The 57,671-nt window shown below is 70.8% G+C and carries 45 protein-coding genes and 1 tRNA gene (2 of these 46 only partly in view); 21 read left to right on the top strand and 25 right to left on the bottom strand.

Annotated elements, in window-relative coordinates:
- Positions 1-1,446, bottom strand: partial view of an FAD-binding and (Fe-S)-binding domain-containing protein gene (locus A6A08_RS05470; protein WP_242422124.1) — the 5' end (the start) only. 1,605 nt of this gene lie to the left of the window's left edge; 1,446 of the gene's 3,051 nt are visible here — the first part of the coding sequence; it begins with the start codon at positions 1,444-1,446; its stop codon lies beyond the left edge, outside the window.
- Between the two features lie 345 nt (positions 1,447-1,791).
- On the opposite strand from A6A08_RS05470, the gene A6A08_RS05465 reads away from it, so the two are divergent.
- On the top strand, positions 1,792-3,579 hold the full coding sequence (locus A6A08_RS05465; protein ID WP_073701414.1) for a thiamine pyrophosphate-requiring protein: 1,788 nt from the start codon (positions 1,792-1,794) through the stop codon (positions 3,577-3,579).
- Positions 3,580-3,738: 159 nt separating this feature from the next.
- A complete protein-coding gene (locus A6A08_RS05460) occupies positions 3,739-5,514 on the top strand; it encodes a glycoside hydrolase family 15 protein (RefSeq protein WP_378700518.1) in 1,776 nt (591 codons plus the stop codon).
- Positions 5,515-5,639: 125 nt separating this feature from the next.
- Here the strand turns inward: A6A08_RS05460 and A6A08_RS05455 are convergent, their stop codons facing one another.
- The 3 genes from A6A08_RS05455 to A6A08_RS05445 form a co-directional block, all read right to left on the bottom strand.
- Entirely contained in the window at positions 5,640-7,007 is a 1,368-nt protein-coding gene (locus A6A08_RS05455; protein WP_073701412.1) for an MFS transporter, read from the bottom strand.
- Positions 7,008-7,502: 495 nt separating this feature from the next.
- Positions 7,503-8,921, bottom strand: a complete 1,419-nt coding sequence (locus A6A08_RS05450) for a DEAD/DEAH box helicase (RefSeq protein ID WP_073701411.1) — start codon at positions 8,919-8,921, stop codon at positions 7,503-7,505.
- A gap of 243 nt (positions 8,922-9,164) precedes the next feature.
- Positions 9,165-9,368, bottom strand: a complete 204-nt coding sequence (locus tag A6A08_RS05445) for a cold-shock protein (protein WP_073701410.1) — start codon at positions 9,366-9,368, stop codon at positions 9,165-9,167.
- A gap of 378 nt (positions 9,369-9,746) precedes the next feature.
- On the opposite strand from A6A08_RS05445, the gene A6A08_RS05440 reads away from it, so the two are divergent.
- Complete coding sequence (locus A6A08_RS05440) at positions 9,747-10,334, top strand: DUF4232 domain-containing protein (RefSeq protein WP_158069262.1); 588 nt, start codon at positions 9,747-9,749, stop codon at positions 10,332-10,334.
- A gap of 344 nt (positions 10,335-10,678) precedes the next feature.
- On the opposite strand, the gene A6A08_RS05435 is transcribed toward A6A08_RS05440, so the two are convergent.
- The 9 genes from A6A08_RS05435 to dnaA form a co-directional block, all read right to left on the bottom strand.
- Positions 10,679-10,752, bottom strand: a tRNA-Ile gene (locus A6A08_RS05435).
- Between the two features lie 197 nt (positions 10,753-10,949).
- Positions 10,950-11,747, bottom strand: coding sequence for a DUF3566 domain-containing protein (locus A6A08_RS05430; protein ID WP_073701409.1), 798 nt, complete (start codon positions 11,745-11,747; stop codon positions 10,950-10,952).
- Positions 11,748-11,856: 109 nt separating this feature from the next.
- Positions 11,857-14,442, bottom strand: coding sequence for a DNA gyrase subunit A (gene gyrA, locus A6A08_RS05425; protein ID WP_073701408.1), 2,586 nt, complete (start codon positions 14,440-14,442; stop codon positions 11,857-11,859).
- 73 nt (positions 14,443-14,515) lie between these two features.
- On the bottom strand, positions 14,516-16,453 hold the full coding sequence (gene gyrB / locus A6A08_RS05420) for a DNA topoisomerase (ATP-hydrolyzing) subunit B (protein WP_073701407.1): 1,938 nt from the start codon (positions 16,451-16,453) through the stop codon (positions 14,516-14,518).
- A gap of 478 nt (positions 16,454-16,931) precedes the next feature.
- Positions 16,932-17,420, bottom strand: coding sequence for a DUF721 domain-containing protein (locus A6A08_RS05415; protein WP_378701487.1), 489 nt, complete (start codon positions 17,418-17,420; stop codon positions 16,932-16,934).
- A gap of 91 nt (positions 17,421-17,511) precedes the next feature.
- Positions 17,512-18,645: a DNA replication/repair protein RecF gene (gene recF / locus A6A08_RS05410; protein WP_073701406.1), complete on the bottom strand. Its 1,134-nt coding sequence runs from the start codon at positions 18,643-18,645 to the stop codon at positions 17,512-17,514.
- Between the two features lie 105 nt (positions 18,646-18,750).
- The gene (gene gnd, locus A6A08_RS05405; protein ID WP_073701405.1) at positions 18,751-19,644 is read right to left on the bottom strand and encodes a phosphogluconate dehydrogenase (NAD(+)-dependent, decarboxylating); all 894 of its coding nucleotides are present in this window, start codon (positions 19,642-19,644) and stop codon (positions 18,751-18,753) included.
- Positions 19,645-19,737: 93 nt separating this feature from the next.
- Positions 19,738-20,877: a DNA polymerase III subunit beta gene (gene dnaN / locus A6A08_RS05400; RefSeq protein ID WP_073701404.1), complete on the bottom strand. Its 1,140-nt coding sequence runs from the start codon at positions 20,875-20,877 to the stop codon at positions 19,738-19,740.
- A gap of 1,209 nt (positions 20,878-22,086) precedes the next feature.
- A complete protein-coding gene (dnaA, locus tag A6A08_RS05395; protein ID WP_242422127.1) occupies positions 22,087-24,012 on the bottom strand; it encodes a chromosomal replication initiator protein DnaA in 1,926 nt (641 codons plus the stop codon).
- 787 nt (positions 24,013-24,799) lie between these two features.
- Between dnaA and rpmH the strand changes: the two genes are divergently transcribed.
- From rpmH to A6A08_RS05355, 8 genes are all read left to right on the top strand, one after another.
- Entirely contained in the window at positions 24,800-24,943 is a 144-nt protein-coding gene (rpmH, locus tag A6A08_RS05390; protein ID WP_013155858.1) for a 50S ribosomal protein L34, read from the top strand.
- Positions 24,944-25,038: 95 nt separating this feature from the next.
- The gene (rnpA, locus tag A6A08_RS05385; RefSeq protein WP_073701402.1) at positions 25,039-25,512 is read left to right on the top strand and encodes a ribonuclease P protein component; all 474 of its coding nucleotides are present in this window, start codon (positions 25,039-25,041) and stop codon (positions 25,510-25,512) included.
- Complete coding sequence (yidD, locus tag A6A08_RS05380) at positions 25,509-25,823, top strand: membrane protein insertion efficiency factor YidD (RefSeq protein WP_073701469.1); 315 nt, start codon at positions 25,509-25,511, stop codon at positions 25,821-25,823. The genes rnpA and yidD overlap by 4 nt, the downstream gene beginning before the upstream one ends.
- A gap of 28 nt (positions 25,824-25,851) precedes the next feature.
- Entirely contained in the window at positions 25,852-26,793 is a 942-nt protein-coding gene (yidC, locus tag A6A08_RS05375) for a membrane protein insertase YidC (protein WP_073701401.1), read from the top strand.
- Positions 26,794-26,940: 147 nt separating this feature from the next.
- Complete coding sequence (locus tag A6A08_RS05370) at positions 26,941-27,429, top strand: R3H domain-containing nucleic acid-binding protein (protein WP_073701400.1); 489 nt, start codon at positions 26,941-26,943, stop codon at positions 27,427-27,429.
- A 560-nt stretch (positions 27,430-27,989) separates the two neighbouring features.
- Positions 27,990-28,715: a 16S rRNA (guanine(527)-N(7))-methyltransferase RsmG gene (gene rsmG, locus A6A08_RS05365; protein WP_073701399.1), complete on the top strand. Its 726-nt coding sequence runs from the start codon at positions 27,990-27,992 to the stop codon at positions 28,713-28,715.
- A gap of 158 nt (positions 28,716-28,873) precedes the next feature.
- Entirely contained in the window at positions 28,874-29,698 is an 825-nt protein-coding gene (locus A6A08_RS05360) for a ParA family protein (RefSeq protein ID WP_199866848.1), read from the top strand.
- Positions 29,699-29,756: 58 nt separating this feature from the next.
- Complete coding sequence (locus A6A08_RS05355) at positions 29,757-30,710, top strand: ParB/RepB/Spo0J family partition protein (RefSeq protein ID WP_073701398.1); 954 nt, start codon at positions 29,757-29,759, stop codon at positions 30,708-30,710.
- A 304-nt stretch (positions 30,711-31,014) separates the two neighbouring features.
- On the opposite strand, the gene trxA is transcribed toward A6A08_RS05355, so the two are convergent.
- The 3 genes from trxA to A6A08_RS05340 all read right to left on the bottom strand — a co-directional run bounded on the left by trxA (position 31,015) and on the right by A6A08_RS05340 (position 32,992).
- On the bottom strand, positions 31,015-31,338 hold the full coding sequence (trxA, locus tag A6A08_RS05350) for a thioredoxin (RefSeq protein WP_073701397.1): 324 nt from the start codon (positions 31,336-31,338) through the stop codon (positions 31,015-31,017).
- Between the two features lie 73 nt (positions 31,339-31,411).
- The gene (trxB, locus tag A6A08_RS05345; protein ID WP_073701396.1) at positions 31,412-32,344 is read right to left on the bottom strand and encodes a thioredoxin-disulfide reductase; all 933 of its coding nucleotides are present in this window, start codon (positions 32,342-32,344) and stop codon (positions 31,412-31,414) included.
- Between the two features lie 201 nt (positions 32,345-32,545).
- Positions 32,546-32,992 carry a hypothetical protein gene (locus A6A08_RS05340; protein ID WP_073701467.1) on the bottom strand — a complete coding sequence of 149 codons (447 nt, stop codon included), beginning with the start codon at positions 32,990-32,992 and terminating at the stop codon, positions 32,546-32,548.
- 208 nt (positions 32,993-33,200) lie between these two features.
- Between A6A08_RS05340 and A6A08_RS05335 the strand changes: the two genes are divergently transcribed.
- Positions 33,201-34,349, top strand: a complete 1,149-nt coding sequence (locus A6A08_RS05335) for a sensor histidine kinase (protein ID WP_073701395.1) — start codon at positions 33,201-33,203, stop codon at positions 34,347-34,349.
- Complete coding sequence (locus A6A08_RS05330) at positions 34,346-35,038, top strand: response regulator transcription factor (protein WP_073701394.1); 693 nt, start codon at positions 34,346-34,348, stop codon at positions 35,036-35,038. The genes A6A08_RS05335 and A6A08_RS05330 overlap by 4 nt, the downstream gene beginning before the upstream one ends.
- A 162-nt stretch (positions 35,039-35,200) precedes the next feature.
- On the opposite strand, the gene A6A08_RS05325 is transcribed toward A6A08_RS05330, so the two are convergent.
- From A6A08_RS05325 to A6A08_RS05300, 6 genes are all read right to left on the bottom strand, one after another.
- Positions 35,201-36,118: an anti-sigma factor gene (locus A6A08_RS05325; RefSeq protein WP_242422123.1), complete on the bottom strand. Its 918-nt coding sequence runs from the start codon at positions 36,116-36,118 to the stop codon at positions 35,201-35,203.
- Positions 36,115-36,741, bottom strand: a complete 627-nt coding sequence (sigM, locus tag A6A08_RS05320) for an RNA polymerase sigma factor SigM (protein ID WP_073701392.1) — start codon at positions 36,739-36,741, stop codon at positions 36,115-36,117. The genes A6A08_RS05325 and sigM overlap by 4 nt, the downstream gene beginning before the upstream one ends.
- 36 nt (positions 36,742-36,777) lie before the next feature.
- On the bottom strand, positions 36,778-38,385 hold the full coding sequence (locus tag A6A08_RS05315; protein ID WP_073701391.1) for a protein kinase family protein: 1,608 nt from the start codon (positions 38,383-38,385) through the stop codon (positions 36,778-36,780).
- Between the two features lie 276 nt (positions 38,386-38,661).
- The gene (murJ, locus tag A6A08_RS05310; protein ID WP_073701390.1) at positions 38,662-40,452 is read right to left on the bottom strand and encodes a murein biosynthesis integral membrane protein MurJ; all 1,791 of its coding nucleotides are present in this window, start codon (positions 40,450-40,452) and stop codon (positions 38,662-38,664) included.
- Positions 40,453-40,604: 152 nt separating this feature from the next.
- A complete protein-coding gene (murJ, locus tag A6A08_RS05305; RefSeq protein ID WP_073701389.1) occupies positions 40,605-42,458 on the bottom strand; it encodes a murein biosynthesis integral membrane protein MurJ in 1,854 nt (617 codons plus the stop codon).
- 175 nt (positions 42,459-42,633) lie between these two features.
- Positions 42,634-45,174, bottom strand: a complete 2,541-nt coding sequence (locus A6A08_RS05300; RefSeq protein ID WP_073701388.1) for a DUF6049 family protein — start codon at positions 45,172-45,174, stop codon at positions 42,634-42,636.
- Positions 45,175-45,520: 346 nt separating this feature from the next.
- Between A6A08_RS05300 and A6A08_RS05295 the strand changes: the two genes are divergently transcribed.
- Together A6A08_RS05295 and A6A08_RS05290 are read left to right on the top strand one after the other, a co-directional pair.
- Entirely contained in the window at positions 45,521-47,020 is a 1,500-nt protein-coding gene (locus A6A08_RS05295; RefSeq protein WP_073701387.1) for a CCA tRNA nucleotidyltransferase, read from the top strand.
- Between the two features lie 49 nt (positions 47,021-47,069).
- Positions 47,070-47,582, top strand: a complete 513-nt coding sequence (locus A6A08_RS05290) for a GNAT family N-acetyltransferase (RefSeq protein WP_073701466.1) — start codon at positions 47,070-47,072, stop codon at positions 47,580-47,582.
- A gap of 31 nt (positions 47,583-47,613) precedes the next feature.
- Here the strand turns inward: A6A08_RS05290 and A6A08_RS05285 are convergent, their stop codons facing one another.
- Positions 47,614-48,915 carry an MFS transporter gene (locus A6A08_RS05285; protein ID WP_073701386.1) on the bottom strand — a complete coding sequence of 434 codons (1,302 nt, stop codon included), beginning with the start codon at positions 48,913-48,915 and terminating at the stop codon, positions 47,614-47,616.
- A 91-nt stretch (positions 48,916-49,006) separates the two neighbouring features.
- The gene (locus tag A6A08_RS05280; protein ID WP_073701385.1) at positions 49,007-50,077 is read right to left on the bottom strand and encodes an inositol-3-phosphate synthase; all 1,071 of its coding nucleotides are present in this window, start codon (positions 50,075-50,077) and stop codon (positions 49,007-49,009) included.
- A gap of 1,066 nt (positions 50,078-51,143) precedes the next feature.
- On the opposite strand from A6A08_RS05280, the gene A6A08_RS05275 reads away from it, so the two are divergent.
- The 6 genes from A6A08_RS05275 (at position 51,144) to A6A08_RS05250 (ending at position 57,223) form a co-directional block, all read left to right on the top strand.
- Entirely contained in the window at positions 51,144-54,113 is a 2,970-nt protein-coding gene (locus A6A08_RS05275; RefSeq protein WP_073701384.1) for a transglycosylase domain-containing protein, read from the top strand.
- Between the two features lie 235 nt (positions 54,114-54,348).
- Positions 54,349-54,639, top strand: a complete 291-nt coding sequence (gene rpsF / locus A6A08_RS05270; protein WP_073701383.1) for a 30S ribosomal protein S6 — start codon at positions 54,349-54,351, stop codon at positions 54,637-54,639.
- A 114-nt stretch (positions 54,640-54,753) separates the two neighbouring features.
- Positions 54,754-55,326, top strand: coding sequence for a single-stranded DNA-binding protein (locus tag A6A08_RS05265; protein WP_073701382.1), 573 nt, complete (start codon positions 54,754-54,756; stop codon positions 55,324-55,326).
- 108 nt (positions 55,327-55,434) lie between these two features.
- A complete protein-coding gene (gene rpsR / locus A6A08_RS05260) occupies positions 55,435-55,671 on the top strand; it encodes a 30S ribosomal protein S18 (RefSeq protein ID WP_017570272.1) in 237 nt (78 codons plus the stop codon).
- A gap of 26 nt (positions 55,672-55,697) precedes the next feature.
- Positions 55,698-56,144 (top strand): 50S ribosomal protein L9, encoded by a 447-nt coding sequence (rplI, locus tag A6A08_RS05255; RefSeq protein ID WP_073701381.1) that lies wholly within the window; start codon positions 55,698-55,700, stop codon positions 56,142-56,144.
- A 245-nt stretch (positions 56,145-56,389) separates the two neighbouring features.
- The gene (locus tag A6A08_RS05250; protein ID WP_073701380.1) at positions 56,390-57,223 is read left to right on the top strand and encodes a peptidoglycan recognition family protein; all 834 of its coding nucleotides are present in this window, start codon (positions 56,390-56,392) and stop codon (positions 57,221-57,223) included.
- An 80-nt stretch (positions 57,224-57,303) separates the two neighbouring features.
- Here the strand turns inward: A6A08_RS05250 and A6A08_RS05245 are convergent, their stop codons facing one another.
- Positions 57,304-57,671 carry the end of an MATE family efflux transporter gene (locus tag A6A08_RS05245; protein ID WP_073701379.1) on the bottom strand. Its footprint extends 982 nt past the window's final position, so only the last 368 of its 1,350 coding nucleotides appear in the window; its start codon lies beyond the right edge, outside the window; its stop codon occupies positions 57,304-57,306.

Below are 57,671 nucleotides of genomic sequence, written 5' to 3'. Positions count from 1 at the left end.
CCCGTGCTCGCCCGAGAGCGAGCCGCCGTAGGAGACCACGATGTCCGCGGCGCGCTCGACGAACCGGCGGAAGCCGGTGATACCCGGCTGTGTACGCAGGTTGAAGGGGATGCGCGTGTGCAGGCACCCGTGTCCGAAGTGCCCGTACAACGAGGAGCGGTGCGCGAAGCCGAACTCCTCCATCAGGGCGTGCAGGTCGCGCAGGTAGTCGCCGAAGCGCTCCGGCGGCACCGCGGAGTCCTCCCAGCCCTCCCAGGTGTCGGGCTCGGACGGGACCCGGGCCGTGGCGCCCAGGCCGGCCTCGCGCACCTTCCACATCTCCGCCACGCGGTCGGGGTTGTCGAGGACACTGGTTCCCAGCACACTGCCGGAGGCCCTCATGGCGTCGACGAAGTCCCGTGTCCGCGCGACCGCCTCCTCCTGGTCGGCACCGCCGAACTGCACCATCAGCCACCCCGCCCCCTCGGGCATCTGCGCCACCGCCGAGGGGTTCAGGTGCTTGCGCCGCTCGTAGCCGATGAGCTTGTCGTCCAGCCCCTCCAGGGCGTAGGGCTCGTGCTCCAGGACCTCGGGAACGGCGTCGGCGGCGGCGAAGATGTCGGAGTAGCCGCACACCGCCATCGCCATGGCCGCGGGTTCGACGACCAGGCGCACCTCGGCGCGCAGGACCGTCACCAGGGTGCCCTCCGAGCCGACGAGCGCCGCGGCCAGGTCGAACCCGTTCTCGGGCAGCAGCGAGTCGAGGTTGTAGCCCGAGACGCGGCGGGGGATGTCGGGAAACCTGCGCCGGACGGCCGTGGCGTAGCGGTCCCGCACCCGCCGCAGTTCCCGGTAGATCTCGGCGCGGCGTCCGCCCTCGGCCACGATGCGCTCGTACTCCTCGTCGGAGGTGGGGCCCACCCACATCCGGCAACCGTCGTAGGTGAGCACCTCCAGCCGCAGCACGTTGTCCACGGTCTTTCCGTAGGTCTGCGCACTGGCCCCGCAGGAGTTGTTGCCGATCATCCCGCCGAGCGTGCAGTGGCTGTGGGTGGAGGGGCTCGGACCGAAGGCGAGGTGGTCCCGTACCCGGCCCGTGTGCTCGTTCAGGGCGTCCAGCACGATGCCCGGCTCCACGACGGCGGTGCCCGCCTCGGGGTCGACGCTGAGGACCCGCGTGCAGTACTTGGACCAGTCGATCACGACCGCGACGTTGCTGCACTGCCCGGCCAGGCTGGTACCGCCGCCCCTGGACAGCACGGGCGCGCCGTGTTCGCGGCACACCGCCACCGCCTCGGCTCCGGCCTCGACCGTCCTCGGCACGACGACCCCGATGGGGACCTGCCGGTAGTTGGAGGCGGCCGTCGAGTAGGTGGCGAGCGAGCCCTTGTCGAAGCGGACCTCCCCGTCCACCCGGTCGGTGAGGTCCCGCAACAGCGCGTCGGTGTCGGCACCGGTCGGTGCCATGCCCCGCCGGGAGGAGGGTGCAGGCAGGTCCACGGCCATGTCAGTCGTCCGTTCCGTCGACGTGATGCGTGTCCGTCGCACTCGGCAGCGCGAGAGGCGCAGTCCCGCGGCCGGAGCCCGGCACCGCACACCCGCCACTAACCAGACGCGCGGACGGGCAAACGCCGCCGATCCCCGCACAGAGCGGCGACGGGGTGAATGCGGGGGCGACGGTCGGGGTAGTCGCGCCAGCGGAGCACTCCCACGGTCGGAGGACACGGTGGGGAGTGGGCCCGCTCGAAAAGGCGGGCGGGGCACCGCGAACGCGGTGCCGAACACGGTGTCGATCCCGGGAGGGGAGCGATCATGGCGGAACTGGTGTCCGACTACATACTGAAGCGTCTGAGGGAATGGGGGGTCGACCACGTCTTCTCCTACGCGGGCGACGGCATCAACGGTCTGCTCGCGGCGTGGGACCGGGCCGAGAACAAACCGCGCTTCATCCAGTCCCGGCACGAGGAGCTGGCGGCCTTCGAGGCCACCGGGTACGCGAAGTTCTCCGGACGCGTGGGTGTGTGCGCGGCCACCTCGGGGCCGGGCGCCATCCACCTGCTGAACGGCCTCTACGACGCCAAGCTCGACCACGTGCCGGTGGTGGCGATCATCGGGCAGACCGCGCGCAGCGCGATGGGCGGCTCCTACCAGCAGGAAGTCGACCTGATGTCCCTCTACAAGGACGTGGCCAGCGACTACCTCCAGATGGTCACCGTCCCGGAGCAGCTTCCCAACGTGCTGGACCGGGCGATGCGGACCGCCGCGAGCAGGCGCACGGTCACGGCGATCATCGTCCCGGCCGACGTCCAGGAGCTGGAGTACTCACCGCCCGAACACGAGTTCAAGATGGTGCCCTCCAGCCTCGGTATGCCCGCCCCGCAGTCGACCCCGTCCGCCGAGGGCCTGGCCGAGGCGGCCGAGGTCCTCAACTCGGGTGAGCGCGTCGCGATGCTGATCGGCCAGGGCGCCAGGGGAGCGGCGGACGAGGTCGTCGAGATGGCCGACAAGCTCGGCGCCGGGGTGGCCAAGGCCCTGCTGGGCAAGGACGCGCTGCCCGACGACCTGCCCTTCGTGACCGGTGCGATCGGGCTGCTGGGCACCCGGCCCTCCTACGAGCTGATGCAGGACTGCGACACCCTGCTCGTCGTCGGCTCCAGTTTTCCCTACACCCAGTTCATGCCCGAGTTCGGCCAGGCACGCGCCGTCCAGATCGACATCGACCCGACCATGATCGGCATGCGGTACCCGTTCGAGTGCAACCTGGTCGGCGACTCCGCGGAGACGCTGCGGATGCTGCTGCCGCTCGTCGAGCGCAAGACCGACCGCTCGTGGCGGGAGAAGGTCGAGGACAACGTCGAGCGCTGGCAGGAGGTCATGGAGCGGCGCGCGCACGTGGACGCCGACCCGGTCAACCCCGAGCGCGTCTTCCACGAGCTCTCGCCGATGCTGCCCGATGACGTGATCGTGACGGCGGACTCCGGCTCGGTGGCCAACTGGTACGCGCGGCACCTGAAGTTCCGCAAGGGCATGCGCGGTTCGCTGTCGGGCACGCTGGCCACGATGTGCCCCGGCGCCCCCTACGCCACGGGGGCGAAGTTCGCCCACCCGGACAGGCCCGTGATCGCGTTCGTCGGCGACGGGGCCATGCAGATGAGCGGCCTCAACGAGCTGATCACCATCGGCCACTACGCGAAGGAGTGGGACAACCCCCAGGTCATCGTCGCCGTGCTCAACAACGGCGACCTCAACCAGGTGACCTGGGAACTGCGCGCCATGGGCGACGCGCCCCAGTTCATCCCCTCGCAGCGGATCCCCGACTTCCCCTACGCCGGGTTCGCCGAGAGCATCGGGATGCTGGGGATCAAGGTCGACGACCCCAAGGACATCAAGGGGGCGTGGGAGCGGGCGCTGGCCGCGGACCGGCCCTGCGTGATCGAGTTCGTCACGGATCCGACCATCCCGCCGATCCCGCCGCACGCGACGCTGGAGCAGATGGAGAGCGTGGCCAAGGCCCTGGCCAAGGGCGACCCGGAGGCGTGGGACGTGGTCAAGCAGGGGGTCAAGTCCAAGGCACAGGACTTCCTCCCCGGCGGACGGTGACAGCAGCCGTGGATGGTGCGGGGGCGGTACGGCGCTGGTCCGTCCGTTCCCGCACCGCCAGGGGATGGCGGGGAGGGACGGGAATCGTATACATCCCACTTGTGAACGGAAGGCGAAGACTTGTCCCTGCCCATCGAGGACTACGCGTTTCTGGGCGACATGAAGACGTCGGTCCTGATCGGCGCCGACGGAAGCGTGGACTGGCTGTGCCTGCCCCGGTTCGATTCCGGCGCCTGCTTCGCAGCCCTGCTCGGCGATGAGGGCAACGGTCGCTGGACCATGGCCCCGGCGGGAGAGCACCGGCTGGAGGCACGGCGGTACCGCCCCGACAGCCTGGTACTGGAAACCGAGTTCCGGTCCGAGGACGGTGTGGTGCGGGTCGTCGACTGCATGCCCATCGGCGCCCACCGCACCTGCCTGATACGCCGGGTCGAGGGGGTGGAGGGGCGCGTACGCATGCGCTCCGAGGTCGTGGCGCGCTTCGACTACGGATCGATCGTCCCGTGGGTGCGCAAGGACGGGCGGCGGCTGCACCTCGTCGCCGGTCCCGACAGCTGCTACCTGGACTCCGACGTGGAGTTCGATGCCGGGTCCGACGAGGACCCGGTCACGGAGTTCGCGGTCGCGGCGGGCGACAGCGTGGACTTCGTCCTCACCTGGGTCCCGCCCCGATCGCCGTCCCCGGAGCCGGTCAACACCGACGTGCTCATCGATCACACGGACGAGGTCTGGCGGGAGTGGGCCTCCAGGTGCAACTACGAGGGCGAGTACCGCGACGCGGTCGTCCGGTCACTGATCACCCTCAAGGCCCTGACGCACTCGCCCGGCGGAGGCATCGTCGCCGCGGCCACCACCTCACTGCCGGAGCAGATCGGCGGTGTGCGCAACTGGGACTACCGCTACTGCTGGATACGCGACGCCACGCTGACGCTGCTCGCTCTCCTGGAGTCCGGCTACACACAGGCGGCCGCCGACTGGCGCGAATGGCTGCTGCGGGCGGTCGCGGGGGAACCCTCGCAGATGCGGATCATGTACGGGATCGAGGGGGAGCGCAGGCTGCCCGAGCTGGAGCTGGACTGGCTGTCCGGCTACGAGGGGTCCCGTCCCGTGAGGGTCGGCAACGAGGCCGCCCAGCAGTGGCAGCTCGACGTCTACGGCGAGGTGATGGACGTCTTCCACCAGGCCAGGGTCCACGGGATTCCGCCGAAGGAGCCCGCATGGCAGCTCCAGCGCTCCCTGATGGACTTCCTGGAGGCGCACTGGCGTGAGCCCGACAACGGGATCTGGGAGATGCGCGGGCCCCGGAGGCACTTCACCCACTCCAAGATCATGGCGTGGACCGCCGTGGACCGCGCCATCAGCGGGGTCGAGAGGTTCGGCCTGGAGGGGCCTCTGGAGGAGTGGAAGCGCCTGCGCGACGAGATCTTCCAGGACGTGTGCGAGAACGGGTACGACCCCGAGCGCCGGACCCTGACGCAGTACTACGGCTCCTCCACCCTGGACGCGTCGCTGCTGATGGCCGGCACCGTGGGCTTCCTCCCGCCCGACGACGAGCGCATGCGGGGAACCGTGGACGCCGTCCAGCGGGAGCTGTGCCGCGACGGCCTGGTCCAGCGCTACTCCATGGACGAGACGAGCAGGAGGGTGGACGCCCTCCCTCCCGGCGAGGGGGTGTTCCTGCCCTGCACGTTCTGGCTCGTCGACAACCTCGTCATGCAGGGCCGTGTCGATGAGGGCAGGGAGATCTTCGAGCACCTGCTGTCCCTGCGCAACGACGTGGGGCTGCTGTCGGAGGAGTACGACACGAACACCGGGCGGCTGATCGGCAACTTCCCCCAGGCGCTCTCCCACATCGCCCTGGTCAACACCGCCTATGAGCTGGACCGGAACCGCGAGGGTCCGGCGCAGCAGCGGGCGAGCTCCGGGAGCGGGTGACCGCGCCGGACACGTGCGCGGATCCGCCGCGGCCGGTATGTCGACAGGGCGACAAGGCAACAAGGCGACGAGTCGAGGGGGCGACGGGCCGGTCTACCGGCCCGTCGCCCCCTCCGCCGTCCGCCCTACTTCGAGGGGGTCGGCTCGGTGCCCTCCACGTACAGGTCGACGCCCTTGGGTTCCTTGACCAGCGAGACGCCGATGAAGGAGACCGCGGCGGCCACGATGATGTAGGCGCCGATCGACCACGAGGCGCCGGTCTCGGTGAGCAGGAGCTCGGCGATCATGGGCGCGAAGGCACCGCCGAGGATCGCGCCGATGGCGTAGCCGATGGACACGCCGGAGTAGCGGACCTCGGCCGGGAACATCTCCGCGTACAGGGCCGACTGGGGGCCGTAGCTCAGGCCGAGTGTCAGCGTGAAGACGAACAGGCCCGTGAAGTACATGTAGATGTTGCCGGTGTCGACCATGAACCACATCGGCACGGACCAGGCGGCCAGCAGCACGTAGCCGAGCTGGAAGGTCCTCACCCGGCCGAGCTTGTCGCTCAGGATGCCGCCGTACAGCGTGGAGACGAGCCAGCCGAACGAGGCGAGGGTGGTCGCCAGAAGCACGGGGCCCCGTTCCATGCCCAGGCCGAACTCCTCGACCGGCCGCGAGGCGTAGGTCGCCATGTAGGCGATGACGAGGTATCCGGCCGCGTTGTTGGCGATGAAGATCAGCGCGGAGAGGACGACCTCCCGGCTGTTCTTCCGGAACAGCCGTCCCAGGGGCGCGGAGGACTGGGCCTTGCGCTTTTGCATCTGCTTGAAGACCGGGGACTCCTCCACGGACTTGCGGATGAGGTGGCCGATGATGATCAGCAGGAAGGACAGGAGGAAGGGGATGCGCCAGCCCCACTCCCTGAACGCCTCCGGACCGATGACGGCGGTGATCACCCAGACGACGAAGGTCGCGATGATCATGCCGCAGGGGACGCCGATCTGCGGGTAGGCGCCGAAGAAGCCGCGCTTGCCGACCGGCGCGTGCTCCACCGACATCAGCGCGGCGCCGCCCCACTCGCCGCCCGCGGAGAAGCCCTGGACGATGCGCAGGAGGATCAGGAGGACGGGTGCGGCCACGCCGATCTGGGCGTAGGTGGGCAGCACACCGATCAGGCAGGTGGCGAGGCCCATCAGGACGAGGGTCGCGACGAGCACCCGCTTGCGGCCGAACCTGTCCCCGAGGGCGCCGGCGACGATCGCGCCGAGGGGCCGGAAGAGGAAGGAGATGCCGATGGTGGCGAAGGACAGGACCTGGGCCATCACCGGGCTGGCGTCGGACAGGGGCGCCAGGAACAGGGGGGCGAGTACCAGGCCCGCGGCCTGGGCGTAGATGAAGAAGTCGTACCACTCGATGGTGGTGCCGACCATGGTGCCCGCGAGGACGCGGCGCCGCTCCCGGGTCTCGTCAGCGCCGACCGGCCCTGCGGCCGTTGGGTCGGAAGTTGCCATTGGTGCTCCGTATGTTCTCTGCCGACCGGGGGTCGGGGTCCGCTCGCAGGCTCCTGGCCGTAGGTGGCCACGGCGGCGTGGCCACGCACCGTCCCCCTACGCATGGCAAGAGGGGAATGCGGGACATCGGCCTGAGCCTCAGGACACCATGCCATGTGAGCCAGTGCACTTTCTACACCGGGTCCCGTTTTTTCGCAGCTCGGCGGCTATGTCCTGACCGAACGGTCGGTTAGGCTCGGGGCACTGTCGGTGTTCCACGACCCTTGACCAGCCATGACCGGCACCGACTCGGACGACATGTCCACGCGTCGACGAGTCGACATACGGCCGAGTCGGCACGCGGACGGGCGCCGCTCGCGGGCGCCGGAACCTCGTGCGGACGGCCGTCCCCGGTCCCGTGGGGAGACGACGAAGGGGCCGGGACACGACGTGTCGTGTCCCGGCCCCCTGGAGACGACGGGGCCGCGCGAGAGGCGCGGCCCCGTGGCCCTACGTCTAGCGGCGCGGGCGGCGCCTGCCCCGGGTGGAGGAGCCGAAGGCACGGGTACGCGCCTTGGGCTCGGCGGGGAGGGTGGCCGGAACGCCCGAGGGCGTACGCGCACCCGTCACCCGAGCCAGCTCGGGGTCCTCGGCGCTGACGCTCAGGGTGTGGGCGTCGATGCGGGCCTGGTCCATCATCCGCATCATCCCCCGCCGCTCGTGGGGCAGGACGAGCGTGACCACGTTGCCCGAGGCGCCGGCCCGGGCCGTACGCCCGCCCCGGTGCAGGTAGTCCTTGTGGTCGGCGGGGGGGTCGATGTTGACCACCAGGTCGAGGCCGTCCACGTGGATCCCTCGGGCCGCCACGTTGGTCGCGACCAGCGCGGTGACCGTTCCGTCCTTGAACTGCTGGAGGGTGCGCGTGCGCTGCGGCTGCGACCGTCCGCCGTGCAGGATGGCGGCCCTCACGCCGTTGGCGAGAAGGTGCTTGGCCATGGAGTCCACGGCGCGCTTGGTGTCCAGGAACATGATCACCTGCCCGTCCCGGGCGGCGATGTGCGTCGCGGTGTCGCGCTTGCCGGCGGGGGTCACCTGGAGGATGTGGTGCTCCATGGTGGAGACCGCACCCTCGGAGGGGTCCACGGAGTGGACGACCGGGTCGTGCAGGAAGCGTCGGACCAGGGTGTCGACGTTGCGGTCCAGCGTCGCGGAGAAGAGCATGCGCTGGCCGTCGGAGGGGATCTGCTGGAGGATCGCGGTGACCTGGGGCATGAACCCCATGTCGGTCATCTGATCGGCCTCGTCCAGCACGGTGGTGCCCACCTGGTCCAGGCGGCAGTCGCCCCGCTCCACCAGGTCGCGCAGGCGTCCCGGGGTGGCCACGACCAGCTCCGTGCCGCGCCGCAGGGACTGGGCCTGGCGGGACAGGGACATGCCGCCGACCACGGTCGTCACACGGACCCGTACCGAACGCGCGTAGGGGGTGAGGGCTTCGGTGACCTGCTGGGCGAGCTCACGTGTCGGTGCGAGCACCAGGGCGAGCGGCCGCCCCGGCTGGGCGGTCCTCCCCTCCAGGCGAGCGAGCAGGGGCAGGCCGAAGGCCAGTGTCTTTCCCGAGCCGGTCTGGCTGCGCCCCAGGACGTCACGTCCCGCGAGCGAGTTCGGGAGGGTCTCGGCCTGGATGGCCGAGGGGGAGCTCAGTCCCTGGCGCTCCAGAACCTCGAGCAGCCGCGCGGGCAGGTTCAGCTCGGAGAAGCTGCCGACCGGGGGCAGGCCCGGGGTCGTGGACACCGGGGGAGCGAACTCACGGTAGGAGGATGCCGGTCGGGAGGACCGGGGGGAGGGGCCGCGGCGGTTGCCGGGGCGGCCGGCGCCGGGGCGGCCGGTGTGCTTTTCACGGTTATGCCCTTTTCGGGAACCGCTGGGTGCACGCATGTAAAACCTTTCGCGGGCAGCGCCCGACGCGTGGTGGCCTTGTTCAGGCTCTGAGGACGCGTGTGACGCACCAAGAAGACGGTGGTCCACGGCCCGCACGCGTAAATGAGTGCTGCGGGTCGCGGAAGGCTGGTGCCAGTCGGAACAGACGACGGCCAGAAACCGAGCCGGAAAATAACAAGCAAAGAACCGGACGAGGGCACGGCTCACGAAGAGCGGCCCCCGTCCGACGGAGCAAAGCTCCTAGATGACCGTGATGTTCTCGGCCTGGAGACCCTTGGGGCCCTGGGTGGCCTGGAACTGCACGGCCTGACCCTCGGCGAGCTCACGGTAACCGGAGGACTCGATGTTGGAGTAGTGGGCGAAGACGTCGGCGCCGCCGCCGTCCTGCTCGATGAAGCCGAAGCCCTTTTCGCTGTTGAACCACTTGACGGTGCCAGTAGTCATAATGACTTTCCTCACATCAGTATGGAAAATTCCGCCCTGTGCGGGTTTTCCAACGCCACTGCGATGATTTCCCGAGTGGTGATAACGATGGAGAAGGTCCGACTACGAAGCCGGCCGACACAAAAGTCAAGCGGGAACCACGACTGCAACTCTTTTGAACGTATCACAGGAGTTACCCCGCGGACAGCGAATCACCGTACCGTGTCGACCGTCACCCTCCCCGGCCCGCCCTCGCGGCCCCGTCCCGAACCGATGCAGAGCGGCTCTTGGTGAACGCCTTACCCCGGGTGGGCGTCCCACCTCCCAACTGGCCCGTCCCGGTCACCGATCGATCGCACTGGGTGGACGGCCACCGCGAACAAGGGAGATCCGATGGACATGACGTGGTACGGAAACGACGCCCGCGCCTTTGGGGAACCGGCCGCCGGCCGCACCCGCGCCAGGGGCGCGGCGGTCGCCGCCGCGGTCGCACTGGCCTGCGGACCGATGGTCACCGCCGCCCCCGCCTCCGCCGCCGCGCAGGAGTCGATGCGCGACTGCACCGTGTCGGACTTCGCGATCGTCGAGAACGAGCGGCGGGCCGCCGCGGGCACCGCCTACATCGAGTTCACCATGACGCGGACCGGCGAGGGGGACACCCCCGCGCAGGAGCCGTGCAACCTCTACCGGCACGCCAGTCTGAGCTGGGTGGACGCCGAGGGCGAGCGTGTCGGCGCCTGGGCCGAGCGCGAGGGCGGGGGCGGATCGTTCACCGTGGATCCGGGAGGAACCGCGCTGCTGACCGTGGCCCAGCCCAACCCGGGCAACTACGACCCGCGGGTGTGCGAGCCCGCGCCCGTGACGGGCATCGAGGTGTCGCTCTACATCGCCGAGGCCCCGGTCCACGTCCCCACCGGCGGCGGGGACACCGCCTGCGCCAACCCCGAGGTGGCCGTGCCCAGGTACACGGTCGAACCGCACCAGTAACGGGTGCACGGACGGACACGGCGGCCTCCGCCCACCCCGGGCGGGGGCCGCTCCCGCGCCCGCCGACGGAGGTCGCGGACGCGGACGGTGGTGTCGACATGATGATTCGTCTCGATGGCGCCTGACCCCGTCGACGCGCGGCGACCGCACCCGGACCCGCGGCGGGCACGTCCGTCGCCGGTACGGATCCTCGTGCGTGCGACGTCGTGCGTCTTCGCCCGGTGTCGACATCGCGACCTGTGGCTTTGGAGACTCGTCCCCTTGTCCACAGCCGGGAGAGGGCGCAAGAAGAAGAGCCCTGCTCTCCGAGTGGAGAAGCAAGGCTCCGAACCGCACAGACTGTGTGGGCGTACCAGGACTTGAACCTGGGGCCTCATCCTTATCAGGGATGCGCTCTAACCGACTGAGCTATACGCCCTCGTTCCGAGTGGAACTCTACCGCATCCGCAGGACCGGGGCGAACCGGCCGCCGGGAGGCGGACAGTGAGACGGGACGCGGCCGGCGCGTCCCTCTTCACCTCCCATTTTACCCCCGTACGGGAGTGCTCGGGACGGGCCCGCGCACACGCGGGGCCCGGGTCGGCGGGTGTGCCGGCCCGGGCCCCGCGACCGGTGCTACTCGGCCTCGGACAGCGTCACGTCGACGCCGCCGACCAGGTCGGCGACCAGGTTGTACAGCATCGCCCCCACCGTGGAGAGCGCGGTGATCAGCACGATGTTCAGCGCGCCGACCACACCGGTGTAGCCCAGCACGCGCCCCGGTGAGAACCAGGCGGCCGGGTTGAGGCCGAGGTCGTCCTCGGCGCCGTCACCCTCCAGGAGCGCGTTCATCATGTTGGTGAGCTCGTCGAAGACGCCCAGCATCGACAGCGTCGCGTAGATCACCGCGACCGCCACGAACAGGACGATGAAGCACACCAGGGAGACGACGAAGCTGAACTTCATCACCGACCAGGGCTCCACTCGGGAGACCGTCAGGTGCGCCTTCCGGCTGGACAGACTCGCCTTCACGGCGCTCGGGCCGCTCGGGCTCTCCGGCACCGAGGACTTCGATTCGGACACTGGCGTTCCCCCCGCTTCGGCACGGTCCTCCGCCACGTCCGGTCCGGCGGGCACCGAGGGCTGCTCGTCCGCCGTTCCGACGGCGTCCTCACTGCCGGAGGCTTCGTCGGCCTCGGCGGCGCTCTCCCTCTCGGAGGCCTTCTCCTCGGCCTCGGTGGTGTCCTCCTCGCCGGAGGCCTTTCCGGCCTCGGCGGCGTCCTTCTGGCCGGACGCCTCGTCGGCCTCGGCGGTCACGGCGGCCCCCGCCTCCACCGTGTCCTTCTCGGCCGTCTCCACGTCCCCGCCCCCGGCGGACCCCGCCGTGTCCGGGTCGGATTCGTTCGTGGTGGTGTTCCGCTGGTTGTCAGACATAGAAACGTTACCGCTGGGCTTTCGTTGAGAACGGGTGATTGGCACTACCGGTGTCCGCGGGGTTCACCAGTATCGAACCCCGCGGACCTTATGGGGCCTAACGCGAAGTCTAGGCCTGCGGGTTGCCTTCCCCGGCGACCGAGACGTCGGCCGTGTCAACGGCCTCCTCCTCGGCGGCCTCGGCGTTGCGCGCCACGGCAACGATCTTGTTGCCCTTGTCCAGGTTCATCAGTCGCACGCCCATGGTGGTGCGGCCCGACTGCTTGACCTCGGCGGCGCCGGTGCGGATGACCCCGCCCGCGGAGGTGATCGCGAAGATCTCGTCCACCTCCGGGTCGACCATCAGGGCACCGACCAGCTTGCCGCGGGCCTCCACCACCTTGGCCGTCAACACGCCCTTGCCGCCCCGGTTCTGCACCGGGTACTGCTCGGACGGGGTGCGCTTGGCGTAGCCGTTCTCCGTGGTGACCAGGACGTCCGTGGACCCGTCGCCGGGCCGGATGACGTCCATGCTCAGGAGGTAGTCGCCCTCCAGGAACCGCATGCCGATCACACCGCTGGTGGCCCGGCCCATGGGGCGCAGGGACTCGTCGGAGGCGGGGAACCGGATCGCCTGGGCGTCGCTGGAGATCAGCAGCAGGTCGTCGTCGGGGAAGACCAGCCGGGCGGCGATCAGCTCGTCGCCCTCGCGCAGGTTGATGGCGATGATGCCGGCCGCGCGCGCGGAGTCGAAGTCCTCCAGGCGGGACTTCTTGACCAGGCCCTCACGGGTGGCGAGCACCAGGTACGGGGCGGCCTCGTAGTCGCGCAGCGCCATGATCTGCGCGATCTCCTCGCCCGGCTGGAACGGGAGCAGGTTCGCCACGTGCTGTCCGCGCGCGTCGCGGGCGGCCTCCGGCAGCTCGTACGCCTTCGTGCGGTACACCCGGCCCTGGTTGGTGAAGCACAGGATCCAGTTGTGGGTGGTGGTGACGAAGAAGTGCTGGACGATGTCGTCCTGCTTGAGCTGGGCGCCGCGCACGCCCTTGCCCCCGCGCTTCTGGGCGCGGTAGTTGTCGATGCGCGTGCGCTTGGCGTATCCACCGCGGGAGATCGTGACGACCACGTCCTCCTCGGCGATGAAGTCCTCCATGCGCATGTCGCCCTCGAAGGGGATGATGTGCGTGCGCCGCTCGTCGCCGTACTTCTCCACGATCTCGCCGAGCTCCTCGCGGATGATGCTCCGCTGGCGGACCTCCGAGCCCAGGATGTCGTTGTAGTCGGCGATCTGCGCCATCAGCTCGTCGTACTCCGAGGTGAGCTGGTTGCGCTCCAGGGCGGCCAGCTTGCGCAGCTGCATGTCGAGGATGGCGCGGGCCTGGATGTCGTCGATCTCCAGCAGCTCCCTCAGGCCGCTGCGCGCCTCGTCGGCGGAGGCGCTGGCCCGGATGAGGCTGATGACCTCGTCGATGCGGTCCATGGCCCGCAGCAGGGCGCGCAGGATGTGCGCCCGCTCCTCGGCCTTGCGCAGCAGGTACCGCGTCCGTCGGATGATGACCTCGACCTGGTGCTTGACCCAGTACCGGATCATCTGGTCCAGGCGCAGGGTGCGCGGCACACCGTCGACCAGCGCGAGCATGTTCGCGCCGAAGGTCTCCTGGAGCTGGGTGTGCTTGTAGAGGTTGTTCAGCACGACCTTGGCCACGGCGTCGCGCTTGAGCACGATGACCAGCCGCTGGCCGGTACGGCCGCTGCTCTCGTCGCGCACGTCGGCGATGCCGGTGATCTTGCCGTCCTTGACCAGGTCGGCGATCTTGAGCGCGAGGTTGTCCGGGTTGACCTGGTAGGGCAGCTCGGTGATGACCAGGGTCTGGCGTCCCCTGCTGTCCTCCTCGACCTCGACCACGGCGCGCATGGTGATGGAGCCGCGCCCGGTCCGGTACGCCTCCTCGATGCCGCGCTTGCCGACGATGACCCCGCGGGTGGGGAAGTCGGGGCCCTTGACCCGGGCGATGAGCTGGTCGAGCAGCTCCTCGTCCTCGGCCTCGGGGTGGTCCAGGAACCAGTTGACCCCGTCGGCGACCTCGCGCAGGTTGTGCGGCGGGATGTTGGTGGCCATACCGACCGCGATGCCCGAGGAGCCGTTGACCAGCAGGTTCGGGAACCGGGCGGGCAGCACGACGGGCTCGGAGGAGCGGCCGTCGTAGTTGGGCCGGAAGTCGACGGTCTCCTTGTCGATGTCCCGGAGCATCTCCATGGCCAGCGGCGCGAGCTTGCACTCGGTGTAGCGCATGGCGGCGGCCGGGTCGTTGCCCGGGGAGCCGAAGTTGCCGTTCGGGTCGACCAGGGGCATCCGCATGGACCACCACTGGGCCAGTCGCACCAGGGTGTCGTAGATGGCGCTGTCGCCGTGCGGGTGGTAGTTGCCCATCACGTCGCCGACGACGCGGGCGCACTTGAAGTACCCGCGGTCGGGCCGGTACCCGCCGTCGTACATCGCGTAGAGAACGCGCTGGTGGACCGGCTTGAGGCCGTCGCGCACGTCGGGCAGGGCACGGCCGACGATGACCGACATCGCGTAGTCGAGGTAGCTGCGCTGCATCTCGACCTGGATGTCGACCGGCTCGACCCGGTCGGTCGTCCGTACGGGGGTCTCCACAGCGGAGTCCGCTCCCTCAGGCCCCTCGGGGACGTCCGGGTTGTTCGCATCCGTCACGGATGTCGATCCCTTCTTCGAAGCTTGCTTGAACGTGGTTCACCGTCCGGGAGTCCCCGGACGCGGGGTCCCTCTAGATGTCCAGGAAGCGGACGTCCTTGGCGTTGCGCTGGATGAAGGAGCGCCGGGACTCGACGTCCTCGCCCATGAGCACGCTGAACATCTCGTCGGCCTGGGCCGCGTCCTCCAGACTGACCTGGAGGAGCACCCGCCGGTCGGGGTCCATCGTGGTGTCCCACAGTTCGGTGGCGTTCATCTCGCCCAGGCCCTTGAACCGCTGCACCATGTCGCGCGGGCGCGGGTCCTTCTTCCCCGCCGCGACCCCGGCCTCGATGAGGCGGTCGCGTTCGGGGTCGGAGAAGGCGTAGTCCGCGTCGCTGCCGCGCTGGTCCCACTTGATCTTGTACAGCGGCGGCTGGGCGATGTACACGTTGCCGGCCTCGACCAGGGGCTTCATGAAGCGGAACAGCAGGGTGAGCAGCAGGGTGCGGATGTGCTGGCCGTCGACGTCGGCGTCGGCCATCAGGATGATCTTGTGGTACCGCAGCTTGCTGGCGTCGAAGTCCTCGTGGATGCCGGTGCCCAGGGCGGTGATGATCGCCTGGACCTCGGCGTTCTTGAGGATGCGGTCGATCCGGGACTTCTCGACGTTCAGGATCTTGCCCCGGATGGGCAGGATGGCCTGGTTGTGCGGGTTGCGGCCGCCCTTGGCCGAGCCGCCCGCCGAGTCGCCCTCGACGATGTAGACCTCGCTCTCCTCCGGGTTGGTCGACTGGCAGTCGGACAGCTTGCCGGGGAGTGAGGTGGACTCCAGCAGGGTCTTGCGCCGGGTGAGGTCGCGCGCCTGGCGGGCCGCCACGCGGGCACGCGCCGCCTGGCTGGCCTTGGACACGATGTCCTTGGCCTCGCCCGGGTTGCGCTCGAACCAGTCGCGCAGGTGCTCGTTGGTGACCTTCTGGACGAAGGACTTGGCCTCGGTGTTGCCCAGCTTGGTCTTGGTCTGGCCCTCGAACTGGGGATCGGCCAGCTTGACCGAGATGATCGCGGTCAGGCCCTCGCGGATGTCGTCGCCGGTGAGGTTGTCGTCCTTCTCCCGCAGCAGCCTCTGGTCGCGCGCGTACCGGTTGACCAGGGTGGTCAGCGCGGAGCGGAAGCCCTCCTCGTGGGTGCCGCCCTCAGCCGTGTTGATGGTGTTGGCGAAGGTGTGCACGGAGGAGGTGTAGGACTGGTTCCACTGCATGGCGACCTCGACCGAGATGCCCTCGCCGTCCTCCTCGAAGGAGATGATCGACGCGTGCGCCGGCTCCTTCTTGGTGTTGATGTGCTTGACGAAGTCGGACAGCCCGTCCTCGTAGTGGAAGGTGTTGACCGTCGGGCCGCCGTCGGTGTGCTCGGGCCGCTCGTCGCGGATGGTGATGGACAGCCCCTTGTTGAGGAAGGCCATCTCCTGCATGCGGCGGGCGAGCGTCTCGAACGTGAACGCCGTCGTCTCGAAGATGCCGCCGTCCGGCCAGAAGGTGATCTGGGTGCCGGTCTCGTCGGTCTCCTCGCCCCTGACGAGCTCGCCGACGGGCGCGGTCATCTCGTAGCGCTGGCGCCACACGTGGCCGTCGCGGCGGATCTCCACCTCCAGGGCGGTGGACAGCGCGTTGACGACGGAGACGCCGACGCCGTGCAGGCCGCCGGAGACCGCGTAGGACTTGCCGTCGAACTTGCCGCCCGCGTGCAGCGTGGTGAGCACGACCTCGACGGCGGGGCGCTTCTCCACGGGGTGGAGGTCGGTGGGGATGCCGCGGCCGTTGTCGGCCACGCACACACCGCCGTCGGCCATCAGGGTCACCTCGATGGCGCTGGCGTGTCCCGCCAGGGCCTCGTCGACCGAGTTGTCCACCACCTCGTAGACCAGGTGGTGCAGGCCCCGCTCCCCGGTGGAACCGATATACATTCCCGGGCGCTTGCGTACTGCTTCAAGCCCCTCCAGAACCGTGATTGATCGAGCGTCGTAGGCCAAGTGGGTACACCCTCCTGCTGGGGACGCCTGCCGTCCGCGGCCGAGCGAACGACGGTCAGTCCACGGCACGGTGACCAGGTTGGTCGTCATACCACGACACCTAGGGGATCACCGTTCGCCGCAGGGGCCGTCCGCCCACCCTCTTCTGGGGGCGTGGTACCGGCTACAGGCGTCTGAAGAACCGCCTCCATGATACCCCGCGCGGTACGACAAAGTGGCATTGGCGGCCCTGTGCCGCCTCACAACGAACGTTCAGGGAGGGAGACGACTCCCTACACGCGGGATGCCCTCTGCGCAAGTCCCGGTGCGGTTGAGTGGCGCACGCGGCGACCAGCAGGGCCGACACCCTCCGGTGCCGCGCGGCGCCCGCCCCGTGGAGCGCTCACCGCGCGGGCGGACGGGCCCCACCTGCGGATATCCACAGGCCGCGGACGTGGGCGGCCGGGTTCCCCGGCGCCCGGCCCCGTCGGAACCGGCCTCAGCGGCGCCGGAAACCGGGCCCGCGGACCTTGATGGCCACCACCGTTCCGTCGCCCAGTTCCTCGTTCAGCCGACGCATCAGGTCACGCACCATCGCTCGTGCGTGAGCCGCCATCGTCGGGGAATCGGCCACCACGACCAGCTCGCCCTCCGAATAACTCTCCGGACGGAGGTGCTCGGCGTTGAAGTCGCCCACGATGTCGGCCCAGCGGCCGAACACTCCTCCGACGGCCACCTGCTCCTGCCAGCCGTGCTCGATCAGCCACGTACGCACGGCCTCGCCGAACATCTGGGGCTCGTTGCGTGACCGCAGTCGGCCACGCCGCCGCGCGCGGGGGGCGCCGCGGGGCACCGCGCCCCGGTCCCTGGCCTCGGCCCTGGCGCGCGCCAGCGCCTGGCGGGCGAGGTCCGCCCCGGACGCGGCCGCAGGAGCGGGGACCGGCGGAGCCTGCGGCTCGGGCTCGGGGGGGCGGCGCGCCCCGTCCAGACGGCGGGCTCCGTCCACAGGCTGTGGACGGAGCCCGCCGGGGCCCGCGAGGCCCGGCGCCGGACCGCGGTCCACAGGGTGTGGATGGCGCTCACTCACCCTTGACGCCTCCCTCGTGCACGTCGAACCGCACCCCGTCCAGCTCCTCGGGGATGTCCTCGGGGACGGCGGCGGTCACCAGGACCTGCTCGGCGTCGCGCACCCGCTCGGCCAGCCTGCGGCGGCGCTCTGTGTCGAGTTCGGCGAACACGTCGTCCAGGATCAGCACCGGGTCGTCACCGTCGGACCGCAGCAGTTCGAAGGCGGCCAGCTTGAGCGAGAGCGCGTACGACCAGGACTCGCCCTGGCTCGCGTATCCCTTGGCGGGCAGGTCGCCCAGCTCCAGGTGCAGATCGTCGCGGTGCGGCCCCACCAGGCTGACCCCCCGCTGGAGCTCGCGGTCCCGCGCCTCGGCCATGGCGGTGCGCAGCGTCTCCACAAGCTGTGGACGGCCGGTCGGCGGCTCCACCCCCTCCGGGACCGCCCCGCTCCGGTAGCGGGGGACGGCCGGACCGCCGGAGTCGGTCAGTCCGGCGTAGGCCCCGGCGATCCGCGGACGCAGCTCCTCCACCAGCTCCAGCCGAGCGGCCAGCAGCTCCGCGCCCGTCTCGGCCAGGTGGTCGCCCCACACCTCCAGCGTGCTCAGGTCGGGCGCCGAACGCTGCTTGAACATCTGGGCGGAGGCCGACTTGAGCAGGGCGTTGCGCTGCTTGAGCACCCGGTCGTAGTCCGACCGCACACCCGCCATCCGGGGGGCTCGCGCCACCAGCAGGTCGTCCAGGAAGCGGCGCCGCTCACCGGGGTCGCCCTTGACCAGGGCGAGGTCCTCGGGCGCGAACAGCACGGTGCGCAGGATCCCCAGGACCTCGCGCGGGCGCCCGGCGGGCGCCTGGTTGATCCGGGCGCGGTTGGCGCGCCCGGGGTTGAGCTCCAGGTCCACCACCATGGACCTCTCGTCGCGCACGACCTTGGCCCGGACGATGGCGCGCGGCGCGCCCTGGCGGACCAGCGGGGTGTCGGAGGCGACCCGGTGGCTGCCGAGGGTGGCCACGTAGCCGATCGCCTCGACCAGGTTGGTCTTGCCCTGGCCGTTGGCGCCGACGAAGACGCTCACGCCGGGGCCCAGCTCCAGCAGGGCCTCGGCGTAGGACCGGAAGTCGGCCAGTTGCAGGTGGGATACGTACATCCGGCCTTCCTCCTGGGCGGTGGCGCGGAAACGGGCGGGGGAAGGGGCCCGGGGACGGCCCGTCGGGCTCGTCCCCGGGAGGGAGATCGAGGTCGGGAGCGCGCCTCAGGCGTCGTCGGAGTCCTCAGCCTTGGTCACGGCGTGCCCGCCGAACTGGTTGCGCAGGGCCGCCACGACCTTCATGGCCGGGCTGTCGTCCTGGCGGGAGGCGAACCGGGCGTAGAGCGAGGCGGTGATCGCGGGTGCCGGGACGGCGTGGTCCACGGCGGCCTGGACGGTCCAGCGGCCCTCACCGGAGTCCTCGGCGTAACCGCGCAGCCGGGACAGCTCCGGGTCCTCCTCCAGGGCCCGCGAGAGCAGGTCGAGCAGCCAGGAGCGCACCACGGTGCCCTCGCGCCAGCTCTCGAACGTGCCGGGGACGTTGTCCACCAGGCCGGAGGCGACCATGAGCTCGTAGCCCTCGCCGAAGGCCTGCATCATGCCGTACTCGATGCCGTTGTGGACCATCTTGACGAAGTGACCCGCACCGACCCGGCCGGCGTGGACGAAACCGCCGCCCTCGTCGGGGGTCAGGGACTCGAAGACGGGACGGGCCCGCTCGACGTCCTCCTCCGAGCCGCCGACCATGATGCCGTAGCCGTTCGCGCGGCCCCAGACCCCGCCGCTGACACCGGCGTCGAGGTAGCCGATCCCCTTGGCCGCCAGCTCCTCGGCGCGGACGCGGTCGTCCGCGTAGTGGGAGTTGCCGCCCTCGATGACGAGGTCGCCCTCGGACAGGAGGCCGCCCAGCTCCGCGACGGTCGAGGCCGTGGGGTCGCCCGCGGGGACCATGACCCAGACCACCCGGGGGGCGGCCAGGCGGTCGACCAGCGCGGCCAGGGTGTCGACGTCGCGCTCCTCGGAGAAGGCGTCGTAGCCGACGACCTCGTGGCCCTTGTCCCGCAGGCGGGCGGCCATGTTGCCGCCCATCTTGCCGAGTCCGATCATTCCGAGCTGCATTGCTGCTCCCCTTCGCCGCCTGTGGATGGACGCCGGTCGGCCCGGGTCGCGGACCGGATCCGGCAGGTGCCAGTCAATCGAACCGGTCGCCGATCAGCCCGGCTGACGCACCGGCATGATCAGGTAGCGGTACTCGGGAGAGGAACCCTCATCCGCGGGCTTGCCGGTGAGGATCGACGGCCTGGTCGAGCTGGTGAAGTTCATGCGGGCCACGTCGGTGCCGATGGCGCCGAGCCCGTCCAGCAGGAAACCGGAGTTGAAGGCGATCTGGATGTCGTCGCCGTCCAGGTCGGCCTCCAGGACCTCGACCGCCTGGGCCTCCTCACCGGTACCGGCCTCCAGGACCAGCTGACCCTGGCTGAAGGACAGGCGCAGCGGGGTGTTGCGCTCGGCGACCAGCGAGACGCGCTTGACGGCCTCGACGAACTCGGTGCGGCTGACCTCGGCGACGGAGTTGAAGGTGTCCGGCAGCAGCGTCCGGTACTTGGGGAACTCGCCGTCCAGCAGGCGGGTGGTGGTGCGGCGGCCGCCGCCCTCGAAGCCGATCATGCCCTCGCCGGTGTCGCCGGCGGAGAGGGCGATCGAGACCTCGGCGCCCGAGGTGAGCGACCTGGCGGTGTCGTGGAGGGTCTTGGCCGGGACCAGCGCGACCGCGGACAGGTCGGGGTTCTCCGGCTTCCAGGTGAGCTCGCGCACGGCCAGGCGGTAGCGGTCGGTGGAGGCGAGCGTGATGGTCTCGCCCTCGATCTCGACGCGCACGCCGGTGAGCATCGGCAGGGTGTCGTCGCGGCCGGCGGCCACGGCCACCTGGCTGACCGCGGCGGCGAAGGCGTCGCTGCCGACGGTCCCGCTCACACCGGGCATCTCCGGGAGCGTGGGGTAGTCCTCCACCGGCATGGTGGTCAGGGTGAACTTGGCGCTGCCGCCGGTGACGACGACCTTGGGGCCCTCGGTGGAGAGCTCCACCGGCTGGGCGGGGAGGTTGCGGGTGATCTCGGCCAGGAGCTTGCCGGTGACCAGGACCTTGCCCGGCTCCTCGACCTCGACGTCCACCGCGGCCTGGGTGGAGACCTCGTAGTCGAAGCCGGACAGGCGCAGCTGCTGGCGGCCGTCGAACTCCCCGGCCTCCAGCAGGATGCCGACGAGCACCGGGACCGAGGGGCGCGTCGGGAGTGTGCGCGCGGTCCAGGCGACAGCATCGGCCAGTACGTCGCGTTCGACCCGGAACTTCACTTTCCGACTCACTTTCCGCACGACCGGCGTACCGGTCGAAGCCTCAACGTTGCAGCTCGTGGATCTGTGGGCCCGCCGAGGGCTCCGTCAACAGGGCTGTGGACGGTGATGGCGCCGGTGCGCGAACACCGTCGGTGCCACAGGAGCCGCCTCGGATCCCTCAGGGGTCACCGTCCGGATCCGGGCGGCGGAGGACAGGGGCGAGACCACACGTTACCCGGATTCACCCGCCGCCGCTGCCAGCTCGGGACCGGGCTGTCGTCGCACCGGACTCGGAGGTTTATCCACAGGTTTTCCGCGGAGCGGTTGTGAAGCCACATCTTGGTTAATGAAGGTGCGCCGTAGTAGTAGGGCCTGTGGATAATGTGGATAACTACCGTTCTCCCAGGTCAGGCCGCAGATTTCTGTCCACAGGCCCTGTGGGTAACCCTGTGCGTAACTTGGCCTGCCTGTGGACGAACGAAGGGGTCCCCAGGTTTTCCACACTCCCTCCACAGGTTCGTCCACAGGTTTTCCCCAGGTTGTCCACAGCAGCTTGAGGTCGGATCAGCGGATGACGGGATCTCGCGTCCACAGGCGCGGGGTGGGTTACCCACAGCCTCGACGCACTTATCCACAGGTTGTCCACAGGGTTGTCCACAGATTTGACCCCTCTCCTGTGGATAACTTCGGCGAGAAGGCGCCAAACTTTTTTTCGGAGCCCCTCTACAGAACGCCCGAACCCGGGCAAAGGGTCTGTGCACAGGTTTGTCCACAGGTACGTCCCACGTCGTGTGCATCGGTCGTTGGAACGGTCGTGCCCGCCTGGTCACGGCGGAGGGTGTGGGAAGGGCGACAAGGCCTCAGGACCCCTGGAAACCAGGGGATCCGGTGCGTGCCGGGCACGAACGGCCCCGGACGGCCACAAGGGCGGCGAACGCCTCCAGGTCCGGGCGTTCATGCACACAAGCCTGTGGATAACTCGGTGCGGGGCCGGGGGAGAACCTGTGGACGGCACGCGTGTCCCCCTGTGGACGTGTCGACAGGACGACACGTCCACAGGGGGACACGCGTGCCGCGGGGGCGTCGGAGGACACGCGTTCCCGGGAGCATCGAGGGCCCGGCAGCGCCGCGGAGCCGAGGAGGCCGCCGGCGGCGGCACCCGGACCCGGAACGGACCGGGGCGGCCCCCCACCGCGGGAGGCCGCCCCGGTCCGTGCACGAGGGGGGTCAGGTCAGCGAGGGCTGGTCCTTGATCCGGCTGGTGAGCTCGTGGACCTGGTTGTAGATGGACCGGCGCTCGGCCATCAGCGCGCGGACCTTGCGGTCGGCGTGCATCACCGTGGTGTGGTCGCGGCCGAACTGCTGCCCGATCTTGGGCAGGGAGAGCTCGGTCAGCTCGCGGCACAGGTACATGGCGATCTGCCGGGCGGTCACCAGCACCCGTGAGCGCGAGGTCCCGCACAGGTCCTCGACCGTCAGGCCGAAGTAGGCGGCCGTCTGGGACATGATCGCCCCTGCCGTGACCTCGGGGACCTCGGCGCTGGGCACCAGGTCGCGCAGCACCTGGCTGGTCAGGTCCAGGTCCACCGACTGCCGGTTCAGGCTGGCGAACGCGGTCACGCGGATCAGCGCGCCCTCCAGCTCCCGGATGTTGGTGGAGATCTTGCTCGCGATGAACTCGAGGACCTCCGGCGGTGCCGCGAGGCCCTCCTGCGCCGCCTTCTTGCGCAGGATGGCGATCCGGGTCTCCAGTTCGGGGGGCTGCACGTCGGTGAGCAGGCCCCACTCGAACCGGCTGCGCATCCTGTCCTCCAGCGTGGTCAGCTGCTTGGGGGGCCGGTCGCTGGAGATGACGATCTGCTTGTCGGAGTTGTGCAGCGTGTTGAAGGTGTGGAAGAACTCCTCCTGCGTCTGCTCCTTGTTCTCCAGGAACTGGATGTCGTCCACCAGGAGCACGTCGATGTCCCGGTACCGGCGGCGGAACCCGTCCGCCTTGCCGTCCCGGATCGAGTTGATGAACTCGTTGGTGAACTCCTCGGAGCTGACGTACCGCACCCGCGACCCCTCGTAGAGGCGGTGCGTGTAGTGCCCGATGGCGTGCAGCAGGTGGGTCTTGCCCAGCCCGGAGCCGCCGTGGATGAACAGCGGGTTGTAGGCCTTGGCCGGGGCCTCGGCCGCCGCCACCGAGGCCGCGTGCGCGAACCGGTTGCTGGAGCCTATGACGAAGGTGTCGAAGGTGTACTTCGGGTTCAGGCGCGCGTGCTCGCCGGGTGGGGCCTCCTGTGAGCGGCCGGGGGGCACGGAGGGGGACTCCTGGGCGGTCCCGCCCCTCCTGTGCGGCTCGTCGGGCTCGGACGCCTCCGCGTGCGGCTCCCCGGACGCGGCCTCCTCCTGGGGCGGGTCGGCCGGCCCGGAGGCCGACGCGGGCGCCTCCTCCCTCGGGGTCTCCCACCGGTTGGGCCGGTCCCACTCCGGGGAGGTCCGGGACCGCTGCTGCCACGAGGCCGGCTCCCCGGTCCGCTCCAGGGCCGAGGGCTGCTCCCACAGCGGTGTCGAGGTGGGGCTCTCCTGGGGGGAGGCGAAGGTCTGCTGGACCCACGGTGCGGGCGCGTCGCGGACCGTGTGCGGCTCCTCCTCGGTGCCGGAGGGGGCCTCCTGGGGGTGGGGGCCGAGCAGGTCGGCACCGCCCTCCGAGGCGTCCGGGCCGCCGGCCTCCGGGACGGACCGGTCGGCCGGGCGCGCGTGCTGGCCCCGGGACTCGGGCACGTCCTGCGGCGTTCCGGGGGACCCCTTCGACGAGGGAGCGGTACCCGGTACGACGGGGGAGAAGGCGGACGACGCGTGCTCCTCCACGCCGCGCGTGGCCTGGTGCCCGTAGGAGGAAGGGGGCGCGGGGGTGGGCGGCGGGGTCGGCACGGCGGTGGGGTCGACCGTCACCGCGACCCGGATCTCCCGGCCCAGGTGCGCGGACAGCGCCTTGCTGATCGCCGGGTACAGGCGTGTCTCCAGCACCTTCTTGGTGAACTCGTTGGGCGCCGCGATCAGCGCGGTGTCCTCGATCAGGCCCAGCGGACGGGTCTGCGGCAGCCACGCGCGCTGGTGTGCGGGCAGGGAGTCGTTGTCGATCCCGTCCAGCACGCTGGACCAGACCATTGCGAGGTTGACCTGTGCGTCAGCCAAGGTGACCTGCCATGGGTGCTGTCCCTTCGGTGCGGATCTGCGGAGTGCGGAGTGGGCGGGCGGTGCGGCCGCGGCGGGCCCGAGGCGCGTGCGGGGGCGTTCGTGCGCTCGCGGGAGCCGCGGAGAGCGACTCCCCATTGTCCTCCCCCCACGGTGGTGCCGGGGCGGGGAACCGGTGTGGAACCTGCGTTGCCGGGTGTGGTGAGCCTGTGGATAACTTCACTGCCAGGGAAGGGGACAAGCCTTTGACTACCCCCGGGTATCCACAGCTTCTGGAGGTTGTCCACAGGTTTTCCACAGGGTTGTCCACAGGATGGCAGATCTTCGGCGGCGATGCAGAGTTATCCACAATGTGCAGCTCAGAAGGTGTGTACGAAGCCTGTTGCCGGAGTTGTGGGTGCGTTGGCCGACGCGAGGGGCACGTTATCCACAGGCTGAGGTTATCCACAGACTCCGGGGGATGGGGAAACCTCACACACCTGTGGACAGCAAGTTGTCCACAGGACAGTGGGCGCCCCCCGGCGACACGCCCCTGGCCCGGTCCGAGAGGCCGGCCGATGTCCGGACCTGGCCCGGACACCGTCGTACACAGGCCCGATTTGACCCCGACCGGGCCAGCCCGTATCTTCTTTATGCTTATGCCGATGATCTGCCTGCGCCCGTATGCCACGGTGACGCGGCCACGGTTCACGCACCCTGAGGCCCCGCATATCCTGGGGGTCTGTCGTAGTACTTTCCTGACACGCCCCTGGAGCCAGTAGTGAGCAAGCGTACGTACCAGCCGAACAACCGGCGTCGCGCGAAGGTCCACGGCTTCCGGCTGCGCATGCGTACGCGCGCCGGTCGCGCCATCATCGCCTCGCGGCGCCGCAAGGGGCGCGCGGCGCTGACCGTGAGCCACTAGGACACGCTCAGCCCAAGTTCTTCGGACCGGTCCGGCCTCTCGCCGGCCGGTCCCTTTTTCGTGGGAAGAAGTACCGACGCCCGGAGGAAGAGCCGATGCTGTCGCCGAGGAACCGGATGCGCCACAGCGCCGAGTTCGGCTCCGTCATGCGCTCGGGACGGCGCTCGTCCCGGGACGCCCTGGGCGTCGTCTACCTCGCACCATCGCCCACCGCCGTGGACGCCGACCCGCCCCGGGTCGGGTTCGTGGTGAGCAAGGCGGTCGGGGGAGCGGTGGTGCGCAAGCGCGTGCAGCGCAGGCTGCGCCACCTGATGCGGCCCCGACTGGCCGTTCTGCCAAACGGTAGCCTGCTGGTAGTGCGCGCCAGACCCTCCGCCGCCGCCGCGCGGTACGAGGAGCTGGCCGACCAACTCGACAGTGCGATCGCCGCGGCGATGCGGCCCCGGGGTCCGTCGTCGCGCCGCCGGCCCGGCCGCGGTCGACCGCGGCCCTCGGCGGCGGGCCCGGCGAGGAGCGAAGCAGCAGGGAACCGCCGTCCGGACGAGGGCGGAGAACGGTGGGGCCGATGACCGAGCACAGACCGACGGCGTTCGCGCGCGTGCTGATCCTGCCGATCCGCGGTTACCAGCGCTTCATCAGCCCGCTCTTCCCCCCGGTCTGCCGTTTCTACCCCTCGTGCAGCGCGTACGCCGTGGAGGCGCTACGCGTGCACGGGGCCCTGTACGGGTTGTGGCTGGGTATCCGGCGCATCGCCCGTTGCCATCCCTTCAACCCAGGGGGGATCGATCCGGTACCACCGCGCAGGGGAGACCGGAACGAGGAGTCCGAGGAGTCTGCGGGCGGAGCCGGGCACACCGGAACCGCTCCCGGGGACCAGTAGCTGAACCGAAGCAAATAGGAGTTGGCCGGTGCTGGACTGGCTTTACAACATCGTCGGCTGGATCTTGGTCCAGATCCACGCGGGTCTGACCTTCATCGGCCTTGACACTGACAGCGGCTGGGCCTGGGGCCTGTCGATCGTCCTGCTCACCGTGCTGATGCGGCTCCTGCTGGTGCCGCTGTTCGTCAAGCAGATGAACACGCAGCGCAAGATGCAGGACATCCAGCCCAAGATCATGAAGCTCCGGGAGCGCTACAAGCACGACAAGGAGCGCCTGCAGCGGGAGTCCATGAAGCTCTACCAGGAGAGCGGAACCAACCCGATCATGGGTTGCCTCCCGCTCCTCCTGCAGATGCCGGTCTTCTTCGCGCTCTTCAGCGTGCTGCGCAGCGTGGCCGAGGGCAACGCGAGCTACGGCTTCACCCAGGAGCTGGTGGAGAGCGCGCGTGCGGCGCTGATCTTCGAGGCGCCCATCGCGGCCCAGTTCAACAGCTCTCCCGACGAGCTCACCGCGCTCGGTTCCGGCGACCCGATCATGGCCAAGGTCATCATCGCCCTCGCCTGCGTGATCATGGGTACGACGACGTTCCTCACCATGCGCCAGAGCATGAGGCGCAGCGTCTCGCAGATGCCCGACAACCCCATGATGCAGACCCAGAAGATCATGATGTACATGGCGCCCCTCTTCGGGCTCTTCGGGCTCATGATGCCGGTCGGTGTGCTGCTCTACTGGGTCACCTCCAACGTCTGGACCATGGGACAGCAGCACTTCCTCTACCGGAGGCAGCCCGCTCCCGGCCAGGAGGGCGACAAGGCCAGGAGCGACGCCTCCTCCAACGGCTCCGCCAAGGGCATGCTCAGCCGAAAGAAGGCGGCCGAATCCACGCCCGAGCCGAAGGAACAGCCTAAGATCGAACGCAAGCAGCCGAAGAAGCAGCCGCGGTCCAAGCGCACCGGCGGCGGTTCCTGAGGGCTTCGCCCCCGCTTGACCCAGGCTGCGGAGATGTTCGAGTGCGCAGGCGACAATGCCCCTGAGGCGTACGAACGGCCAGGGCGTGAAGGATGAGGAGACGGGATCGCTGTGGCAAGTAGCGAGGAAGAAAGCGGTGGAGTAGCGGTGGCTGAGGCGCCTGAGGCCGGAGTCGACATCGATGCCCTGGAGAACGAGGGCGACATCGCTGCGGACTACATCGAGGGACTCCTCGACATCGCGGACTTCGACGGTGACATCGACATGGACGTCGAGGGCGACCGTGCGCTGGTCTCCGTCGTCGGCGCCACCCTCGACGAGCTGATCGGCGACCGGGGCGAGGTCCTGGAGGCGCTCCAGGAGCTGACCCGTCTGGCCGTGCACCGGGCGACCGGTGAGCGCAGTCGTCTGATGCTGGACATCGGCGGCTACCGCGAGGGGCGACGCAAGGTGCTCTTCCAGATGGGGACCGAGGTCGCCAACAAGGTCAAGGAGACCGGCGAGACCCACCCGCTGGAGCCGATGACCCCCTTCGAGCGCAAGGTCGTGCACGACGCGGTGGCCGCCGCGGGCCTGCGCAGCGAGTCGGAGGGCGAGGAGCCCCACCGCTACGTGGTGGTGCACCCCGCCTCATAGGGAAGCCCACCCGGGAGGGGGTGGCGGTGTTTCACGTGAAACACCGCCACCCCCTCCTTCTGTGTGCGGGAGGGTTCTGCCGCGGCGGGGCGGCCGGGCTCCCCTCCGGACTCTCCGTGACGGGGCGGCCCGGCACGGAAGAGCCGACATGTGGCTGTGTCGACTTCTCTCCAGGGCGCTCATCGCACCCTGAGCCATGGCGGCGCGTGCCACTGCTCCCGCTGGGGTGTCCGTGGACGGCGCGGTGGCGTTTCACGTGAAACACCACCGCGGGACCGTGTCCGCGCGTCCCTCCTGGGTGCCGGGTGCCGGGTGCCGGGTGCTCCGGGGCGGGGAACGCGGGGAGGGGATGCGGAGAGTCGTCCGCCGACGGGCCGACGACGTTTCACGTGAAACCCTGGTGGTCCTCAAGCGTAGGATCATGGAGGGTCCTTTCCCCGCGCGGGGAACCGTTGTCCGCCGCGTACCCTCCCCTCGCCGACCGGTACGCCGTCGTGTACGGGATGCCGCAGCGAACCGAGTATGGAAGTGATGATGTACGAGTGCACAGGTGGTGACCGATGACCTCGGGCGTTGAGGAGCCCGGTGCCGCGCCTCCCGCTCCGCCCGCGCAGGCGGAGGCCGTCTTCGGCGACTCCCTGCCGAAGGCGCGGCGCTACGCCGAACTGCTCGCCGACGACGGGGTGCGGCGGGGGCTGATCGGCCCCCGCGAGGTCCCCCGCCTGTGGGAGCGGCACCTCATCAACTGCGCCGTCGTGGAGGAACTGCTTCCCGAGGGCGCGGAGGTGGTGGACATCGGCTCGGGCGCGGGCCTGCCCGGCCTGGTGCTGGGGCTGCTGCGCCCCGACATCCGGATGGTCCTGCTGGAGCCGCTCCTGCGCAGGACGGTCTTCCTCGACGAGGCGGTCGGACTCCTGGAGCTGCCCAACGTGGAGGTGCGGCGCGGGCGGGCCGAGGAGGCCCACGGCGATCTGTACACCGACTTCGTGACCGCTCGCGCGGTCGCCCCCCTGCCACGGCTCGCCGGGTGGGCCCTGCCGCTGCTGCGCAAGGGCGGGAGTCTGCTGGCGCTCAAGGGGGAGCAGGCGGAGGCCGAACTGGCCGCCGCGGAGCAAGACGTTTCGAAACTGCGGCCGAGCGTCAGCGATGTGATCCGGGTGGGTCGGGGTAAAGTCGATCCCGCTACCACGGTCGTTCGCGTCACGGTGACATCCGACGGTGGTCCGCCCCCGCCCGGGTCACAGAAGAAGCGGGGCGGCAAGAAGAAACGCGGACGGAAGAGGTGAACTCATTCGTGTCCCAGAATCCAGCCGACAACCCCGATGTTTCACGTGAAACATCCCCCGGGGCCTATGGAGACCTGCTCGATGTTTCACGTGAAACGTCATCCCAAGGCTCCTACGGCGTCCCGGACACCCCGCTCGCCCGTGCCGCCCAGGCGGCCATGGCGGTTCGCGGGCACGAGGACGCCTGGCCCAGGCCCAAGTCCTGTCGGGTGATCAGCGTCGCCAACCAGAAGGGCGGCGTCGGCAAGACCACCACGACGGTCAACATCGCGGCCGCCCTCGCGATGCACGGGCAGCGCGTCCTCGTGGTCGACCTCGACCCGCAGGGCAACGCGTCCACGGCGCTCGGCATGGAGCGGGACAACCAGACCCGGTCCATCTACCACTGCCTGGTGGAGGACGAGGAGATCCGCAAGCTCTCCCAACCGGTGCCGGACATCCCCAACCTGTGGTGCGCTCCGGCCACCATCGATCTGGCGGGCGCGGAGATCGAACTGGTCTCGCTCGTCGCGCGCGAGGCCCGGCTCAAGCGGGCCTTCGCCGCCTACGACACCTCGGACCTGGACTACATCCTCATCGACTGTCCCCCCTCGCTCGGCCTGCTCACGGTCAACGCGATGGTGGCGTGCGACGAGGTCATGATTCCGATCCAGTGCGAGTACTACGCCCTGGAGGGGCTGGGTCAGCTGCTCCGCAACGTGGAGCTCGTCCAGTCCCACCTGAACCCGGGACTGGCGATCAGTACCATCCTGCTGACGATGTACGACGGCCGGACCCGGCTCTCGCAGCAGGTGGCCGACGAGGTGCGCTCGCACTTCGGGAGCACCGTCCTGGAGACGCTGATCCCCCGCAGTGTTCGTGTGTCGGAGGCACCCAGCTACGGCCAGTCGGTGATGACCTACGACCCGGGGTCCACCGGCGCGGTGGCCTACCTGGAGGCCGCACGGGAGATCGCCCACCGGGCGCAGACTGTCAGCGGCTGAGACGGGACGCCCCGGCGGTCGGCGCCGGGCGGAGTGTGTGAGGAGTGTGGAGTTGCCGGTGAGCCAGCAGCGGCGCGGACTGGGCAAGGGACTGGGTGCGCTCATCCCACAGGGACCGGCGGCCCCAGCGCCGCCGGAGAGCGAGCGGGAGGAGCCAGCGGCGCCCGCGTCCGAGCCGGTGGAGCAGCGGGGGCCGGAGCGCCTGCCGGACGGGACGTACCTGGAGGAGGTCGAGCTCGGCGCGATCACCCCCAACCCCCGCCAGCCCCGGCACTACTTCGACGACCAGGCCCTGGAGGAACTGCGGGACTCGATCAGCGAGGTCGGCCTGCTCCAGCCCGTCGTCGTGCGTAAGCTGGAGGGCGGGGGCGCCCCCCGGTACGAGCTGATCATGGGCGAGCGCCGGTGGCGGGCGAGCAAGGAGGCCGGTCTCGACCGGATCCCCGCGATCGTCCGGAGCACCGGCGACGACGAGCTGCTCCGGGACGCCCTCCTGGAGAACCTGCACAGGCAGGAGCTCAACCCGCTGGAGGAGGCGGCGGCGTACCAGCAGCTGCTGGACGACTTCGGCTCCACCCACGGGGAGCTGGCCCAGCGGATCGGCCGTTCCCGTTCGCACATCACCAACACCCTGCGGCTGCTGAACCTGACGCCGAAGGTGCAGACGCGTGTGGCCGCCGGCGTACTCAGCGCCGGGCACGCCCGTGCGCTGCTGGGGGTGGAGGACGCCGACCTCCAGGACCGGCTGGCGGCCCGTGTGGTCCAGGAGGGGATCTCGGTCCGCTCCCTGGAGGAGATGGTCGCGCTCCGGGAGGAACCGGGGGAGGAGAAGACCCGCCGTGCCTCGGCGCGGATCGCCAACCCGCCTCAGGTCGAGGAGTGGGCGACGCGTCTGGGGGACCGGTTGGACACCTCGGTGAAGGTGGACATCGGCAAGCGGAAGGGCAAGATCGTCGTGGAGTTCGCGACGATGGAGGACCTGGAGCGCATCATCAAGCAGATGGACTCCTGACCCCCGTCGGATGTTCCGGTGGCCGTGTTTCACGTGAAACACGGCCACTTCGCTTTCCTGGCGCATGGTCGTCGGGCGGGTCGGCAGGGGAGCCGGGGCCGTGGTGTTTCACGTGAAACACCGGGCTCCTCCGGTTGCGGGGCATGCCGGTGCCGGCGGGAGTGGGAGCCCCCCTGTTTCCAGGAAACCGCGGACGGCGTCCGCGGCGCCAGAGGCAGTCCGCCCCTGTGGACGGACCGGGCGCGAGGAAGACGAAAGGCCCCCGGATCGCCTCCGGGGGCCTCGTGCCGTGTCGGCGGACGGGTTACAGGAAGTCCGCCAGCTCCTTCTCCAGGACGCGCTTGGGCTTGGCGCCGATGAGCTGCTTGACGACCTCGCCGCCCTTGTAGACGTTCATCGTCGGCAGGGACATGACGTTGTACGCGCGCGGCGTCTCGGGGTTCTGGTCGGTGTTCAGCTTGACGATCTCGATCTTGTCGCCGTACTCGGCGGCCAGCTTGTCCAGGACCGGGGCCATCTGCTTGCACGGGCCGCACCAGTCGGCCCAGAAGTCCACCAGGACCGGCTTGTCGCTGGCGAGGACCTCCTCCTTGAAGGTGGCGTCGGTGACGTGCTTGACAGTGGACATGGTTCTCCTTGGTTCGACGAAACCGGTGCGGCGGGGGGTGGGGGCGGCGGATCCTCCCGGAGGACCGCCCTGGTCAGTTGCCGTGCTCGGCGAGGTAGCGCTCGGCGTCCAGGGAGGCGGCACAGCCGGTTCCCGCGGCGGTGATGGCCTGCCGGTACTGGTGGTCGACCACGTCGCCCGCGGCGAAGACGCCTTCGAGGCTGGTGCGCGTGGACGGGAAGTCCACCTTCACGTACCCCTCCTCGTCGAGCTCGATCTGCTTGTCGAACAGCTCCACGCGGGGGTCGTGGCCGATCGCGACGAACAGCCCGGTCACGTCCAGGGTGCTGCTCTCGCCGGTCTGGTTGTTCAGGACGCTCAGGCCGGTGACGCGCTCCTCGCCCAGGACCGCGGTGACCTCCGAGTTCCACAGGAAGCTGATCTTGTCGTTGGCGTGCGCGCGCTCGGCCATGATGCGGCTGGCGCGCAGCTCGCCGCGGCGGTGGATCACGGTCACGGACTTGGCGAAACGGGTGAGGAAGAGGGCCTCCTCCATGGCCGTGTCGCCGCCGCCGACCACCGCGATGTCCTGGTCGCGGAAGAAGAAGCCGTCGCAGGTGGCGCACCAGGACGTGCCGCGCCCGGAGAGCTCCTTCTCGCCGGGCACGCCCAGCTCGCGGTAGCCGGAGCCGGTGGCGAGGATGACCGTGTGGGCGAGGAAGGTCTCACCGCCCGCGACGACCTCCTTGACCGGCTTGGCCAGGTCGACGGAGGTCACGTCCTCCGGCACCAGGTCGGCGCCGAACCGCTCGGCCTGCTTGCGCATGTGGTCCATCAGGTCGGGGCCCATGATGCCGTCGGGGAAGCCGGGGAAGTTCTCGACCTCGGTGGTGTTCATGAGCGCGCCGCCGGCGGTGATGGAGCCCTCGAACACCAGGGGACGCAGCTCGGCACGGGCGGCGTACACGGCGGCGGTGTAACCCGCCGGTCCGGAACCGATGATGATGACATTGCGGACGTCACTCACGCTTAGGCCCTTCACACAGTCACAGCCCTGGCCACGCGGTGTGACCCCAGGGGAAGATGGTTAGCACAACCGATGGTAGGCGCAGGGCATTCCCGAGAGGACACCTCCCAGCTTACGGGGGTGGGGTATGGAGGGCCACCCCCGGACCGCCCTCTCCGGACACCCCCGGGCGCTCCCCGGTCGGCCCCGCCCAGAGGCCTCTCAGTTGCCGCTCTGGCGGCTTCCCAGGGCCGACCGTACCGCGAGGGCGACCGCGCCCGCGGCGAGCCCCCACAGGGCGTTCACGGCCAGCACGGCGACGAGCCCGAACGGGTTGGTGACCGGGCCCCGGAGCTCTCCGAGCATGATCGGGGACAGGACCGCGCTCAGCACGGTCGAGAACACCGCGTAGGCCAGCCCCGTGTACACCAGGGTGAGCAGCGGTCGCGGGGCCCGGGCCACCACCACCGCGGCCACCCAGGCGACGGTGATGAGGACGGTCGTCCCCAGTTGGAGGAAGGGGCTCCAGTCCAGTGCCTCGGTGAGGCCGGTGATGCTGAGCAGGGGGCGCAGCAGGGCGAGGGCACCGAGCCCCAGCACCAGCGACCACGGGATGTCGGAGAACGGATCGGTGGAGCGCGGTTCGGACGGTGCGGGCTGTTGATTCACGGCCACCTCGCTGGTTCGGGCCCGCGGTCATTCTGCGGGGAGTACGGGAAGGGACGCATCCGACGCTAGGGAAGCGCCCCCCGCCCGCGCGTCCACCGCCGGGCCCCGGTCCCTACGCGCTCCGGCCCCCGCCGCCTACGTCCGAACGCGTAGCGGCGCGGTCCCGTGGTCACGGGACCGGCGGAGGCCGGCTCCGTAGAATCGCCGCATGCCCAGTGACCGCCAAGGCGTCGTCGTCGACGCGCTCTTCGGGTTCGCCGTCTTCGCCGTGGTGGCGATCGCCGTCGGATCCGACGTCAGTGACAGGGGGAACCTGCCCCTGGGCTACGGCATGGCCGCCGTGCTCGGCGCGCTCATGCTGGTCCGCCGCCACTGGCCGGTCGCGGTCCTGGCGGCCACCTCGGCCCTCGTCATCGCCAACTACGTGCTCGACCTGCCGACCATCGGCCTGGCCGTCCCGGTGGCCGCGGCGCTGTACTCGGCGGCGGAGGCGGGCCGCGCCTCCTGGGCCGCTGGCGCGGCGGCCGCCCTGGTGGGGATCTCCACCGCGGCGCGCCTGGGGGAGGGGCAGGACCCCGCCTACCTCCTGGGGTACGAGCTGGCCTCCACCGTGGCCGTCATGGGCGCCGCCGTCGCCCTGGGCCACGTGCAGTGGCAGCGCCGCCGGTCCGACCTCCAGCGTGCGCGGATCACCGCCCTGGACCGGCAGGCGCGCGAGTCCGAGGCGGCCGAGCGCCTCGCAATCGAACGCACCCGCATCGCCCGGGACCTGCACGACGCCGTGGGACACCACCTGTCCGTGGTGTCCCTGCACACGGCGGTGGCCTCCGAGGCCCTCGGCGACGACCCCGCGGACGTGCCCGCCGCACGGGCCGAGCTGGAGCACGTCGCGCAGGCGTCCCGTGCCGGGCTGCGCGAGCTGCGCGCCACCGTGCGCGCGCTGCGCGACGCCGACCCGGGCGACGGCCGGGTCTCGTCCCTGGCGCACCTGGGCGAACTGGTGGAGACGGTCCGCGCGGCCGGGGTGGAGGTGGCGGTGTCCGGCGCACCGGAGCCGGGGGAGGTGCCGGGCATGGTGGACGCGACCGCCTACCGGATCGTCCAGGAGGCGCTCACCAACACGCTGCGCCACGCACGCGCCCGCCGGGCGCGGGTGGGTTTCGCCAAGGAGGACGGAGCGCTCGACGTGACGGTGACCGACGACGGGACGGCCGGCGCGGCCGGTTCCCCGGCCGGGAGCGGACTGGCGGGGATGCGCGAGCGGGTGCGCCTGGTCGGCGGCTCGGTGGAGGCCGGACCCCGGCCCGGGGGCGGGTTCGGCGTGCACGCACGGCTGCCCCTCGAGGGCGACCGGTGATCCGGGTCCTGCTCGTGGACGACCAGCCCCTGGTGCGCACCGGTGTGCGCGCCCTGCTGGAGCGGGACGGGGAGATCGGGGTGGTGGCCGAGTCCGGGAACGGCCGCGAGGCGCTCGCGGACATCGACCGGTACCGCCCCGACGTGGTCCTGCTCGACCTCCAGATGCCCGCGATGGACGGCCTCGCCGTACTCCGTGAGCTGGGGCGCCGTGCCGACAGGTCGTCAGGGGGACATGTCGACACGTCGACGGGCCGACGGCCCCGTGTGGTGGTCCTCACCACGTTCGGCGAGGACGACAACGTGTTCACCGCGCTGCGGCTGGGCGCCTCGGGCTTCCTGCTCAAGGACGCCGGTCCGGGAGAGCTCCGGGAGGCGGTGCGCACGGTCGCGGCGGGGGAGGCGCTGCTCTCTCCGGGGGTCACCCGCCGGGTGATCGAGCGGCTCGCCGACACCTCGGTCGCCCCGGAGGCGGCGGCACGCCTGGACGTGCTGACCGACCGGGAGCGGGACGTGCTCGCGCTGGTCGGCCGGGGCATGTCCAACCAGGAGATCGGCGCCGAACTCCACCTGAGCCCGGCGACCGCCCGCACCCACGTGGGCCGCGTGCTGGCCAAGCTCGGTGCCCGCGACAGGGTGGGCCTGGTGGTGATCGCCTACGAGACGGGCCTGGTCCGCCCCGGCGGGTGAGGGGGTGCGGGGGACACGTCGACACGGCGACGAGTCACCGTGTCGACAAACGGCGCGCGGCCGCTCCGGGGCGGCGGACGGAGGGCTCCGCACGTGCGACGGTGTGCCGACAGGTCGCCAGGGGGACATGTCGACACGCCGCCTCGGCGGTCCCCGGGGGACTCAGGGGGCCTGGACGGTCTCCTGGGCGAGGACGCTCCGCGCCGTGTCGCCGCCCTGCGCGCAGCGCGGGTCGACCACGTACACCTCGTACCGCTCTCCCAGGGGGGCGAACAGCACCCACGCCCGGGACCCCCCGTCGCCGTAGGAGGCGTCGTCCACCAGGGTGAAACCCCTCCCGAGTTCCTCCCCGAGGAAGGCGGTGCACTCCTGCACGCCGACGGGCGCGGTCTCCACCGGGGCCATGGGCTCGGCGTCCTCGGAGGAGGGCGCGCCCCCCACGGGGGACCTGTCGAGTGTCAGGGCGGCCTGCTCGGTCAGGGACGCCTCGGTGTAGACGGTCCCGCTCCGCACCACCTGCGGCGTGTAGGTCTGCGCGGTGTCCGGAGCGGCCTCCCCCGCTCCGTCCTCCTGGAGCGGAGCGGCGACGCCTGCCTCGTCCGAGGCCGGGTCCGGGGAGAGCACGCCGTTGAACACGGCCGCGCCGCCGCCCCCGATGACGACCGCGGCGGCGGCCACCATCATCAGCCTCGGCATGAAGCCCGGTCCGCGCCTCCTCCTGCGCGAGAGGGGGACCACCGTGGCACCGGAGGGCGCGGCCCCGCCGGAGGCGGACCCGGCGACGGGAACCCCGCCGGCGGCGTCTTCGCCGTCCGGGTCCGCGCCGGCCTCCGCCGGGCCCTCGGCGTTGCGCTCGCGCACCGCCTCGGCGATGCGCCGGTCGAGGAGGTCGGCGACGTCCCGAGGCATCTCGGGAGCCGGTGCCGCGGCCAGCACGTCGCCGACCCCGGTCAGTTCGTCCAGGGTCGCCGCGCAGGTCGCGCAGGTGTCTATGTGGGATGCGACGGTGCGTTCCTCGTCGGGCTCCAGGAGCTCCTCGGCGAAGAAGGCGAGTGCCTCCACGTCTGGATGGGACGTCACGATGGGTTGGCACCTCCTCTCCCAGTTGTGACGTCTCCGGGGTGCTGAGGGTTCCTCAGATGGGCCAGTGAGGGCAGAAGTTTGGCGCGACCTCGCGCACACCTGCTCTTGACCGTCCCCGACGCCACGTCCAGGATGCGGGCGGCCTCATCCACGCGGTAGCCGAGCATGTCCACGAGGGTCAGCGCCATGCGCTGGTCCAGCGGGAGCAGCTCCAGGGCGGCGTGCACGTCCATGCGCGCCTCCGTCTGCGAGGCGTGGTCCGGGGCGCCGCCCATGCGGCCGAGCCGCTCGTTGGACATCACGTCCAGGGTGGAGTCCTCGGTGGGGGTGGCCGGCCGCACCTTGCGGCGGCGCAGCCGGTCGTGGCACGCGTTCACCACGATCCGGTGCAGCCACGTGCTCACCTGCGACTCGCCGCGGAAGCGGTCGGCGGCGCGGAACGCGGACAGGAACGCGTCCTGGAGCGCGTCGGAGGCCTCCTCGGGGTCACCCATCATCCGCACGGCGACAGCCCAGAGGCGCTCACGGTGCCGACGCACCAGGACCGCGAAGGCCTGGTCGTCACCCTGAGCGTGCCTCGTCAACAGCTCCCGGTCAGGAAGCTCCTGGACGGCGTCCATCAGCGCTGATCACATATCCCCACACATCGGCGTCCGTCAGAGGCCGCGTACCTCGACCTCATTGATGGTCCCACGCCAGTCGCCGTCGTTCTCGGGCAGCTCCGTGAACCAGATGAGCACGTACTGTCCGGTCACGCCCTCCTCCAGGGAGACGGTCGTGGAGCCGCTCATCGTCTCCTGCGCGACGGCGGGGAGGTTGGCGTCCAGGCTGTCCTGGTCGCTGACCGACGCGTCGTCGCCGACACGGATCTCCGTGACGTGGTCCAGTTCGGGCATCTCCAGGACGACCTCGCGGACCTCCTGGCTGGACCCCAGGTCCAGGAGGAGCCCCACGCCCTCCTTCTGCATCTGCAGCGGGTCCCAGTAGCCCTGGGTGCTCCAACCGGTGGAGGGGTCGCCGTCGTGGGCCTTCCCGGCGCTGTCCTGGTGCTCCTCGCCGTCGCCGTCCGGCATCGGGTCGAAGCCCTGGGCCCCGGTGATCTCCAGCGTCCTCAGCTCCGGGCCCTCGTCCTGCGTCTGCTCGGACGTGTCACCGGTGGGAGCCTCCTCACCGTTGGAGCTGATCATCGCCCCGACGGTCCAGGCGCCCGCGACCACGGCGACGAACAGCACCACCGCGAACGCGCCGACCACGATCTTCCGGACGGAGGGCTGCCTGCGGGCGGCCCTCTGGTCCATCCGTGAGGGCGCCGGGCGCTCCGCGCTCCGCGGCGCGCCCCCGCTCCGCGTGGCGGAGCCGCCGCGCGGAGCCGCCGCGCCGTTGCGGGCGCTGCGGCGGGGGCCCGAGCCGGTGCTGTCGAACTCACCGGTGCGGCGGGAGGTCCCCGGTTCGGGCGGCGGGGTCGACTCGGCGGGGGCGACGGGGAGCGGGATGAGCCGGGGCACCTCGGCCATGGCCGCGCAGAACTCGGCGGGGGAGGTGATGGGCGGTCCGGGCACCATCTGCCCCGCGAGCTGCGGCAGGGCGGCACGCGTGGTGATGGTCCCCAGGGTCTCGTTGACGCCCTGGCGGATCTGGTGCGGAGGGTAGGGGCCCGCGGGCCCCTGCGGCGCGGCGGGCAGTCCGCTCTGCGGGCCGCCGGGCCAGTGCCCGGTGAGCGCCGCGTAGAGCAGGTTGCCCAGGCCCTGGGCGTCGGTCGCCGCGGGGTCGGCGACACCGTTGCCCAGCAGCGCGGCGTCCACGCCGATGCCGGTCACCTTGACCGCGCCCCCGCTGCTCCACATGAGCTTGCTCGGGGTCAGGCACAGGTGGTGGAGGCCGCCCGCGTGCGCGGCGGCGATGGCCTCGGCCGCCTCGGCGACCAGGCCGGCCGCGCGCTCGGGCTCCATGGGGCCCTGCGCGAGGAGGTCGGCGAGGGAGGAGCCGATGACCCACTCCTCGACGACGTAGGGGATGGGGGAGGAGTCGTCGGCGTCGAAGACCTGCGTGACGCGGGCGTCGGGGACGCGGCTCGTCGCCCGGGCGGCGCGCACGACCTCGGACGTGCGCGGAAAGCCCTCGGTGAAGGTCCACACCGCGACGGGCCGTGCGAGGGTCTCGTCGGTGGCCTTCCAGCGTGTGGCGCCACCGGTCTCGCTCACCACTTGGTCGAGGCGGTAGCGGTTGGCCAGTTTCGCCCCGGGTTCGATGAGGAAGGTGCTCATGATGGGAGTGACGGGTGCCAGTGCCGTTGTTCCGCGCGTTCCCGGGCTCCGCGGTCGCCTGTGGACCGGAGCGGTACGGGGTGCGTGCGTGGGGGACGACCCTGACTGCTGTCCCCAGCCTCCCTTCGGGCAGCTCGGATGAACATTGCTGTAGCGGTAAAGCGATGCCTGTCCATGCTAGGACGCCTGAACAGCATCTTCGGAGGGCATCGGATACTCGTCCACCTTCCGGGGCGTAACGGCACAGGACCACCCAACATCGTCTGTTCCTGGTGATCAGCGGCGTCGCAGCCGTGTCTTGAGCAAATCGAGGAATGATGTGACTTCGGTCACATTGAGAAATTTGGCGGTGAGCACGAACAGTACTGCACCGGCGGCACCGCCCGCCGCCATCGATGCCAGGCCCGGCCAGAGGTCGCCGGGCAGGTCACGGAAGAGGTGGATCATCGCCGTCCCGAAGACCGCCGCCGGGACGGTCGCCAGGTACAGCCTGAACAGGGTGGCCGCGGTCCGGCGGCCGTCCAGGCCGTTCAGCCGCCGGTGCAGCAGGCACCACATGATGACGGACCCGACGACGTAGTACAGACCGTAGGGCACCGGCAGCCACACCACGACGTGCTGCGGCTCCATGAGGAACAGCAGGCCGACCGCGGTGACGGCGTGGGCGATCTCGGAGGGGACCGACACCAGGGCCGGGGTCCGGGTGTCGCCCAGTGCGTAGAACACGCGCATCTGGAGCTGGAACAGCGTGAACGGGATCAGCATCAGGCAGAAGACCATGAGGATCCGCCCGATCGCCGCCGCGTCCTGCGTGCTCGTGCTGCCCTGTGCGTAGATCAGCACGCAGAACGGGATCGCGAAGACGATCATCGCGACCGAGACCGGCACGATCAGCACCGACGACAGCCGGAAGCCGCGTGAGAAGTCGCTGCGCACCTGGTCCTTGCGCCCCGCCGCGACGTGCTCGCTCATACGCGGCAGCAGGGCGGTGATCACCGAGACCGCGATGACCGCGTACGGCAGCTGGAACAGCATCGACGCGAACTTGTACGCCGCGATACCCGCGCCGGAGTCGAAGCCGGCCTCGGCGGCGCGGGCACCGGCCCGTGTGGCCACGTTGGTGGACACGAGCGCGCCCAGCTGCGCCACGACGATGTAGAGCATCATCCACGAGGCGGCGCCGGCCGCCTCTCCCAGGCCCGAGCCCCGAAGGTCCAGGCGGGGCCGCCAGCGGAAGCCCGCCGCGGCCAGCGCCCACACCAGGACGGCGGCCTGGACCACCTGGCCCGCGGCCGTGCCCAGCCCCAGCAGCATCAGCTCGCCGGGGGTCACGCTCTCCGGGGTCCGGCCCGGGCCGGCCAGGTTCAGGAACCACAGCCCGACGCCGATGATGACCAGGTTGTTCAGCACCGGCGCCCACATGGGGGCGCCGAACCTGTTGCGCGCGTTGAGCATCGCGCTGGCCAGGCCGCTCGCGCCGATGAAGAAGATCTGCGTGACCAGGTAGCGGGACAGGACGACCGAGACCTCGTACTGGGCCCCGGAGAACCCGCCCGCGTAGATCCGGATGAACCACTCCGCGACCAGCACCGACACCAGCGTGAGCGCGAACAGCGCCAGCAGCATCAGCGTGACCAGGCGCTGCTCGATCCCGTTCCCGCCGTCGGCGTCGAGCCTGCGCCGCTTGACCAGGAACGGCACGAACACGCTCGCCAGCAACCCGCCGATGAGCAGGTCGTAGATCATGTACGGGACCATGCCCGCCGTCTGGTAGGCGTCGCCCAGGAGCTGGGTGCCGATCGCCGCCGCCAGGATGATGGTGCGCACGAAGCCCGTCACACGGGAGACGACGGTGCCCAGCGCCATGACCGCGCTGGACTTGGCGATGTTGCCCGGCGCGGTGTGGGCGCTGCCGCCGATCTCGTCGCCGTCCTCCAGGCCGGCGCGGTCGGCGGTGCCCGCGTCGCCGATGTCGCTCGGGTCCCGGAGCGTCCTCAGCCCCGTCTCCGGAGCGGTGTCCGGCTCCTCGCGCTCGTAGGTGTCGAGCACGTCCTCGGGCATCACCATGTGCCGCCGACGGGGATCGTGCCCCTCCGGAGGTCCGGGCTCCGCCGGGGGCACGTGCTGGGATCGGTCGCTGGACACCGTCGGGCGGTCCTTACTCTCGGTCTGGCGGCTTCAAGCCTCGGCGGGTCAGGGCCGGGGAGGACGGTACGGCATCAACGACGCAGACGGCCGCGGACCAGTTCCACCGCCGCGCTCAGCTCCGGAACGCGCAGCAGCCGCGCGGAGCCGAGGAAGAGCAGTGCTCCGAGGAGGCACCCGGTGACCGGAGCACCGACGTAGGTGGCCAGACCGGGGCCGACGTAGGCGTCGAAGGCCCAGAGCACACCCAGACCGGCTCCGATGCTCGGAACGACGGCCAGGTGCAGGCGCAACAATGTGCCAATGACGTGCCTTCCGTCAAGACCCCCGATGCGCCGGCTCAGCACCAGGCCTGCGATGGTCAGACCCGACAGGAACGAGACCATGAAGCCCGCGGCCACGCCCACGACCACCAGGTTCGGCGGAAGGACCAGGTAGGCCGTCAGGGCCAGGCCGCTGTGGACGGCCAGGTTGGCCAGGCCGAGCATCGCGGGGGTGCGGGTGTCGCCCATGGCGAAGAACACACGCAGCATCAGCTGGAACACGGTGAACGGCACCAGGCCCAGCGACATGACCGCGAGGATCTGCCCGATCCTGGTCGCGTCGTCCACGGCGATGGACCCGCGCGCGAACGCCAGGACGGACAGCGGTTCGGCGAACATCGCCACCGCGAAGGCGGTCGGCACGAGCACGAAGGCGGAGATGCGCAGGGTGCGGGAGAAGTCCGAGCGGACGGCGTCCCAGTCGTGGTTGTCGGCGTGTGCGCTCATCCGGGGCAGCAGCACGGTGATGAGGGAGACCGCGATGATCGCGTACGGCAGCTGGAAGAGCTGGTACGCCAGGTTGTAGGCGCTGATGCCCGCGCCGACGTCCAGTCCCTGCTCGATGCTCGCCACGTTCGCGGCGTTGGCGATGTTGGTGGTGATCCACAGCCCGGCCTGGGTGAGGAGGGTGTAGAGCATCATCCACCCGGCGGAGCGCAGGGCCTCGCCGAGCCCGGAGCCGCGCAGGTCCACGCGGGGGCGCCAGCGGTAGCCGGTGCGGCTCAGGGCCACGAACAGCACCAGCGCCTGGAGCGCCATGCCCCCCGCCGTGCCCGCGCCCAGCAGGGTGAGCTGGCCGTCGGTGACGGTCTCGGGGGTGCGGCCCGGACCGGCCACCCACAGGAACACGCCCGCCACGCTCATGATGACGACGTTGTTCAGCACGGGTGCCCAGACGGCGGCGCCGAACCTTCCGCGTGTGTTGAGCATGGCGCTCAGCAGGCCGCTCAGGCCGATGAAGAAGATCTGCGCGAGCAGGTACCGCGCCAGGTGGACCGAGGTCTCGAACTGGACCGGGGTGAACCGGGAGCCGTACATCCAGATGAGGAACTCGGCGGCCAGGATCGCGGCCGTGGTGAGGAGGAACAGCGCCAGCACCATGGTGGTGAACAGGCGGTCCTCGGTGGCCTTGCCGCCGTCCGCGTCGCGCTTACGCCGCTTGACCAGGAACGGGATGATGACGCTGGCCATCAGCCCGCCGATGAGCAGGTCGTTGAGGATGAACGGGATCGTGTGGGCCGTGTGGTAGGCGTCACCGAGCAGGTGAGTGCCGATGGCGGCGCCGAGCACGATGGTGCGGGCGAATCCGGTGATCCGGGAGGCCATGGTGCCCACGGCCATGATGGCGCTGGAGCGCATCATGCCGCCGCCGGAGCCCGTACCGGAGCCGCTGCCCGACCCTCCTCCGGAGCCCTCGCCGGCGCCGGACGCGGTGTCGGGGGAGGGGTCGGACACGGGTGCCGCGGCGTTTCCGGGCAGGTCGCCCTGCTCGGCGGACGGCGTGGGGCCGGCGCCGGGGCGGGTCGCGCTCTCACCCGGGAGCGGGCCTTCGGACTGGGGGGAACGGCGGTGTTTCCCGCCGCCGTTCGGGGAGTCGGTGACCACCGTGGATCAGGCTTCCTTTCGTCCGACTGGGGAATGTCCGGCCGCGGCGCCGTGGTCCGGCGCCGCGGCTCGGGTACACGTGCGGTGTGTACCGGCGTGGAGACGTGCGGGTGTGTCGACATGGCGTCCTGTCGGTAAGGGGCCTTGTCACCCACCGGTCAGTCGGGGCGCGGGGTCACTTCCCCCCGCCGCCCGGGTTCCGCTCCGCGTGGTCCCCCTCGGACACCGCGGCGGAGTCCTGGCCGTCCTGGTCCGGCGAGTCCGGGTCCGGGGTCCCGGACTCCGGGGCGCCTCCGTCCTGCTCGGCCCCGCCGGCCTCCTCCGGGGAGTCGTTCGGGGTCCCCTCCGGGGCCTCGCCGCCGGAGTCCTGGCCGTCCTGGTCCGGCGAGTCCTGGTCCGAGGCGCCGCCGTCCGGGGCCTCCCCGGCGGGGGCGCCGGACCGCGACCTCCTGCGCGCCCACTTGCGCAGCGCGCGCGGAGCCAGCGCGACGATCAGGATCAGCAGGCCGATACCGCTGATGAGCAGCGCCTGCGTGCCCAGGCCGGTGGCGTTCACCGGGATCTCGGTCTCCTGGCTGATCGGCTCGCCCTCGGCGTTCTGCAGGCTCACGTTCAGGACCGTGCGGCCGTTGATCCGCGCCGACAGGGGCACGTACACCGTGGTCTTGGCGCCGGGCGCGATCTCGAAGGAGTGGTTGTACTCGCCGACGCTCAGCCGCTCGGAGTTCTCCGAGAAGACCGACAGGTGCACGTAGACGGCCTCGTCCTCCAGGTCGTTGGCGACCAGGATGCCGGTGGTCCCGGTCCGGCTGGCCAGGGTGACCGGCTCGCCGGGGATGACGCGCACGTCGTTCGTACGGTCCCGCACCGTCTCCACGACCAGGGACCGGGTGGCGCCCGCCAGGGCCTCCTCCTCCCGCCAGTACACCGACTCCAGGCGCAGCAGCGCCGGGCGGAACGGGTCGCTGTCGTCGACCAGGATGCTGTTGAACAGGCGCACGTCGCGGCCCACGTCCTGGACCTGGTCCAGGTAGGTGGAGCTGAGCTCCCTCTCGTACGCGCCGTCGGGGTAGGCGAGGGGACGGCGGGTGTCCTCGCCCTCCCCGGAGTCGGGCGGCCCGATCCCGTCCAGCGGCTTCGGCGACAGCCACGGCAGCTCGTCGGAGGCGGCCAGCACACCCTGCGCGAACTCCTGGCCGGGGTTCCACCCCGGGTCCGGTGAGGCGACGACCACCCGGCCGCCCCCGGCGTCCTCGCCCGCGATCATCGCGGTCTCGGCGGCGAAGCGCTGGAGGGCGAGCTCGGACTGGCCGGGCCCCTGGGTGGGCATGGACAGCACGTCGGTGATCCCGGAGTCGGAGACCAGCGCGAACGGCTCCTCCGTGGACTCGGTCTCCGACGCGGGCAGCGGGGCCTGCGCGCCGGGGGTCGTGGACGTCCAGGAGGCCGCGGGCATGGCCCTCTCGTCCAGCAGGAAGCGGGTGGCGCCGTGCGCGGCGAGCAGGTCGTAGACGCTTTCGTCCATCAGGCCGTTCGGGGGCAGGGCGAAGGTCTCGTCCACCTCCAGCTCCAGCGTCCGCAGGACCGCCTCCTGGGCGACCCGGAGGGAGGCCTCGGCGTCGGCGTCCATGTCGTTGCGCAGCAGGGAGGCCAGGTCGCTGTTGGCGTAGGGGGTGGCCACCACGCTGTCCCCGGCCAGCACGCCGCGCGCCTCGCGCAGCCACACCTGGGCGGCCTCGCTCACCCCGGCCTCGTGCCGGACCGGCCCGCCCTCGGCGGGCACGGTGAGGAGGTCCTCCAGGACCTCGTGGTCGGCGCTGGCCATGCGCAGGATGTCGTCGAGCGTGCCGGGGTCGACCGCCCAGGTGAGGGGGACGCCCTCGTCGCCTTCGGAGCCCTCCGGCTCCTTCTGGGAGCCGTCCTCTTCCTCCCCGTCCGCCTCTCCGCCCTCGGTGGCCTCCTCGGTGGGCAGGGCCTCGGCGGTCTCCTCCGCGGTGGCGTTCCCGCCTCCGGGCGACGCCTCGGACGGCTCCTCGGAACCCCCGTTGAGGCCGAGCACCTCGGCCAGGTCCTCGTCACCGGCCTCGAAGGACAGCGGAGTCTGCGCGCCCGCGGCCAGCAGGCGGCCCAGGCGCCCGTCGGCGGCGACGGAACCGTGCAGGTCGTCACTGAGGAAGGTGTCCTCGTCCGCGCGCTGGGGCCGCGCCATCAGCGGCCACACCCAGGCGATGCCGACGGAGGGCACGTCGTCGTCCTTCCCGCCCGTGTAGGGGAGGAAGGTGTACTGGGCGCCGACGACGTCCCCGCCGCCGTCCACCGCCTCGACGACCAGGGGGTACACGCCGTAGGAGGGCAGCTCCAGGTCCTCGACCGGCACGCTCAGGGAGTACTCCTCGGTGTCTTCGGGCGGCAGTTCCCCGGCGACGTCCTCTTCCGGTCCCGGGGCGTTGGGCTGCCATCCCCCGCCCGAGGCGAACTCGTCCAGCTCCTCGCGGTCGGTGAAGGGGTGCTTCGAGTAGCGGATCCGCACGGTGACGTCGCGGATGCTCTCGGAGGTGGTGTTGGTCACCTCGCCCGTGACGCGCAGGGTGCTGTCCTCGTCGGCGGCGTCCGGCGTGACGCGCTCGACGACGAGGGGCTCGGCCGACCCGTCGTTCTCGGGATCCGCGTACGCGGGCGCGGCCGGTATCGGAAGCAGCGCGGTGGTCATGGCCATGACCACCGTCGCGGAGGCAAATCGACGCAACGCTTGACCGGTTTCCTGATTCGGGTCCAGGGATCCGTCCCACCGGGGCTGCGGTGGAGGAGACGGACGAAAAGTTCCCGCACGGCGCACACTGCGTACGCGGGCCGGGTGGACGCGGCGCAACCGGGGCGTCCTACCACTCCACCCGAAGATACCGTCTTCCCCGTACCGCGGGTCGGGCCGCCGTGCGGCGCGTGGCGGGAGCCCACTCTCTCACCGGACGGCGGGATCCACCAGGGCCGCGCCCGTATACGGCGCGGTTCCGCCCGGGGGAGACGATTCGCGGTTTGCTTCGGGCGCCGCCTACCCTCGTGGTGTGCCGAACACAGAGTTTTCGCATGAGAGCGACACCGCCCAGACGCAGGGCGCCGAGGCGGCCCGGGGACCGGGGGAGACGACCGGTGCGCAGCGGGCGGCGATCACGGCGTTGGCCGACTCCTTCCCGGTCGTCTCGGAGGAGCTCGGCGAACGCTTCGCCGCGCACGACCAGCAGCTCGCCCTCGTCGGCGGGCCGGTGCGCGACGCGCTCCTCGGCAGGCCGTCCAACGACGTCGACCTGACCACCGACGCGGTGCCCCAGCGCATCCTGGAGCTCGTGGACGGCTGGGCCGACGCCGTGTGGACCGTCGGCATCGACTTCGGCACCGTGGGGCTGCGCAAGAAGGGCCTCCAGCTGGAGGTCACCACCTACCGCACCGAGGCCTACTCGCCCAAGTCGCGCAAGCCCGAGGTGGCCTACGGCACCGACATCCACGACGACCTGCTGCGGCGCGACTTCACCGTCAACGCCATGGCGGTGCGCCTGCCGGGCCTGGAGTTCGTCGACCCGTTCGGCGGCCTGGCCGACCTGCGGGCGAAGGTGCTGCGCACCCCCGGCAGGCCGGAGGACTCCTTCAGCGACGACCCGCTGCGCATCATGCGCGCGGTCCGCTTCGCCGCCCAGCTCGGCTTCACCCTGGCCCCCGAGGTCGCCGAGGCCGCCCGGGACATGGCCGACCGGCTCTCCATCGTCTCCGCCGAGCGCGTGCGCGACGAGCTGACCAAGCTGATGCTCAGTCCGAACGCGCGCCGCGGCGTCGAGCTGATGGTGGACCTGGGCATCGCCGAGCACGTGCTCCCGGAGATCCCCAAGCTGCGGCTGGAGATCGACGAGCACCACCGGCACAAGGACGTGTACGAGCACTCGCTCACCGTCCTGGACCAGGCCGTCGAGCTGGAGGCGAAGCGGGGCCACGAGCCCGACCTGGTGCTGCGCCTGGCCGCACTGCTGCACGATGTCGGCAAGCCCAAGACGCGCGCCTTCGAGTCCGGCGGCCGGGTGACCTTCCACCACCACGAGGTGGTGGGCGCCTCCATGAGCCGCAAGAGGCTCACCGCCCTGCGCTTCTCCAAGGACGTGGTGTCCGACGTCAGCACCCTGGTCGGCCTGCACCTGAGGTTCCACGGGTACGGCAAGGGGGAGTGGACCGACTCCGCCGTGCGCCGCTACGCCCGCGACGCCGGATCCCAGCTGGAGCGGCTGCACATCCTCACCCGGGCCGACTGCACCACACGCAACCGGCGCAAGGCGGCGGCGCTGTCGCGCTCCTACGACGACATCGAGCGGCGCATCGAGAAGCTCGCCGAGCAGGAGGAGCTGAACCGCGTCCGCCCGGACCTGGACGGCAACGAGATCCAGGAGATCCTGGGGGTCGGACCGGGGCCCGTGGTCGGCCGCGCGTACCGCTTCCTGCTGGAGCTGCGCCTGGAGAACGGGCCGATGGGCAAGGAGGCCGCGACCGAGGAGCTGCGCACCTGGGCCGCCGAGCACCTGTGAGGGCCGGCCGCCCGGTGGCCGGGGAGAACGGACTGGGATGATGGGGGCCATGCCCGTCACCACCTGGTACCTGGAGTCCACCGATCCCGCCGGCCTGCGGCCCGCGCGCGAGCCCGCCGGGGACGTACGGTTCGTCCGCGTCGAGATCCCCAGCCCCCGGTTCAGCCGGTTCCTGTACCGCGAGGTCGGTGACGGGTGGGAGTGGACCGACCGCCTGCCCTGGAGCCTCGACCAGTGGCGTGAGTGGGTGGCGCACCCCGGGCGCGAGACCTGGGTCCTGTACCAGCGCGGCACCCCGGCGGGCTACGCCGAGCTCGACGGCCAGGCCGACGGCGAGGTGGAGGTGGCCTACTTCGGGCTCCTGCCGGACTTCATGGGCCAAGGCCTGGGCGGCCACATGCTCACCCTGGCCCTGCGGCGCGCCTGGGACCTGGCGCAGCGCCACCCGGACCGCGAACCCATCCGGCGGGTGTGGGTGCACACCTGCACCCTGGACGGTGAGCACGCCCTCGCCAACTACCGGTCGCGCGGTATGGAGGTCTACCGCGAGTCGACGGAGTGACCTGTCGTCTCGTCGACCTGTCGACCTGTCGCTACGCCGCCTCCCGCTCCGCCTCGGGCTCGGGCTCGGGGGCGCGGCGCCCCCGGACGACCCATGCGACGCCCATCGCCAGGTAGGCGGCGGCCATCGCGGCGACCACGGCGGAGCCGGTACCCGAGGGCGGTACCAGCACGGTCGACAGCGCCGCGCCCAGCACGAACGTGGCGTTGAACAGCACGTCGTACACCGAGAACACCCGTCCCCGGAACGCGTCGTCGACATGTCGCTGAACCAACGTGTCGACCGTGACCTTCACTCCCTGGGAGACGAAACCCAGTGCGAACGCCGCCACCGGGAACAGCGCGGGGTCGAAGGGCAGCCCGAACACCAGCAGGACCGCGGACGCCGCCGCCAGCTGCAGGGCGATCCACGTCCCCGGCGCCATCCGGGCGGTCGCCCACGGAGTGGCCACCGCGCCGAGGAGGAACCCCGCCCCGGACATGCCCATCGCCACCGAGAAACCGGCCAGTCCGGCCACGCCGCCCTCGGTGAACGTGTTGTTGTACAGCAGCAGCGTCACCAGCGTGGAGATCCCGAACAGCACCCGGTGGCCGCCGATCGTGGCCAGCGCGTCGCGGGGAGCGGGTCGCGCCCAGATGTGCCGTACCCCCGACACCATGCCCCGCACCACGTCGCCGACGGCCGCGCGGACCTCCTCGGGCTCCCGTTCCAGGTGCGGTCCCAGCTCCCGGTACCCCAGCGCCAGGGAGACCAGCGCGGCACCGGTGAAGCCGAGCGCGGCGACGAACAGGATGACCCCGGTCCCCAGGGCGTCGTCGCCGCCCCACAGGCCGATCGCGGCGCCGGTCCCGGCGCCGAGGAAGCTCGCCGCGGTGCCGCTGGTCGGCGTCACCGCGTTGGCCATCATCAGCCTCTCCCGGGGCACCACGTACGGCAGCCCGGCGGACAGCCCGGACAGGAAGAAGCGGTTGACGCTCAGCACCAGGAGCGCGGCGACGAAGAAGGCCGGGCCCTCCCCGTCCGACACCAGGAGCGCGCTCACCGCCGCGAGCAGGGCCTTGGACAGGGAGGACAGCAGCAGGACCTGGCGGCGGGGCCACCGGTCGATCAGGACCCCGGCGAACGGCGCCACCACCGAGAACGGCAGGAGCAGCACCGCGAAGGCCGCCGCGACGGCCCCGGCGCTGGTGTGCTGCTCGGGGTTGAAGAAGACGAAACCGGCCAGCCCGGCCTGGTAGACCCCGTCGGAGAACTGCGAGGCCAGCCGGGTACCGAACAGCCGGCGGAACCGGGCCCCCTGGAGGACCGCGCGCAGATCGCCGAAGAAGGACACGTCACCAGGGTAGGACGTGCCCGCGCCGCGACGGCCTCGGACAGCGGCGGTCCACGACCCCCGACCGGGACCGCCGCACCCCTCGGGCGCGCTACTCGCCCGCGATGAAGCTCTCGACCTTGGCGTGCGCCTCGGAGTCGCTGTACTGCACGGGCGGGGACTTCATGAAGTAGGAGGAGGGCTCCAGGATCGGACCGCCGATCCCGCGGTCCTTGGCGATCTTCGCCGCGCGGACCGCGTCGATGATGATGCCCGCGGAGTTGGGGGAGTCCCACACCTCCAGCTTGTACTCCAGGTTCAGCGGCACGTCGCCGAACGCGCGGCCCTCCAGCCGGATGTAGGCCCACTTGCGGTCGTCCAGCCACGGCACGTGGTCCGACGGGCCGATGTGCACCGAGCCCGCCTTCAGCTCGTGCGGGATCTGGGAGGTGACCGACTGCGTCTTGGAGATCTTCTTGGACTCCAGGCGCTCGCGCTCCAACATGTTCTTGAAGTCCATGTTGCCGCCGAAGTTGAGCTGGTACGTGCGGTCCACGATCACACCGCGGTCCTCGAACAGCTTGGACAGCACCCGGTGGGTGATGGTCGCGCCGATCTGCGACTTGATGTCGTCGCCGACGATCGGCACGCCGGCACGGGCGAACTTGTCGGCCCACTCGGGGTCGGAGGCGATGAACACCGGAAGGGCGTTGACGAAGGCCACACCCGCGTCGATCGCGCACTGGGCGTAGAACTTGTCGGCCTCCTCGGAGCCCACCGGGAGGTAGGAGACGAGGACGTCGGCCTCGCTGGCCTTGAGGGCGGCGACCACGTCCACCGCGTCCTCGGGGGACTCCTGGATGATCTCGCGGTAGTACTTGCCCAGCCCGTCGTAGGTCGGACCGCGCATGACCGTGACGCCGGTCGGCGGCACGTCGCAGATCTTGATGGTGTTGTTCTCGCTGGCCTTGATGGCGTCGGCCAGGTCGTGGCCGACCTTCTTGGCGTCCACGTCGAAGGCGGCGACGAACTCGATGTCGCTCACGTGATACGGGCCGAACTGCACATGCATGAGGCCGGGTACCCGGGACTCGGGGTTGGCGTCCTTGTAGTAGTGCACGCCCTGGACGAGCGACGCCGCACAGTTGCCGACGCCCACGACGGCTACACGTACCGAACCCATTGGTCCTTGCTCCTTCTTCTTCGCGAACATGGATCCCGCGGCGCGCGACGACCGGTCCCGCGCCGACGGCGGTACGGGGGTTCTCGTCGTCCCGCGTTCGCTTCCCGTATGTGGTCAGCAGCGCACACGGCGTTTCTGTTCCCACCCGTCGCCCTCCGCCGTCCTCGACGGACGCCTTCGGCGCGGTTTCCTTCCTACCGTCGCCCTCCGCCGTCCTCGACGGACGCCTTCGGCGCGGTTTCCTTCCTACCGTCGCCCTCCGCCGTCCTCGACGGACGCTTTCGGCGCGGCCCTGCCCTCCGTCGCCCCTCACCGTCCTCAACGGACGCCTTCGAAGGCGGTCCCCTCCACCTGCCCGGGGAACGCAAGGGGGGAACGTGCATGTCTGGCTGTTTTGTTCAGCTCTGACTCTATCTCCGACCGCTTGCGGCTCCGCATGTCAGGCCGCCGGCGCGGAAGCGCCGGACCCGCCCTCCCCGCCGGTCGCGGGCGTGAACCCCGGGGGTACGGCAGGAAAAATCTCACACATCCGCCCCACCTGCCCCGATGCGGGCGGTGTTCGACGGGCGGGTGCGTCCGGAACTGCCTACCACCGTTCGGTTCCTCCGTGCTGAACTGGCGCTACGGGCGATTCCCGGTCAGTCGGGACCAGGTGTCCCATGACGCGCGATAACCTCGCGCGTGGGTTGTGCTATACCGTTCGATCGCTCTAACGTGACCTGTGATTTGCGTGCGTAGCCGGTAGAGCCCCCGGACCCGGTCCCTGCCGCGGCGGTGTTCCGTCGGTGCGGAGCAGCGACGAGGGCTGTGCTTCCGCAGGCCAGTGACAGGAGGAAGAAGCGGCTAACGTCTTCGCGACCTGTTGAAAACCCCCGCCCTCCCCTGGGCGTCCTTTTATCAAGCCTTGAACGACAGGCAGAACGGTGGACGCGGCCACCCAGGGCCGCTCCACGCCGGTCACCGCGAGGAACAGGTCGCGGACCACCGATCCCCCAGGGGGACCGTCCCCCCGTTTCCACCAAGGAATCGTCAGGCCGACCGGCCGTGAGAGGCAATCGAGGACCACGTGAGTACCGAACGACGACGGAACGCCGAGGGCGACCGTCGCCGGGCCGAGGGCCCGGTCGACGGTCCACGCGGCAACGGCGGACGGCGCAGGGCCGGCGGCCCTGCCCGGGACGAACGTGCCGGTGGACGCCGCCGCGCGGATGCCGAGGGCGGGTTCTGGGGAGACGGAGCGGGACCCGAGCGCCCGAGGCGCAGCCGCCCCCCCGAGCAGGAGATGCGTTCCGAGGGCCGCGGCGCACGTCGCCGTCCCGACGGCGAGCCTCCGCGCCGCCGCCCCGAGGGCGAGCGCCCCAGGCGGCCCCAGGGTGAGGACTACCCCCGCCGCCGTCCCGAGGGCGAGCGCCCCCGCCGCCCCCAGGACGGTGAGCGCCCCCGCCGCCGTCCCGAGGGCGAGCGCGCGCGCCGCCCGGAGGGACAGCGCCGACGCCCGGCCGAGGACCCCCGCGGCCGCCGCAGGGCGGCGGGCGGCGGGCCGCGCGACCCCCGCGACCGCGGCCGGGACCGGGAGAACGCCGCACGCTCCGAGGGCCGCCGCGCCCCGGGACGCGGCACCCGCGCCGCGGGCGGCGCGGGAGGCAGGGGCGGCGGTGGCCGCCGCCGCGGACGCGGCGACGAGGAGCCGGACGACCGCCCCTGGATCAAGCGCTTCCTGTCCAAGGCGTGGAAGCCCGCCCTGGTCACCTTCGGCCTGATGGTCATCGGCGGCGTGGCCGCCTTCGCGATCATGTACGCCCAGGCGCCCGACGTCAGGGACCTGGACGAGAAGGCGGAGACCCAGATGTCCGCCACCCAGATCATGTGGGCGGCGGAGGGCGACGAACAGCCCGAGGTCGCGGTCACCACGGGCGACGTCCAGCGCATCGAGGTCAAGTACGACGACATCCCGCCGTCGGTCATCAACGGGGTGCTCGCCGCCGAGCAGCGCACCTTCTTCACCGACCCCGGCATCAGCGTCAGCGGTATCGCGCGCGCCGTCGTCTCGGGCGGCGAGGCCGGCGGCGGCTCCACCATCACCCAGCAGATGGCCCGCAACTACTACAGCGACCTGGAATCGAGTAACAGGTACATCCGCAAGGTCCGCGAGATCTTCATCGCCATCAAGCTCAACCAGCAGATGAGCCACGAGAAGATCCTGGAGACCTACCTCAACACCATCTACTTCGGCCGCGGCGCCTCGGGTATCGAGATGGCCTCCCGGGCCTACTTCGACAAGAGCGTGGGCGAGCTGAACGACGCGGAGGGCGCCTTCCTCGGCCTCATCATCCAGATGCCCAGCAACTTCGAGGGCGAGATGGGCGAGTGGACCGAGAAGTACCTGAAGGACGAGCGCTGGCCCTACATGCAGGAGCAGCTCGCGCTCATGCACGAGGAGGACCCCGGCCTCGGCCTGCCCCGGGAGAAGGCCGAGGCCCTGGAGATCCCCGAGCTCGTCCCGTACGGCGCCGGGGCGGAGGGGGAGGAGCAGGAGCCCGACCCCAAGTTCGGCTACGTGCGCCAGGCGGTCATCGACGAGATCAAGGAGCGCTACGCCGGATCGGGCATCACCGACGCTGACATCGCCACCAAGGGCCTCGTCGTGCACACCTCGCTGGACCCCGAGCTCATGGACGCCGCGCGCAACTCCTTCGGCGTCCTGCCGGACACGCCCGAGGACACGATGATGGGCCTGACCGCCATCGACCCCGCCACGGGGGAGATCATCGCCTTCCACGGAGGCGACAGCGTGGTCGAGGACGTCAACAACTCGCTGGTCCACCGGACGCAGGCGGGCTCGTCCTACAAGCCGTACGTGCTCGCCACGGCGCTCGAGAACGACATCAGCCTCAGGAGCACGTTCGACGGCGACTCCCCCCAGGAGTTCCCCGGCCTGGCGGACGAGGTCAAGAACGCCGGCGGCAGAAGCTACGGGGACGTCGACCTGGTCAGGTCCACCGCGGACTCGATCAACACCCCCTTCGTCAAGCTGGCGTCGGAGCTGGGCGCGGCGAACGTGGACGCCCTCGCGGTCAGGGCGGGGGTGGACGAGGAGCAGACCACCACGTCCACCCAGGGACCCCTGGTCGCACTGGGCACCCACCAGGTGAGCACGCTGGACCAGGCCACCGGCTACTCGACCTTCGCCGCCGGGGGGAAGCACCGTCCGGCGCACATGGTCACCGAGCTGCGGACGGCCGACGGCGAGGTCATCCCGCCCGACGACGCCGACAAGCTCGAGAGCGGCGAACAGGTGCTCTCCGAGGACGTGGCCGCCGACGTGACCTACGCCATGACCCAGGTGGTCGAGAACGGGGGCGGCACCGAAGCCGCGCTGCCCGGCCACCCCGTCGCGGGCAAGACCGGTACCTCCACGGACGCGGTCTCCGCGTGGTTCGTGGGCTACACGCCGCAGTTGGTCGCGGCGGTCGGCCTGAGCCGCAAGGACGCCAACGACCCCCTGCAGTTCGACGGCCAGACCGCGGACCAGATCTTCGGTGGCACCACCTCGGCCAAGGTGTGGCGCGAGTTCATGATGACCGCCATGGAGGGCGTCCAGCCGGGGCAGTTCCCGCCGCCGAAGTACGTCGGTACGGAGCAGAGCTTCGTGCCCACGCCGAGCCCGAGCGCCGAGCCCAGCGACGAGGTCAGCGAGGAGCCCTCGGACGAGCCCTCCGACCAGGAGAGCGCGACCGACTGCGACCCCGAGCGCCCGGGCGACCAGCAGGGCCAGGAGTGCGCGTCGGACGAGCCGACCGATCCCGAGCCCTGTGGCGGATGGTGGGAGCCGGAGTGCGAGGAGAGCCCGGGCCCTGGGGGCCCGCAGGAGTGCCAGCGCCCGAACGCGCCCGAGCACTGCGAGTCCACCGAGCCGACCGACGGTCCCACGACGGGGGGCGACCAGGGTGAGGAGGGCGACGGAGGCCTCCTCAGGTCGAACTCCGGCGGCGGGAGTGAGTCCAACAGGAAGGTCGTCCTGAGCCGCGAGGACTGACACGGCTTCCGATGAGGCGGTAGGGGCCGGTGCGCGAGAGGAGCGCACCGGCCCCTCGCACGTGTGGGGCCGTCCACATGCGGCACCGGGTGGTGCGCGCCTGCTGGTAATCTTGGCTCCCGTATGGCTCTGAGCCCGTCGGCACCCGCCCGAGGCGCGGTATCCACCGCGGGCTCCTGCCCTCCTGCCATGGAGATTCCATGGCCGCAACAGTCCAGAGGAGGAACGTACGCCTATGCGTCGTTACGAAATCATGGTCATCCTCGACCCCAACCTCGACGAGCGCACCGTCGCCCCGTCGCTGGAGAACTTCCTGGGCGTCGTCCGCAACGACGGCGGCTCGGTCGAGAAGGTCGACATCTGGGGCAAGCGCCGCCTGGCCTACGACATCGACAAGAACTCCGAGGGCATCTACGCGGTGGTCGACCTGAGCGCCGAGCCCGCCACGGTCAAGGAGCTGGACCGTCAGCTCGGCCTCGCCGAGGCCGTGCTCCGCACCAAGGTGCTCCGCCCCGAGGTCCACTAGGCGGCACCGTCGCGCACCCCCGACCCCGACCATCCGTTATGTCACTGGTGGCACGGATGATCGGGGGAGCAGGCGAAACCGCCTGACCCGACTACCTCGAACCGGAGCCCAGCCATGGCAGGCGAAACCCAGATCACGCTCGTCGGCAACCTGGTCGACGACCCTGAACTGCGCTTCACGCCCAGTGGAGCCGCGGTCGCCAACTTCCGTGTGGCCTCGACGCCCCGCACCTTCGACCGTCAGTCGGGGGAGTGGAAGGACGGCGAGTCCATGTTCCTCACGTGCACCGTCTGGCGGCAGTACGCGGAGAACGTGGCCGAGAGCCTCCAGCGCGGCATGCGCGTCATCGTGCAGGGTCGCCTGAAGCAGCGTTCGTACGAGACCCGCGAGGGTGAGAAGCGGACCGTCTTCGAGATCGACGTCGACGAGGTCGGCCCGGCCCTGCGCAGCGCCACCGCCAAGGTGACCAAGACGCAGCGCCAGGGCGGCGGCTTCGGCGGTGGCGGCGGTTTCGGCGGCGGCCAGCCCCAGGGTGGCGGCTACGGGAACCAGGGCGGCGGCTTCGGCGGCCCGCAGGGCGGCGGAAGCCGCAGCGGTCCCCCGGCCGACGACCCGTGGGCGACCAACGGCGGCGGCGGTTTCGGCGGTGGCGGTGGCGGAGGCTTCTCCGACGAGCCTCCGTTCTAGTCGGCCGGTAGCAGTACCCGGCCCGGCGTCCAGAGGCGCCAGGTCGTTTTCCACATGTCCCAGCCCATCCCCGGGTGGACCCCGGGGCTCTTGCGAAGGAGCACCACGATGGCGAAGCCGGCAGCGCGCAAGCCCAAGAAGAAGGTTTGCCTCTTCTGCCAGGAGAAGCAGTCCTACATCGACTACAAGGACACCACGCTTCTCCGCAAGTTCATCTCCGAGCGCGGCAAGATCCGTGCCCGCCGCGTCACGGGTAACTGCACCCAGCACCAGCGCGACGTCGCGACCGCGATCAAGAACGCGCGCGAGGTGGCCCTGCTGCCCTACACCAGCAGCGCTCGCTAACGGCGATATCGAGGGAGGTTTTTGTCGTGAAGCTGATTTTGACCCACGAGGTCAACGGTCTCGGAGCCCCCGGCGATGTCGTCGAGGTGAAGAACGGCTACGGCCGCAACTACCTGCTGCCCCGCGGGTTCGCCATCCGGTGGACGCGCGGCGGCCAGAAGCAGATCGACCTGATCCAGCGCGCGCGTTCCGCGCGTGACATCCGCAGCCTGGACGAGGCCCAGCAGGTCGCGGGCAGGGTCAACGCGCTCACCGTGCGCCTCAAGCAGCGCGCCGGCGCGGGTGGCCGCCTGTTCGGCTCGGTCACGCCCGCGGACGTCGCCGAGGCCGTCAAGGCCACCGGCGGTCCCGAGCTGGACAAGCGCCGGATCGAGATCAAGAACCCGATCAAGTCGGTCGGAAGCCACAAGGTCCAGGTCCGCCTGCACCCCGAGGTCTCCGCGACGATCAAGCTGGACGTCGTCGGCGCCTGACCGGGCGGCCGACACGTCGGGCCCCGTCTCCTCCCCGGAGGAGGCGGGGCCCCGCTGTTTCCGGCTCCGCCGGTCCCCGTTCCTCCTCGGCCCCGTCCTTTCCGGGGCCGGTTTCCGCAATGGGTGGATACCTCCTGACACGCCTGACCCTCCAGGCAACCCTTTGGTCACCCTTTGTAATCTATCGTGTTCTCTGTGTTGGTGTCGTATATTGCGCCACCCCGCACGGAGAGGACGGCAGACCGATGAACGAGGAAAGAAGAGACGAGTCGGGCCGACACACACAGGTGGACCGCAGGACCGTCCTGCGAGCGACCGCCCTCACCGCCGGAGGAGTGGTCCTCGGCGGGATGATGGGAATCTCCACGCCGGGCGGGGCCTTCGCGGCCGCCAGACCCAAGGTGTACACGCGCTCCGACTGGGGCGCCCGCAACCCGAAGAACAAGATCGACGTCCTGGGCCGGGCGCCCACGCACATCGTCGTGCACCACACCGCCACGGCGAACGCGTCCGACGTCTCGGCCTCGCACGCGGCGGCGCTGTCACGCGCCATCCAGCGCCATCACATGGACAGCAACGGGTGGAGTGACATCGGACAGCAGCTCACCATCAGCCGGGGCGGGCACATCATGGAGGGCCGCGACCAGACCCTGCGGGCCGTCGGCGCCGGACACCATGTGGTCGGCGCGCACACCGCCAACCACAACGGACACACCCTCGGGATCGAGAACGAGGGCACCTACGACTCGGCGTCCCCGCCGAGGACCCTGATGGACTCGCTGACGGACACCTGCGCCTGGCTGTGCCTGGTGTACCGGCTGGAACCGGACAAGGCGATCGTCGGACACCGCGACTTCAACACGACGGGCTGCCCCGGCGACAGGCTCTACGCGCTGCTCCCGCGGCTGCGGAAGAACGTGGGGAAGAGGGTGCAGGAGCAGCTCAGGCACCTGAGCGCGGTGGCGGGCACCCAGCTGTCCCTGGAGGAGCTGCCCACCTACCCCGCGGTTCCCCAGGCCGAACGGGCGGCGGTCTTCTACCACGGACCCACGCTCGGAGGCCGGGACGCGTCCCCGTGACCGGGACGTGAACGACCGGGCATCGGCCTACCCGCGCGGTCGGCGGGCCCGTCACGGCCGTGCCGTGGCGGGCCCCGGCCTCAGGGCCGGCTCGCGCCGGTGACCAGCCACGCCGTGCCCCGGGCCCGGGCGCCCAGGGTGAGCGCGCGGGCGAGGATCCACACCGCGAAGGCGGTCCACAGACCCACCAGGCCCCACACGGAACCGTCCGCCAGCCACGGCAGGACCAGGGCGAAGGGCAGGAAGGCCAGCATCGTCCACAGGGACGCCCACGCGAGGTAGCGCTGGTCGCCGGCTCCCATCAGGACGCCGTCCAGCACCATGGTCACCCCGCTCAGCGGCTGCAGGAGGGCGACCACCACCAGCGAGGCCGTGATGAGGACGCGCACCTCGGGGTCGGAGGTGAACGGGATCCACGCCCACGGCATCACCAGGAACACCACCGCCG

Origin of the sequence: Nocardiopsis sp. TSRI0078 (assembly GCF_001905145.1) — a bacterium.
Classification (GTDB): Bacteria; Actinomycetota; Actinomycetes; order Streptosporangiales; family Streptosporangiaceae; genus Nocardiopsis.
The sequence above is the reverse complement of the archived record's forward strand: the minus strand, read 5'-3'. Positions and strand labels throughout refer to the sequence as shown.

What these genes read in the sequence shown, in the direction of transcription:
- A6A08_RS05465 (WP_073701414.1), top strand. Translation starts at nt 1,792, where the DNA reads ATGGCGGAACTGGTGTCCGACTACATACTGAAGCGTCTGAGGGAATGG.
- A6A08_RS05460 (WP_378700518.1), top strand. Translation starts at nt 3,739, where the DNA reads ATGAAGACGTCGGTCCTGATCGGCGCCGACGGAAGCGTGGACTGGCTG.
- A6A08_RS05455 (WP_073701412.1), bottom strand. Translation starts at nt 7,007, where the DNA reads ATGGCAACTTCCGACCCAACGGCCGCAGGGCCGGTCGGCGCTGACGAG.
- A6A08_RS05450 (WP_073701411.1), bottom strand. Translation starts at nt 8,921, where the DNA reads ATGCGTGCACCCAGCGGTTCCCGAAAAGGGCATAACCGTGAAAAGCAC.
- A6A08_RS05445 (WP_073701410.1), bottom strand. Translation starts at nt 9,368, where the DNA reads ATGACTACTGGCACCGTCAAGTGGTTCAACAGCGAAAAGGGCTTCGGC.
- A6A08_RS05440 (WP_158069262.1), top strand. Translation starts at nt 9,747, where the DNA reads ATGACGTGGTACGGAAACGACGCCCGCGCCTTTGGGGAACCGGCCGCC.
- A6A08_RS05430 (WP_073701409.1), bottom strand. Translation starts at nt 11,747, where the DNA reads ATGTCTGACAACCAGCGGAACACCACCACGAACGAATCCGACCCGGAC.
- recF (WP_073701406.1), bottom strand. Translation starts at nt 18,645, where the DNA reads ATGTACGTATCCCACCTGCAACTGGCCGACTTCCGGTCCTACGCCGAG.
- gnd (WP_073701405.1), bottom strand. Translation starts at nt 19,644, where the DNA reads ATGCAGCTCGGAATGATCGGACTCGGCAAGATGGGCGGCAACATGGCC.
- dnaA (WP_242422127.1), bottom strand. Translation starts at nt 24,012, where the DNA reads ATGGTCTGGTCCAGCGTGCTGGACGGGATCGACAACGACTCCCTGCCC.
- rnpA (WP_073701402.1), top strand. Translation starts at nt 25,039, where the DNA reads ATGCTGTCGCCGAGGAACCGGATGCGCCACAGCGCCGAGTTCGGCTCC.
- yidD (WP_073701469.1), top strand. Translation starts at nt 25,509, where the DNA reads ATGACCGAGCACAGACCGACGGCGTTCGCGCGCGTGCTGATCCTGCCG.
- rsmG (WP_073701399.1), top strand. Translation starts at nt 27,990, where the DNA reads ATGACCTCGGGCGTTGAGGAGCCCGGTGCCGCGCCTCCCGCTCCGCCC.
- A6A08_RS05360 (WP_199866848.1), top strand. Translation starts at nt 28,874, where the DNA reads ATGGCGGTTCGCGGGCACGAGGACGCCTGGCCCAGGCCCAAGTCCTGT.
- trxA (WP_073701397.1), bottom strand. Translation starts at nt 31,338, where the DNA reads ATGTCCACTGTCAAGCACGTCACCGACGCCACCTTCAAGGAGGAGGTC.
- A6A08_RS05335 (WP_073701395.1), top strand. Translation starts at nt 33,201, where the DNA reads ATGCCCAGTGACCGCCAAGGCGTCGTCGTCGACGCGCTCTTCGGGTTC.
- sigM (WP_073701392.1), bottom strand. Translation starts at nt 36,741, where the DNA reads ATGGACGCCGTCCAGGAGCTTCCTGACCGGGAGCTGTTGACGAGGCAC.
- A6A08_RS05315 (WP_073701391.1), bottom strand. Translation starts at nt 38,385, where the DNA reads ATGAGCACCTTCCTCATCGAACCCGGGGCGAAACTGGCCAACCGCTAC.
- murJ (WP_073701390.1), bottom strand. Translation starts at nt 40,452, where the DNA reads ATGGTGATGCCCGAGGACGTGCTCGACACCTACGAGCGCGAGGAGCCG.
- A6A08_RS05300 (WP_073701388.1), bottom strand. Translation starts at nt 45,174, where the DNA reads ATGGCCATGACCACCGCGCTGCTTCCGATACCGGCCGCGCCCGCGTAC.
- A6A08_RS05290 (WP_073701466.1), top strand. Translation starts at nt 47,070, where the DNA reads ATGCCCGTCACCACCTGGTACCTGGAGTCCACCGATCCCGCCGGCCTG.
- A6A08_RS05280 (WP_073701385.1), bottom strand. Translation starts at nt 50,077, where the DNA reads ATGGGTTCGGTACGTGTAGCCGTCGTGGGCGTCGGCAACTGTGCGGCG.
- rpsF (WP_073701383.1), top strand. Translation starts at nt 54,349, where the DNA reads ATGCGTCGTTACGAAATCATGGTCATCCTCGACCCCAACCTCGACGAG.
- A6A08_RS05265 (WP_073701382.1), top strand. Translation starts at nt 54,754, where the DNA reads ATGGCAGGCGAAACCCAGATCACGCTCGTCGGCAACCTGGTCGACGAC.
- rpsR (WP_017570272.1), top strand. Translation starts at nt 55,435, where the DNA reads ATGGCGAAGCCGGCAGCGCGCAAGCCCAAGAAGAAGGTTTGCCTCTTC.
- A6A08_RS05250 (WP_073701380.1), top strand. Translation starts at nt 56,390, where the DNA reads ATGAACGAGGAAAGAAGAGACGAGTCGGGCCGACACACACAGGTGGAC.